We start from the raw sequence: 57,671 nt of genomic DNA, 5'->3' as shown, positions 1-57,671 counted from the left end.
TGACCCCCGGCAGGGTCACGATCAATGTGGAGAACTTCTCCAAAATGGACATTGACATGGTGGTCATAGATCCTTCGTCTTCGGATAAGGTGGCCGTGCAGGACAGCCAGCTCGTGCTGGAATATCTTTACAAGCTTAACAACGGCGGTTCCGCCGATAAGGTAAAACTGTATGTTACAGTCCCTATCGTGTGGGACAGCATTAACTACGATTGTGCGCTGGCCAGCGCGTATTACATCACATACCTTCTGTACGGTACGCTTACCCACGACGAAGTTGTGGAGAAGATTGACAACATCTTTACCACATTCTACGGGGACAGGGGGAAAAATGTGTTCGAAGACATGTCCGATTTCTTCGTAAAGAAATCCTCCGCATACAATGTGGAGCTGCCTCTGCTTGAGGAGGTCACGATCACCCAGGCAGGGGGGACCTACTATATCACGGCGGCGTGAATGGAACATTTCAAAAAATAAGGGGATAAGATGATCCGCGAAAAACGCGATACCGCTGAGGCAGGTGAACCCGATACCTCCGAAGGATACCTCAGGTACTCGCGGAAGAAGTGGCTTTTCCTTGCGGCCCTGACGGTGGCTCTTGTCCTCCTGTCTCTATTTATCCTCAGAATGGGACCCATGGACCTTTCATATAGGGAAATAATGCAATACATCTTCAGCCCAGACGACTCCTGGGACAGTAAAGTGGTCAGGAACGTGCGCCTAAAAGTGATCATTGCCGCGATACTGGCCGGTTCGGCGCTGAGTATCGCGGGATGCGTCATGCAGAGCATACTCAGGAATCCGCTTGCGTCACCGTTCACTCTCGGGTTGTCGAATGCCGCCGCTTTCGGCGCATCGTTAGGAATATTGTTCTTTCACGGAGGGCTGATCGTCAGGACCGCGGACGTCTATGCGACCATATCCAATCCTCTCGTGGTAACGGTCCTCGCTTTCGCATTCGCCATGCTCGCCACGGGGATCGTGATCCTTTTGGTAAAGGTGACGGAATGCACGCCTGAAACGATAATATTGGCGGGATTGGCCATAAGCTCGATCTTCTCCGCGGGGCTGGCGTTCCTCCAATATATGGCGGACGAAATGGCGCTGTCCGAGATCGTATTCTGGCAGTTCGGCAGTCTGAGCAAGGTGGAGGAATGGAGCCATCTGTACATAGTGGCTGTGGTCCTGTTCCTTGCGGCCGCATATTTCATTTACAAGCGCTGGGACTACAACGCTATGGAATCCGGAGAGGACGTGGCCTCGGGGCTCGGAGTGAACATAAAGAGCACGAGATACATCGGCCTTACCATATCCGCACTGCTTACGGCCGTCGTCGTCTCGTTCATGGGAATAATAGGGTTCATCGGCCTGATAGGTCCGCACATTGTAAAGAGGATCGTGGGCAACGACAACAGATACACCCTCATAGGTTCCATGATAGTGGGCTCGATGGTCCTGCTGGTCGCATCCATCATAGGCAACAATGCCTTCCACATAGTGATACCAGTGGGAATAATAACATCCGCGATCGGAGGGCCGTTATTCATTTTTATACTTCTAATGGGGCGCAGAAATAAATGATGAATGTTGAAGGAATAAGTTTCTCATACGGCACGGCGAGGATCCTCGATAAGATCTCTTTCGAAGCGGAAAAGGATCAAATAGTGTCCATCCTCGGACCTAACGGCGCCGGAAAGACCACTCTGCTGAAATGCATGTGCAACATACACAGGCCGGAAGAAGGAAGCGTCCTCATAGACGGCCTGAACGTGCTTGAACTCAGAGGGAAAGAACTGGCTAAGAACATTGCCTTCGTTCCGCAGAGCGCTCCGGTTTCGAAGCTGAGCGTGTTCGATTCGGTATTGCTGGGAAGGAAGCCGTACATTGACTGGTCAGCGACGCGGTCCGATATCGATAAGGTGAGTTCCGTCATAGATGCCCTGGGAATGACACATCTTTCGCTGAGGTATATGGACAGGATAAGCGGCGGAGAATTCCAGAAGGCACAGATCGCCAGAGCAATAGTTCAGGAACCGAAGACACTGATCCTCGACGAGCCCACCAACAGTCTGGATATATCAAACCAGCATACGACGATGCATATGATAGAGCATGCGGTCAGATCAAGAGGCATGTGTACGATAATGACCATGCACGACATCAACCTAGCCGTCCACTACTCAGATCGTTTTCTTTTCCTGAAGGATGGGAAAGCGGCCGCTTACGGCGGCGTGGAAGTGATAACCGAGGACCTCATAAAAAAGGTATACGGCATGCACGCCGAGATCGTGTATCACAAAGGGATCCCGTTCATTGTTCCCAGCGAGTCGTCGAAATATGAACACCTAGCCGATCATGAACATCCTCATGATATACACGACCATATCCGCGGCTGATTCATCTGTCGTATGGGGTATAGCAGTCAGAACAGTACCGTTCTCCTTTACTGAGTCTGATCTTGTCCTCTCTGCAGAACTCCCCGCATCTGTCGCATCGTATACTTTCAAAGGACCTAGCTTTCTCCGGTGCTTCGTAGTGAGGGGTCTTGATCTCGACGATCTCTTCTTTTGGGGCGGTGAGTATGGCCTTGATCGCGGCCTCCCGGTCGTTCGTCCTTTCCATGGGCTTGAAGAGTACTCTCGCGCTCTTACCGGTTCTCCTGTCAAAGAAAGAGAACGCCATCTTTCCGGACGGCCTCATTACCAGGTTCCCCTTTCCGACAGTGCAGGATATCATGCACTGGATGCAGTCCACTCCGCAGGCGTCATTTTCGGCCACGCACACGATCTCCTCATCGGCCGCTCTCCCGACCGGTATCCCTAGCGCCTCCATCCCCAATTCCGCCGCCCTGTAACCCATCGCGAGTCCGGGGCATGCGTGTCCGTGGAATCTCACGCACTCGTTCCAAAGTCCGTTATCCAAAATAACACCTTTATTATGATTTATGATACCAATCTATGCTTTTATCATTTTCGCAGGTGCGGCCTTGGCCATCCGTCCGTATGAGAATCCGGGTTCCTATCCGCGCGAGAGAAGGGGGCACTGTGCCCGCCCTGAAAAGAAGATCTGTGTTATGCGGAGGTCTTCTTGATCATCTTTTGTAGAAATACGGGCCGAACCACCCTCCTTCATGGGTCTTCGAATACGTCCAGCTAAAATCGGTGCTTGTCACGGTCACGTCTTCCAATTCCTCTATCTCTCCGGCTTTGATCCCCGGGGCGTTCTTGATCAGAAGGGCCGTGTTCTCACGGGCGAAATTGTTCACCAGGACCATGTCCTCTTTGGCTTGTTTATCGAAAGCTATTCTCGCGTGGCCGCCTTTTGTGCACTCGGTTATCGCTTCATCTCTGTACGCATACCACAAGAATCCTCTGGATCCGTATCTCCTTACATCCTCGTTGTGTTCTCCCGGCGTCAGGCGGTCATCATCAATACCTAAACAGACCGCCCTGAGCCTGTCGCTGTCCTTGGCCCAGGGAACGAAAGTTCTGAACCATTTGTTCTTGTATTCCCTCACTTCCTTGGGGGAGAGTTCCGCGACCTCTGCCCCGGTGTCCCGCAACCGAATCATGAACTCCTCAATGCTGACCCTCATTTCAATCCCCCCTTCCCCACCCGCAAAGGCATGTGCACGATGTTTTGTGCCCGTCTTTTCTTTCGCCGCTGACAGGACGATACCGCCGCCGGTGTACGGCTGGGTGTCTTCGGCCTGAGCCACGGGAGGAATTTAGAAAGGTATTAATTTGGGAAGGGGTTTGTAGGCGCAGGCCGAGGTAGTCTAGTCCGGTAAGGCGCGAGCCTGGAAAGCTCGTGGGAACTTTCCCTCGGGAGTTCAAATCTCCCTCTCGGCGCTTCATTATCATGATCTCACTTCCTTATTGTTTATAGATTTCGGCTCTCGAATATGAACAGATATGCCGTTTTTGGCACTCGGCGATCTTCCTTATGTTTTGTTCCGGCGGCAAACCTTGGCTGCAAAGACCGACGGCGAGAACAACGGCGTTAGATCTTTCATGGAGGCGCCTCTTCTCATATCCGGATCATTTCAGCTGAATATCCCTTGCACATATCTCTTGGTAAGCTCGTTCTTGGGATTCTCGAATACATCTTGCGTTTTCCCGAACTCTTCCATCTTGCCCAGATACATGAACCCTGTGTAATCGCTGATCCTATTTGCCTGCTGCATATTGTGCGTCACGGTGACCACCGTGTACTCCTTCTTAAGTTCCAGAGCAAGCTCTTCGATCTTAGTTGTGGCTATGGGGTCCAGAGCGGAGGTCGGCTCGTCCATGAGCAGGACCTCCGGATTGATCGACAATGCCCTTGCGATGCAGAGTCTCTGCTGCTGCCCTCCTGACAAAGACAGAGCGGAAACGTTCAGCCTGTCCTTCACTTCATTCCATAAGGCGGCCTTTCTGAGAGAATCTTCGACGATCTTGTCCAGTTCCCTGTGATCCTTGACTCCGTGAAGTTTTGGGCCGTAAGTAATGTTATCCTTTATGGTCATAGGGAACGGGTTGGGCTTCTGGAATATCATCCCCACCTTCTTTCTCAGATCGAGGACGTCGGTTTCCGGTTTGCAGATGTTCTTATCTTCAAAGAACACTATCCCAGTCATCTTCGTTCCTTCGATCAGGTCGTTCATCCTGTTGAACACTCTGATCAATGTGGACTTCCCGCATCCGGACGGTCCTATCAGCGCAGTTATCGCATTCCTCTTGATGGGTATGTTTATGTCCATCAGCGTCTGCTTGTCCCCATACCAGAAGTTGAGATCGTTTGTCTCGATTATATTGATTGATTCCATATCGTCACCATCCGCTCATTTTTTTGTTTTGTCTGTGTCTTATTACCGAAACGATTGTGAACAGGGAAAGAACTATCGCCATCAGCACGATCGCGGATCCGTATGCGTTCTGGGTGCCTCCCGGAACTTCGGCCGCCATGTGATATATGTGATAGGGGAGCGCCATTATAGGGTCCAACAGTGAGGAGGACACTGTTGACTTGAGCACTACCACTGCCGTGAACATGATCGGCGCAGCCTCTCCAATCGCCCTGATTATGCTTAACAGGAAGCCTGTGAGCACACCGCCCATCGCCGCTGGGATCACGACCCTGGCCGTCGTATGCCACTTGCTCGCTCCCATCGCTGCGGAAGCCTCCCTCAGTTCGTTTGGAACGGCCCTCACTGCCTCCTCTGTGGTTCTGATTATTGTAGGCAGCGCCATCAGCGCCAGCGTGATGCACCCCCCGATAAGGGAGAACCCCCATCCGAGGGCTATCGCAAAAAGCGACATGCCGAACAATCCGAATATGATCGAGGGAGTCCCGCTCAGCGCGTCCACCGCCTGTCTGGCCATCCTTATGAATCTTGTGTCTTTCGCATATTCCGCAAGATATACTCCGGAACATATTCCGAGCGGGAACACTATCAGCGAAGTGCCTGCCATAAGTTCAAGCGTCCCCGCGATGGCCGGCCGTATCCCTCCGCCCAGACCCATATTGGACGGTGAGTCGAGTATGAACCCGAGGTTGATCGCCGGCGCCCCTTTCATAACGATTATTCCTATGAGCGCCACCAGCCCGATGATCGTGACGATCACTGCTACCCCCAGTAAAGAGAATATGAATTTCTGAACATACTTCGGACCCAGGATCTTCGATAATTTCTTTGATATGAAAAGTGCCCCTACGGCCAAGGCGCCCGCCACGATCCCTCCTTGTGTATCCAGGAAAAGATAGGATATCATGAAAACGGACGTGAACGCCATCATACAGAAAACCGCCTGGATCATTTTCTCCTTATATTTCCCAAGCGAGTTCGTCAGAGGCGAGACCAACCTGTCAAATCTTTTCTCCATGTTCGTCTTTTCCTTCTCCCCCATTTTCATCTTGGTTCTGCGGACTATTCTGCGTGCGGTGATGTTCACAAAAAGGACCATAACCAGCAGGATCAGACCCAGCAGGAATAACGCGGACATCTCGATGCCTCCGCTGTCGGCCTCAGGTACCCCCGATGCTATTTTTGATGTAAGTGTGCTTATCATGCTGCCCATATTCCAAAGGGGCTCCGGTAATGCAGCTGCATTGCCACTTACCATCAACACGACCATTGTCTCCCCCATTGCTCTGCCTACTCCCAATATCGCTGCGGCAGATATGCCGGATATCGCGGAGTGCATCACTACTTTTCTTGTGGTCTCCCATTTGGTGGCGCCCATGGCCATTGATGCTTCCCGGTATGATCTGGGGACGGCTGCCAATGCATCCTGAGATACCGATATGATCGTCGGGAGCGCCATTATGCCCAGCATGAATGAGGCTGCCAGCCATGATGACCCGTATGGGATCTTATCCGGGAACATTCCTGTCAATAGCGGCATCAGCACAGTAATGCCTATCAGGCCGTATACAACACTGGGTATGCCTGCGAATACCTCGCATACCGGCTTAAGTATGCCCCTCATTCTGGGCGACGCCACATCGTTGATGTATATCGCTATGCCGAGCCCCAGAGGGAAAGAGAACGCAATTGCTCCGGCGGTGACCATGATCGTCCCCGCTATCATGGGGAATGCCCCGTACATATCAAACCGGGGGGCCCATCTGCCTCCCGTGAGGAAGTCCCACATTCCTATTTCTCTTATTGCGTCTATGCTGCTGTATGATATGAATAAAATAATACAAAATAAAGCGGCGACGGTCGCGATGACCGTTGCCGACAGAAGAAGTTTAGCTTTGTCTTCGTATAATATGCGCTTGAGGGTCAACCTCGGGCTGAACCAAGAAATTACGCTTTCCTCTTCCTCGATACCTCTCGGTTTATCTTCATATATTGATGAATCCTCAGGCGTCATTTTTTCACCAAGATCAGGCTGTCGGTGCTACTGGAACGAATCCCCCGGTCTCAACGAGCTTCTGCCCTTTGGGCGACATTATCCAATCAAGGAACGCTTTCACTTCACCGGTGGGTGTTCCGCCGGTGATCAGTATCAGATTCCTTGAGATCTCGTATGTGCCGTCCGTGACCGTTGCGGGAGAGGGTGCTATACCGTCTATTGATACTGCCGTCATATTGGGGGCAGTGGTGCCTAATGTCGGCAAAGCGCCGAGGTTCACATACCCTATTGCGCCATTGACGTTATTGGCCTGTGTTAACATGGCTCCCGTCGTTGTCTGCATGGGGTAGCTTGTATATTTCTCCGACAGAACGGCTACGGTTATTCCCAGTTTCGCGGCCATTATCGTGTCTAAGCACTCTCTTGTTCCTGAACTGTCTTCCCTTATTATCGGCCTGATCGTGAGATTAGCACCGCCGACCTGGTTCCAGTTCGTGATCTCACCGCGGTAGATCTTCGCTACCTGCTCCAACGTCAGATCGGTGACATTTGCGCTTTTACTCACGATTATGACCACTCCGTCACCGGCGATTATCAGAGGTGTCATGTCGGATTCGCTTGAACTGGGGTCTCTTGACAGCATCCCGATTTCGGCGATGCCGTTCCTTATCGCAGGTGCGGCCGTGCCCGACCCTTGCGCGCTGACAGTTATGGACACATTATTTTTCTCTTTTTCATATGCTTCCTGGAAACTCACCATAAGGGGTTCTACTGTCGTCGATCCCATGACGGAGATCGTTGTGTGGCTGTCGGAGCCTTTGTCGTCATTATTATTGAGAAGGACAACTGCTCCTGCCACACAGATCACCGCAACAACTGCGACGGCGACTATCATCATCATCTTGTTTGCCAAGGTTTTTTCACCTCGATTATCGAAGAATCCTAGCGAGAATATATACATGCTCGTTGTAAAAAACATCCATATGTGTATGCATGTACTGAATTAGTTAATTACGAATTTAAACAAATATTAATAGGCAGTTGGCGATACAATATCATGGATACAAGAAGGATACAGGTCACCCAAGGCGAATCCTACATGATAACCCTTCCCAAGGATTGGGCTGAGTCCATGGGGCTTAAGAAAAATGACAGCGTAGGCGTCGAGGTCCAATCAAACGGGGACCTCCTTGTCTCTCCGGTAAAGAAGATGGAAGCTCCTAAAGACATAAAGAAGGTCAATGTTACCGGCATAAAAAGCGAGGATTTCCTTTACAGGCAGCTTATCGGAGCGTACATCTCCGGCCACAGCATGATCGAAGTGTTCTCGGACCAGCCGCTTTCGAACTCCGCCGTCGGCGTCGTGAACTCCTTCACTCAGACATCGATAGGGATGGAGGTGGTGGAGGAGGACAACTACCGCATTCTCATCAAGGACCTTATGGACCATACCGAGATCAGACCCGGCAAGAGCCTGGAGAGAATGAGCATACTTGTAAGGAAGATGATCGATGATGTTCTTGAATCGGCCGCCAGCGGCAACGGCGCCCGCATCGCGGACCTGGAAAAGAGGGACGTGGAGATCGACAGGGTCCACTGGCTGATATCCAGACAGAACAGCATCTACAAGAAGGATCCCTGGATCTGCAAAAAGATCGGATCGAACCTCTGCGAGCTTACGAACCACATCGCGGTCAGCAGGATACTTGAAAGGATCGGAGACCACACCGTACTTCTGTCCAAGAACCTGATGATGCTCATGGATGATAAGAAAGCGGAGGCGGTCGACAAGGGCATCAGAGAGACGGGGAAGGAGATCATGAAACTGTACAGCGAATCGATCACGGGCTGGCTGAAAACGGACATTAACATCGCCGAGCAATGCATAGAGGAGGGCGAGAAGATAGTCAGGAAGATCGAAAAGACATTCAAGAAGATGGAGGTGGACGTCTACACCGCATCCTCCGCCAGCCTCATTGCCGGAAGTTCGAAGCGCATCGCCGAATACTGCATAGATATATCAGAATTGACCATTAACGCGGCCATGGACTGAGGATCGTCCGGCCATGATGAGGTAAAATAATTTCAAATGTTAAATTTTTAATGATAAACATTAAATATTATTCGATAGATGTATCATACGGAGATCAAATGCTCGGAGATGATACATACACTGCGGCACATTTCGGAAAAGGCGCGGCTTGGTCGGTATCGCATTCCGTCCCTGCGAGGGGGGTGCGTACATGACCGGCGGCCACCCCATAGAAATAATGGAACTGAGAAAAGAATACAAAAAATTCGTTGCCCTTGACGATCTGACGCTGAATGTGGAAAAGAATAGCTTTACGGGCTTCCTCGGACCGAACGGTGCGGGGAAGAGCACGACCCTGAAGATACTGACCAACCTAATCAACGCAACGTCCGGCAGCGCGTTCATCAACGGCGCGGACGTCACGAAGGAATACAAAACCGCACTGATCGGTGTCGGCTCGGTTGTCGAGACCCCCGAATTCTATCTTTACATGACGCCGGCAGAAATGTTCTCCTACACAGGAGAGATCTTCGGAATGAGCAGAGAATCCATTTCCGCTCAGACGGAGGAGATACTTTCCGATGTGAAGATGACAGAATGGGCGGACAAGAGGCTCGGCACCTTCTCAAAGGGGATGAAACAGAGGATAGCTCTGGGGATATCTCTGATGAACGATCCGAGTGTCATAATCCTCGATGAGCCTACGTCGGGTCTCGATCCGAGAGGGGTGGCGGAAATAAGGGATGTATTGAAAAACATACGGAACAGGTCAAAGAACCTCACTATGCTTATGAGCTCTCACATCCTGCATGAGGTCGCGGATCTCTGCGACCGCATCGCCCTGATCAACCGAGGAAAGCTTCTGCTCAACGACAGGACGGAGGCCATTACCGGTTCCAATAAGGTGAGAAAGATAAGCCTGAGGATGGTCGGCGACCCGACTGAGGACGCCGTATCCCGGATATCCGGCCTCGCCAACGTCAAAGACGCCTTGATGGTCGGTAACAACATTGATATACGTTTCACCGGCGGCGACAGCGACCAGCTGAGGTTCTTCACTGAGGTCGGTTCTCTCGGCCTGGGTATATTCGATCTTCACGAAGAGGATGCGCTTGAGTCAGTGTATCTGAACATGATAGCGGAGTCGAGGTGAAAGAATGCTGGAAGACAGTTTCTCCGACAACCTCCGACAGACGGGAGTGGTGTTGAAGTATGAGCTCAAAAAATACTTCCGCGGCAAGAAGATGGCCATATTCGCCATTATCATGCTGCTGGTGCTGCTCCTCAACACCGTCCCGCCTTATCTGTTCGGCGACGGGCTGAACAAAGACCCCCTGATACTGGCATATTCCTATGCGTCCTCAATGCAGCTCCTCGTACTTCTGATGGCAACGCTGTTCGTCTCAGGCACAATAGTATCTGAGTTTGAAGAAAGGACCGCTTTGGTGCTGTTCACGAAACCGCTCAGAAAATGGTCGATATTCGTCGGAAAGGTGTCCGTCGCATGCATGGCCGGTTTCATGTTCATATTAGTATACTATGCGGTCACAGCGGCCATAAGCCTGATCGTAACAGGATCTGTGACATCATCCCTATTGACATCTCTGGGTCTTGCGCTGACGTATATGATCGGCACTGCGGGGGTGGCTGTCCTGATAAGCTCGATGGTAAAGAAATCCGGCACCGCCGCAGTACTGACATTCGTAACGCTGCTGATGATAATGATGCTCACATCGGGCATATTGTCCGAGAACTCGATCGACCCGTGGTTCATGCTTGATACGGCCGGATACGACATAGACGGCTGCCTTCCGGACAATGATCTCAACATCGGGAGGAGCGCAGGCGTGATGCTGGTATGGGGGCTGGTGACGGGTGCGGCGGGATACTTGATATTCAGGAGGAGGGAGTTATGATCTGCAAAGCCCTCTTCGGATCTTTTTTTCAAACGGTGTTTTGCACTAACTTAACTATGTGTATATGGAGGAAATGATAATATGAATGATACCTTGAACAGGCTGAACAAGATCAGCCGGTATGCGGGATTGGCGGTGAAGGCCCTCATGGTCTTTTTGATAGCGGTGATAGCGCTCGTACTGATTTTGATGATCGTTACGGCCCTGGATCCGGAAATGGTGCTGGATAATGTCGACGAGTTTACTAAAAGCGGCCAGGTTCTGTCGATGTGCGCGATAATTATTGTGGCGGTGGCTTTCGGACTGATCGCCCTTTACTATGCCGATCGTCTTTTCACGAACGTGTATAAAAACGGCACCCCTTTCATGGACGATAACGTCAAATGCCTGGAAAGATTGGCCATCCTTCTGCTGGTGGGAACGGTCATCCTGCCGATCATCAGCGCAGCGGGAATATATTTCCTGGAAGCGCAGTCGGATCTGCTGTTCCAATTCAATCCCGCAATGCTGTTCATGGCCCTGCTGTTCTATTTCCTGTCTCTTATCTTTAAGTACGGGGTTGCATTGCAGAAGGATTCGGACGAGACGCTGTGATCGCATGACCATAATACTAAGGCTTGACAGGGTGATGGCAGACCGGAAGGTCTCCCTGAACGAACTTGCGGAAAGAGTGGGCATATCCAACGTCAACCTTTCCAACATAAAAACGGGGAAGATCAGCGCGATACGTTTCTCGACCCTGAACGCCATATGCTCCACGCTGAAATGTCAGCCGGGGGACATATTGGAATTCATCGAGGACGGGGAAGGGGGCTGATCACCCCTTCCCAACATTATTATTTATGTAACAATAAAGTAAATAATATCATGAGAGCCAGTGACCTCATATTTCGTTTCGTGCGGCCGCCGATGACTCGAATGGTCCATCTCAACAAAGATCGGCATTAACGTACAAATCAAAATGGTACTTTGATTAAATAGTAGAATGGAATTATGTAAAATAAGATGAAAATACACCCGGAGTGGTATTGAAATGATGGTTAATGCACAGCTCTATGTTAAGGATCTCCCCGGGCGTTTGGTCGAATCCCTGCAGCCCATATCGCTGGTCAACGGAAACATCGTCGGCGTCGTGCACGACAGGGAAATGATCGTAAACCAGAGAATATGCATTGACGTCACGTTCGAGGTCAAGGGGAACTCTGAATTGGATCAGCTCAAGGACATCTGGAAATCGAAGGATGTCCAAATAGCAAAGATAGGCTCAGTGTACAAGACCTATACAATGGAATACATGCTGGTCGGGAAGTTCAAAGCGTCCTTCGTCGAGTCGCTGATAGACGAAGCGTCCGGCATGGTAGCTTTCGAATCGGTGGATGTGAACTACTCATCAAAGAACGCAAGCGTCACCCGCACCGCTATGATCTCCGCAGAGCTCATGAGCCAAGGAGACCTGAAAAAATTCGATGAATTCCTGGCCGATTCGTGCAAAAAAAGCAAAATCGTGTACATCAGGGGGCTCTGACATGAGAATACTGATGTCAGGATTCGGGACCGTGGGTCAGGGGTTCGCGGAGGTCATGATCCTGAGGAGGGGCTTCTTCAGAGAGAAATACGGTAAGGACATCGACATCGTATGCGTCATGGATTCCTCCACCTATGTCTCAGACCCTGCAGGACTTTCTCCCGGCGAACTTCTGGAAAGAAAGCGGTCTACGGGAAAGGTCGGAACGAAGGGTTATACGGATTCGGCGCAGATAATGGATTCCGTGGAATACGACGTTCTGGTGGAGGTCAGCCCCACCGACATAAACACCGGGGGCGTCGGCTTAAAGAACATAAGGCACGCACTTGAGTCGGGGAAGGATGTCATTACCGTTAACAAAGGGCCGCTGGCACTATGCTTCTGCGAGCTTGTGGCCATCGCGAAGAAGAACGGCTGCAAACTGCGCTTCGAAGGTTCCGTCGGCGGCGCTATGCCCATCATAAACCTGTGCAGGGAGAACCTTGTCGGAGAGAAAATATCTTCCATCCGCGGAATATTCAACGGGACCTGCAACTTCATACTCAGCAAGATGGATAACGGTCAGTCGTTCGAACAGGTGCTCAAGGAAGCTCAGCAGATGGGCTATGCCGAGACCGACCCGACGAACGATGTAGAAGGATACGACAGCGCGTGCAAGATCGTGATACTTGCGAACTCAATCTTCAGAAGAAGCGTCACCTTCTCCGACGTCAAGATAACCGGCATCTCATCCATAACAAGCGAGGCTATCTCCCTTGCGGCCTCCAATAACATGGTGATCAGGCTTATAGGGGAGGTATCCCGCGATAAATTGGAGGTCTCCCCCCGCCTTGTACCGAGAGGCCACCCCCTGAGCATAGTCGGTACTCTCAACGCGGCGCAGGTGGTCACCGATCTTGCTGGGCCGATAACCATCTCCGGCAGGGGCGCCGGTAAGATAGAGACCGCGTCTGCGATACTCAGCGATCTTGTTTCGATAATGGATGACAGGAAAGAACGCTGAGGCGCACTGAGGTAGCCTGCGGTCGACCGGATGAAGTAAAATGGGCCACATATGCCACATTTCGGCCGCACAGGGGTTCGACGGCTAACTATAAATACGGTCTATCCGATGAAGTTACACCGCCAAGGGGTCTAAAAATGATCTTCAAACTGACGACCGAGCCCATTATTATTGGATGAAGTCAGTGACAGCAAGGGCGGTTTGGTGGTTTTTATGAAAAAGCAACAAACCAGTGAAAGCGCTAAGAATACGGAAAAAATGCTGGAACCGTACGACCAGCTTGTGCTCTCCGGTGCGGGCTCCATCAAGAACATTGTTATTTACGACACGACGCTGAGGGACGGTGCGCAGAGCGAGGGGGTGTCTTTCTCCCCTGAGGATGCGCTGGAAGTCCTGAAGAGACTGGACGAGTTCGGTATCGATTTCGTCGAGGGAGGATGGCCCGGGTCCAGTCCTAAGGTAGATGAGTTCTTCAGACTGGCTAAAGAGTTGGAACTGAAACATACCCAGCTCACGGCTTTCGGAAGCACCGGCAAACACGGAACGGCCGCAAAGGACGACAGTAATCTAAAGAATCTTGCGGCATGCCCTGTGGAATGGTGCTGCATATTCGGCAAAAGCTGGGATTTCCAGGTCACGAACGCGCTCTGTATACCCCTCGAAGAAAATCTGGATCTTATAAGAAACAGCGTCAGGTTCCTGAAGGATTCGGGGAAGAGGGTGATGTTCGACGCAGAGCACTTCTTTGACGGGTACCTTTCAAACAGAGAATATGCGCTCAGCGCTCTGAAAGCGGCCGTGGAAGGGGGCGCGGAATGGCTGGTCCTATGTGATACCAACGGCGGCGTGATGATGGATGACGTGGCGAACGCCGTTGAGGACGCGCTGCTTACGTTCAACGTTCCGATCGGAGTGCACTGCCATAACGACTCGGACCTTGCGGTGGCAAACTCTCTCGTGGCCGTCGAAGGCGGAGCCACCATGGTGCAGGGCACCATAAACGGGATAGGAGAGAGGTGCGGTAACGCGAACCTCTGCTCGATAATGGCGGACCTTGCGCTGAAAATGGAATACGAACTCAATATAAAGGATATGAGCCAGCTTACCGCTTTATCTGCATTCGTATCGGAGACCGCCAACCTCGCTCCCACCCCCGGCATGCCGTACGTGGGAGAGAAGGCCTTTGCCCACAAAGGGGGGATACACGTATCCGCGATAGCAAAGGATCCGAGGACCTACGAGCACATAGAGCCGGGGCTGGTGGGAAACAAGCGGAGGATCCTGATATCCGATATGGCCGGAAGGGCCAGCATCTCCGAGAAGCTTAAGGACTTCGGGATAGATGTCGATTCGGAAGAGAGCAGGGTCATCGTCGACAGGATCAAAGCCCTGGAGGCGGAGGGATATCTGTTCGAAGGAGCTGACGCCAGCTTTGAACTTCTCGTCAGAAGGTTCAAGGGAGAGATAGAGAGTCCGTTCATGGTGACCGGATTCAGGGTCTTCATAGACAACGTCGGCGACAAGCTGAGTTCGGAGGCGAGCGTAAAGGTCATGGATTCGGACGGTAATGAGGAGCACACGGCGGCGAATGGTGACGGCCCGGTCAACGCCCTCGATAACGCTTTGAGGAAAGCGCTCTCCAAACTGTTCCCGGTGACCGACCGCATAAGGCTTACAGACTACAAAGTGCGCGTGCTGGACGAGAGATCGGCAACGGCAGCGTCGGTCAGGGTCCTGATAAGGTCGACGGACGGGAAGCGCAGCTGGACCACCGTCGGAGTATCCGAAAATGTCATCGAGGCCAGCCTGGATGCGCTGGTGGATTCGATCGAATATGCCATACACAAGAACACGGACAAGGAAGTCATACAATGAAAAGAATAGTAGTGACGCTCGTAGGAAGGGACAACGTCGGCATCATCGCCGCAGTATGCAACTATTTCGCGGAGAATAACATAAACATCCTGGATATCAAGCAGACCACGGTCCAGGAGTACATCAACATGATGATGATCGTTGATCTGGAAAAATGCACCATGCAATTCTCCGAGATAGTGAAAGGACTCGAAGGGGTAGGAGAGAAGGTCGGCTGTGTCATAAGAGCTCATAAGGAAGAGATCTTTGACAAGATGCACAGGATCTGAGGTATCTCATGGCAGAACTCAACGAAGTGTTCGAAACCAGTACGATGATCCATGATGAGAATCTTGACGTCAGGACCATTACGATGGGGATAGGCCTGCTGGATTGCTGCGATTCAGATCTGGAAGTTCTCTGCGATAACATATACAGCAAGATAACAACGTCCGCAAAGGACCTAGTCAGGGTCGGCGACGAAATAGGCTTGGATTTCGGTATCCCGGTGATCAATAAAAGGGTGGCAGTTACTCCGATCTCCCTGGTGGGAGCTTCCGCTTGCAGGACGAGTGATGATTTCGTGAGGATAGCGGAAACGATGGAAAGTGCTGCAAGTAAAGTCGGGGTCAACTTCATCGGGGGATACTCCGCGCTTGTCCAGAAAGGCATGTCCACCGCGGACCAGCTGCTGATAAAGTCCATACCCAGAGCTCTGTCCGAGACAGATTGCGTATGCAGCTCCGTCAGCCTTGCTTCTACAAAGACCGGCATCGACATGGATGCCGTAAAACTGATGGGTTCGGTCATAAAAGAGACTGCGGAGGCGACCAAACACAGAGATTCCATCGGCTGCGCAAAGCTTGTGGTGTTCTGCAACCCTGCGGACGACAATCCGTTCATGGCCGGGGCATTCCATGGAGTGACGGAAACGGACAGGGTCATCAATGTAGGGGTAAGCGGACCGGGCGTCGTGAAAAGAGCGATATCAAAAGTAAAAGGAGAGAATTTCGAGGTCCTTTGCGAAACCATCAAGAAGACCGCATTCAAGGTCACCAGAGTGGGACAGCTGGTAGCCAAAGAGGCGTCCGAACGTCTCGATGTGCCCTTCGGAATAGTGGACCTTTCGCTGGCTCCGACCCCTGCGGTAGGAGACAGTATAGCTGACATCATCCAGGAGATGGGGATGGAATACGTGGGAGCTCCCGGAACGACCGCCGCCCTGGCGATACTGAACGATCAGGTGAAGAAGGGCGGCGTGATGGCGTCGTCTTACGTAGGGGGGCTGAGCGGAGCGTTCATACCCGTATCCGAGGACAGATCCATGGCATACGCGGCAGAGATAGGCGCCCTTACCATAGAGAAGCTGGAAGCGATGACCTGTGTTTGTTCTGTAGGTCTGGACATGGTCCCTGTACCTGGGGACACGAGCGCCGAGACCATATCCGGGATAATCGCGGACGAGATGGCAATAGGCATGATCAACCAGAAGACCACCGCCGTGAGGCTGATACCGGTCTGCGGAAAGAAGGCGGGGGAGACGGCGGAGTTCGGCGGACTCCTCGGCAGTTCGCCCATCATGCCTGTGAGCAGATACGGATGCAAGGATTTCATCGACCGCGGAGGAAGGATCCCCGCGCCCATTCACAGCTTCAAGAACTGATCGGGCGCAATCTACCTATATTGGCAATGTCCTGCCGAGTATCAGGGATATAAATGACCCAAGACAAATACCTGATAGCACTGGCGGCCGTTGCCGGCGTCGCAATGTTCTTGGTCGGTGTGTATGCTATGGAATATTCGTCCGACGAGGACGAAGAGAATGATGAGAACATGAGCGGCGACACTGTCGAAATAACTTCGACCATGCAGAACGGGCTCGCCGTTATGTGGAACGATGAACCGACCTCGTCCGGCGTTCCATTCATGCAGAAGGCAATGTTCAACTTGAGATAACGACGCCTCAGACAGACATTGCCCTATGTACTGCATCGACCGCAGAGCAAGCGGGAGCCGGGATGAATTCAGACATGCGGGAAGTACGGTTGAGACCTTTATGATCGTTTACTAGCCGCCTTACTCGAGGCAGATGACCGCTATGCCGAGCTGCACTCGGCGATAAGCATTCGGAGAATGCTTATTGCACGACATTACTCAGAGCCTGCGGCGCCTGCATCTGGTGAGAAAAATGTCGGGGGTGAGGCCCCCTTTGTTGGAAAATGTTGTTAAAGGGTTTAAATCTCAGCGGCGCTCTATCGTCAGCTTGTCTGTCACGTCTCCTGCGGGTATGACATATTCTCCATTTTGATTTGGAGATAACGTCTTCCACTGCCCCTCTTCTCCGACACGGTAGGATACCGTTTCAGCGGGTCCTCCCTCCACTGAGAATGTGTACGCTCTCCTCCTGCGTGCTCTTTCCTTGCCAGCGATGGACGCTGAATAGTCGACCCTGATGACCTCGTATGTCCTTCTGTAGAAGAGGAAGATCCATATCAGGATGCCCAATATGACCAGCAGCAGAATGACCCCAATGAACCACCACATTAAGCTGTCGAACAGACCCTTGTCCTCCTTGAAGTAGAGTTCCAGCTGCATGTTCCCTGTGACACTGAACGAGATCACAGAGTCTGTGTACACACTGTTTCCGTCCTTCCACTCCTTGAACTCATATCCGTCATCCGCATATGCTCTGAGCGTGAGGTCGTCGTACATTGAAAGATTAACGGCTGCTGTATATCTTATGGGCGGTTCATTGTTCACGCTGTATTCGGCATGTCCCTTCCCTCCCATCACATCGATTGTCAGAGTTATGCCGGCCCTCGGATCTCTGACGCTCTTCACTTCTATGCTGTGATTCATGTTCACGGCACGGAAAGTGTAGAAACCGCGGTCTATGTATTCCTGAGAAAGAGTTATCCCATCTACTATCAGCGCAGATATCACAAATCCCTCAGCCGGTGAGAATTTGAAGGTCTGATTATCTCCTCTAAGAACAGCTACCTTTCCGCTAGGGAAGATCGTAGATCCTCCGTCGGCAGTAGCGGTGATGGAATAATACAGGAGCCCGATAGGCAGAGGGGTGAACACCGCGGTGAGATCAAAGTCCCCGTCCATATCGAAGGTATTGGTATCATACATAGCAGAGAAGGGCGCGGGAGTGCCGCTATTCGCAGATATATCCCAGTTAGAAAACTCCCAGGGGGGCGTGCTCAGTGTATCTGGTATGGCTTCAATGGTCACTTCCGTGCCGGGTGCGAATTCGTGGCTGAAAGGCGTGGTCGCCGTTTCGGTGAATCCTCCGATGGTCAGCTCGATCTTTCCATTCCCGTCAACGTCCAGGCCAAGGGTGAAGCCGGTGCCGTCCGCGAAGAATACCGCGGTGAGGTCATAGTTCCCGCCCATCCTAAAGGTGTTGTCCTCCGACAGAACAGAGAAAGGCGATGGAGTACCGCTTGTTGCGGACATCACCCAGTTAGAGAATTTCCACACAGGCGTGCCGGATGTGTCCGGCACAGCCTCTATAGTCACTTCCATGTTGGATGCGAACTCGTAATGGAATGGCGTGGTGACCGTTTCGGTGAATCCTCCGACGGTCAGCCCTATGGTTCCGTTGCCATCAACATCAAGGTCGAGCATAAAGCCTGTACCATCTTCGAAGAATGCCGCGGTGAGATCGTAATCCCCGTCTATCTCAAAGGTGTTGGTATCAGACAGAGAAGAGAACGGAGACGGAACACCGCTGGTCGCGGACATCGACCAGTTGGAGAACTTCCAGGCTGGCGTGCTCAGCGTGTTTGGTATGGCTTCGATGGTCACTTCCGTGTCTGGTGCGAACTCATGGCTGAAGGGTGTGGTCACCGTTTCGGTGAATCCTCCGACGGTCAGCCCTATGGTTCCGTTGCCAGTTACACCGAGTTCCAAAGTGAAGCCTGTGCCGTCCGCGAAGAATATCGCCGTCAGATCATAGTCGCCATCCATCTCGAAGGTGTTATCCTCCGACAGAACAGAGAAAGGCGATGGAGTACCGCTTGTTGCAGACACCTCCCAGTTGGAGAATTTCCATACAGGCGTGCCGGATGTGTCCGGCACGGCCTCTATGGTCACTTCCGTGTCTGGTGCGAACTCGTAATGGAATGGCGTGGTGACCGTTTCGGTGAATCCTCCGACGGTCAGCTCGATCTTTCCGTTCCCATCAACATCAAGTTCAAGCATGAAGCCTGTGCCGTCTTCGAAGAATACCGCGGTGAGATCGTAATCCCCATCCATCTCGAAGGTGTTGGTATCAGACAGAGCATAGAACGGCGAGGGAGTGTCGCTCATAGCAGACACCTCCCAGTTGGAGAATTTCCATGCCGGTGTGCTTACTGTGCCAGGTATGGCTTCGATGGTCACTTCCGTGTTGGATGCGAACTCGTGACTGAAAGGTACGGTCACCGTTTCGGCGAATCCTCCGACGGTCAGCCCGATCTTTCCATTCCCATCAACATCAAGGTCAAGCATGAAGCCTGTGCCGTCTTCGAAGAATATCGCTGTGAGATTGTAATCTCCGTCCATTTCGAAGATGTTGTCCTCCGACAGAGCATAGAATGGCGAGGGAGTGTCGCTGGTAGCGGACATCTCCCAGTTGGAGAACTTCCAGGCCGGCGTGCTTACTGTGTCGGGTATGGCTTCGATTATCACTTCCGTGTTGGATGCGAACTCGTGACTGAAATGTACGGTCACCGTTTCGGCGAATCCTCCGACGGTCAGCCCGATCTTTCCATTCCCATCAACACCAAGGTCAAGCATGAAGCCTGTGCCGTCTTTGAAGAATATCGCTGTGAGATCGTAATCCCCGTCCATTTCGAAAGTATTCGCTTCCGTCGTGGAGAAGAACGGCGAGGGAGTGTCGCTGGTAGCGGACATCTCCCAGTTTGAGAACTTCCAGGCCGGCGTGCCGGATGTGTCCGGTACCGCCTCTATGGTCACTGTGTCCCCGTCGCTGAGCCAGATATCCAGGTGATCAGTGGTGAAGGTGTGGCTGCTTATCGTTACTGAGATCATGCCGTCGCCGTTCACGTTAAGGGCCAGGTTGCGGTCATTGGAGCCATCGGTGAAGTTGGCCGTGAGACTGTAACTGTCTTCCATCTCTACGGTCTGCTGTGCCCCGGAACTTGTGTCGAAGTCATCCGGCATTGCCGAACCCGACCAGTACGAGAACCGATTACCCGCACCTGTTGCAACAGGTGTAAGTTTTATCTCCGTTCCGCCGTTGAACCATGTTCCCCCGCTGACCACATCGATCGGACCCACGGGGCCCATGGCCGTTTCTATCACCAGCGATATCTTGCCAGCCCCTGCTGTATCAAGTATAAGCTCTTGATCATCCGTTCCGTCGGTGAAGTATGCGTAAACGGTATAGCTGAGATTGTTCAGCGTGAATTCCCACGGATTGTCTATCGAAGCGATGAAGCTGCTCCAGTAAGAGAAGTGGTTCACAGGAGTGATCTGCGCGGCAATGCCCATCAACGATATGGTCAGATCCTTGCTCAGCCAGACCGTCTCGCCTGATACCAGCGGAACCGGTGATGCGGACAGGCTGGGGACCGTGAGCTCTACATTACCCAGATTGTCATCGAAGATCACCACCAGCTGCACGTCGTTCGCCCCGTCGGTGAAGTACGCCGTCTGTCCGTAGTCGCCGTCCATCGTGATATCCAAAGGATTCAAAGTGCCTGGCACCGTACCGGTCCAGAATGAGAAGTGGCGGGTGAAAGGCGAAGTTGACGGGACCGCTCCCAAAGATACCTGAGTTCCATCGCTCAAAGGTATGGAAACAGGTGTTGCTATTGTTCCGAATATAGATATGGTGTATATGTCTGTAAGAGTCTCAATTGTTGTGGATATCGATCCGTAAGCGGCGCCGTTCACGGCAAGCGAGAGATCATGATCTCCGTCGGTGAACACTGCTGTCGCATTGCGGTCTCTGCTCATAGCAAACGCAAGGACGTTCGACACACTGTCACCCGCATTACTGCTCCAGAACGAGAATACGCCCGTTATCGGAGCTGCGGTGAGGGTGACCTGAACGCCGTTGGATGCGTACGTTACTGTGTTTGAGTATAGTATGCCTATCACGCTGCCGTCGAACCTGACCTCGACGCTTCCGTCTCCGTCTATCCCTACTATGAGCATACGGGGGTTGTTCGAAGTGAAATTCGCAGTCATATCGTAGCTATCTTCTACCGTAACGGTCTGTCCGGCATTCATAGTGCTGATCGCAGGCATGCTGGTACCGCTCCAGTAAGAGAAGCGGTTCGGTGTTGCGGCGTCGTTAGACGCCGCCAGTTCGACCTGATCTCCGTATGAGAAATACCCTTTGTAAGACACGGACCTTACTTCGAATGATCCTCCTCCGCCGACCGGCGTCACTTCGATGTATGTTCCAGCGATGTATGTTCCGGCAGGACCTACTGCCTTCAGGGTCAGTTCGTAGTATGTTCCGTTTGTGAACACCGCCGTCAGATCATAGTGGCCCTCCATCTTGATCGTCTGCAACGTACCTCTGGATATGTCAAAGGAGGCGGGTATGTTACCTGCCACAGGTATGAGCCAGTACGAGAACTTATCAGGAACTGTCTCTGTTGCCAGCAGACCGACCTCCGTGTCCTCATTGAGGTACAGCGTCCTGCTTCCGCCCGATGCTATAGTGGATGTTCCGCTGCCGAGCACCACAGTGACCTCACCGTTGCCCGCTGCGGAAATATCCAGAGTGTACCACGGCACAGAGGTGAATACCGCTGTGAGAACGTAGTTGACATTTGTGGTGAACACCTGTTCCGTATCCTCCAGTATATCGAATCCGCCCGGGGTGCTGCCGGTGACGTTCCAATAGGAGAAGTAAGTGATGAGCGGGTTCACTGGTGCCGCTGTAAGCGATACAGTATCAGTGCTGTTGAAGTATCCCACATACGCTGGATCGGCCTCGACGATCGTGTGCGTATATGCCCCTATCTTCAGATCTATCGTCCCGGCTCCTGAGATATCCAGTGTGAGCGATCTGTGATCGATTCCGGTGAAGTTCGCAGTGAGATTGTAGTCGTCATTCATGGGGAAAGCGTTCTCGACTAACCCTATCCTGAACGTAGGGGGCACGGCTGTTCCCGACCAGTAGGAAAACTGGTTGTTAGGACCTGGTACCGCCTTTAGAGTGACACCGACGCCGGAATCGATGTTCACAACGCCCGGCATCATCGCACTGGTATATGTGAAACCATACATCACGGATGATATCTCGACCGAGACGCCTATTGATCCTTCGCCGCCCGCTATACTCAAAGCCAGGGTGTAAGGTGTGCCGGTGGTGAACAGTGCGGTTATGGTGTGAGAGTGATTCATTGTGAAGAATACGTCATCGCTGGCTCCATCACTCACGCCCTCGTAGTCACCGCTCCAGAATGAGAATGCGCTACTGCCTCCCGGATTGGCCTGCAGGTGAACTGTGGTCCCGGACGGTATTTGAACAGTGTATCCCGGATATGCTATGTACGTAGTGCCGCCATTGATCGAGTAATCGACCGTGCCGTTGCCGACGATGTTTATCGTCAGATCAAGAACGTCGGCACTCGTGAACATAGCGATTATGTAATGATCATCATCGATGTAGAAGGTCGACGGGTTTGTGCTGGTTCCGTCATCGGGGCCGTTCACCCAGAGATAGAAGGTGTCGTCCAGTGTGTCCGGGCGGGCCTCCAGCTCTACCAGGACTCCGTCGGTGACAGGTATGCCTCCCAGACCATAGAAGTCGGAGATCACTATCGGATAGCCGTCTATCAAAGCATGCACCTTTCCTGGCCCGTCCGCTTCCACATCCAGATCCCATGGCGTAACGCCTCCTGTTGTGGCTGCGAACACTGCGGTTATGTCATGCGCGATGCTCATCGTCACGTTCAGCGTATCCGATATGCCTTCTCTGGTGCCGCTCCAGAATGAGAACATATTGTCCGAACCGTATGCGTCGGCGGTCAGGACCACGACCGTGTCTGTGGTTATGTACATCTCCTGCAGCGACGTCACAGTCGTGACGGTACTGCCTCCGATGCCTATATCCACCTCTCCCGCACCCGCCGGATATATGTCGATCTTCAGGAGACGGTAGGAGGTCTCGGTAAAGTTCGCGACTATGTTATAAGAACTGCCCATGCCCACAGACTGCAGAGTGGGTTCTATGGGGTCGAAGCCCGCAGGCAGCGACCCCGCACCTGCGCTCCAGTAGGAGAATTTGGTGTATGCCCCCTCCACAGCCGTCAGGCCGACCGTCGCCGTGTTATCAAAGTATCCGGTGTACGATGTGACCGTCGAGCTTACGCCGTCGATCGTCACGGTTATGGTGCCCGTTTCGATCACGGACAGCGTAAGGGTGCTGTACCCCGGGCCGGCGAAAACGGCCGTCAGATCGTAGTTGCCGTTCATACGGACTGTCTGGGTCGTTCCCTTAAGGATGTCAAATGCCGCAGGGAGAGCCCCGACAACGCTCCAGTATGAGAACATGTCGCTGACGGTCTCCGCCGCCAGGGCCACGTCCGCTCCGGTGCTGAAGTAGAGTGTTTTTGCGGAAGAGATGCTCTGCGAGCCTCCGCCCGCCGCCACGATCACATTTATAGAACCTGTTCCAGCCCCTCCCACATCAAGGTCGAGGGACTTCTCGTCTCCTGCCGCGGTGAAGTTTGCCGTAAGGGAATAGGTGCCTCCCATTATGATCTCCTGCGGTGTGTCGAATATCCGGAAGCCAAGAGGCGATGCGGCGGTGTTGACCGTCCAATATGAGAAATTACCGCCCGCCGCCGTCGCGGATATCTCCACTTCCGTACCGGATGTGAAGGGTACCGTTACGCTGGTCCCCGAATATATCTGGTCACCGTCAACGGATACGCCCACTGTTCCGGGTCCTCCTGCCGTATCAAGTGTCAGGTAGACGGGCACTCCCACGACGAAATTCGCCGTGACCGCCTCGTCGCTGCCTCCCATAGCAAATGTCAGTTCCGGTTCGATACCTGGGTATGAGCCGCTCCAGTAGGAGAAGATGCCTCCTGCGGGAGGGGCGGGGGCCGCTTCCAATTCCACAGAGGTACCGGATGCCAGCAGGATAGTCAACGGGGCGCCGGCCGGAGTTACTGTGAACCCTGAAGCCGGTATCACCACGCCCAATGATGTGCTCAATGATTTGACGACCACATTTCCTGTTCCTTCTATATCTATCACAAGATCACTGCCGCCCGGCGCAAAGTATGCGTCGACAGAAACGGAGTTGATGCTGAGAGTAAAGGTCAGCGGGTTGGCCACTCCTCCGTAGGTGCCTGCCCAGAAAGAGAAGTCACTGCCGGGCACCAATGTCACTACTGCGCCCACTGGCAGGTTCCTGGTCCATGTCCCCGTCGTGACCGTTGTAGTAGGGTATGGGTCCCCATCGATGTATACCCCCACTGTTCCATCGCTGAACGGAACTCCGATGTTGACCTGCAGGGCGCCAGACGTTGTGAATACTGCATCGAGAGCGTGGTCCTGATCCATTTTCACATCAAAGGGGTTATCAAAACTGACCCCAGCGGTACGTCTCCAGAATTCAAATGGAGAGGCGTCGTCCGTTTCCACTGCTTCGAGTATCACATCCGTACCATCGCTGAGGTATATCGCCCGCACACCGCCTCTGGTTATATCATGTATGACATACGAGTCGAATTCCAGAGTTATTGTGCCGGTGCCTGTCACCGACAGCGTCAGAGTCCGGTCACTTATGCCTTTCGTAAACAATGCTGTGGCCGACTGGTTCCCTGTCAGGCTGAAGTAGACTGTGGGATCCGGACCAGACAGGGCGGGAGTAGAGCCGCTGTACCAGGCAGAGAAGTGTGACGGCAGACTCGTCGATGCGGTGAGCGAACCGGTAGCATTCAGAGGCAGTGTTATGGTCTTGACCGCCGGAGTATCATCCGTGGATTCCACCAGAACAAATGTCGTGGATGTTGCGGCGATAGTTATCGAAACGGTTCCGGGTCCTCCGTCCGTTCCGATCGTCAGGGCCCTGCCGTTGTTTGTGAAGTTGGCCGTTACGGAGTACGGAGCATCCATCTCAAATATCAGAGGGCTGTCCACACCCGGTTTGCTCCCCGACCAGTACGTGAACGCATAGCCGCCGGATGCGGCATGCGTAAGGGACACATACGTGTTCATCGGAATATTGACGTTTATGCTGCTCGTCGTGACGCTCCCCGTGATGGTCAATGAAGACGGAGAAGTGTAAGCATACGATGCGCTTCCTCCGGCGGCGGCGGTCAGCGTAAGCACGCGGACATCGGTCGCAAGGACGAACATGGAGTCTACCTCCGTATCGGCGCTGACCCTGAACGACCATGGATTGTTGCCGCAGTTGCCCAATGTGTCAGTGACCCAGTGTAGGAATGCGTAGTCCGGCATCGGTGCGGCGCTCAGCTCGGCCGTGTGGTCCTTGCTGACGTTAAAGGGTTCGCCGAACGGTATGTCGGATATCGTAAGACTGTTGACTTTAAGCCCGATAGTTCCCTTCACCGGCGCTTCTATCGTCAGGGTAACAACATTGGCCTCATCGTCATAGGCCGCTGTATAGCTGCGGTCTATGTTCGTCCCGTCTATGTTCGCCGTGAAGGCCTGGGTAACATAATTCTCAGTACCCCACCAATATAGGAACGCCTTACCAACGGGAAGCGGATCTTTCAGTTCAACATACGCTTCGCCGTTCGGTATGTTCATATTGCCTGACGACGGATATGTAAAGGTCATCGAACCATACGTCACATCCGCAGTTGCGCCCGCGCCGGGGTTGAGCGTAAGTTCCCAGGTGTCTACAGTGGACGCGAACATCACCGTCTGATAAAGATCGGAATTATCGCCGCTCGAAAGGATGATGCTGGGTTCGGTCGAGTATATGTCCCCTGTCCACGAAACGAACGCTCCGTCCAACGCTGTCACTCTGTGTTCGAGAGTTATGCTTTCTCCGTCCGGAACGAATATCGTTCCAGACTCCGTCAGTGTATTGGTCACGCCTTCTATGGTATAGTCGACCACACCGTACTCATCGCCGATGATGGTCACGGTCACATCATAACCCCTTATGCCCCAAACAGAATAGAAGTCGATCGTTGAAGACCCAGCAGGTATTGTGTAAATGTCGCCCGGATCGTATGCGGAACCGGCTGAGCTGCCAAGCCTCCACTCTACGAACTTGTAAAGTGCGGATGTCCATAGGACGTCAATAGGTTCCGGCAGGGTCATCGCGATCAGTTCCGTACCGTCCCGTTCCCACGGGTCATCGGAGACATTGTATCCGATGATGATGGGGTTATATCCTTCTCCAACAACACGCGTCAGAGATCTGGGGCCGGTTACGGTTGTGTCCTCTATGTACGTATAATCATCATGATAAACAACGTCTATCCTGTCGGCGTCCGAAGCCGTTATCACTAACCTCCCGGATATGTGCTGGCCTGTTTTGAACTCTATGTTACCATACGAAGTTTTGACGAGAACGGTTCCGGCAGCCAGGACAAGCGGGGCCTCGGACGCGAAATAATCATATTCTCCGCCCAGGCTAGTCACTGATTTCCCCGCCGTGTCGTCGTTGTGGTCTATATTGTGTCTTTCCACATACGATAAGGACCACGGGGCGACGGCTTCGTTCAAATGGGCTGTTTTCGCTCTGATCGATTGCGTGAACTCCACATTGTCGGCTATGTGCACGATGTCGTCCTCATATCTCAGCTTGTTACCCAGCCTGTACACGACGCGGTACATTGTCGTACCGACGTTTGTTTCCGCAACAACGGCGTCGCCTGAGACGGAGTGCTTGTAAGCAGTGAATGTTTTCACCAATCCGCTCGGGTCGTATTCGAGAGATATTTCATGAGGCGTGGTTTCATCCACAATGGGAAGGTACAGGTTAAGGTAGTCGTAGTACATCCCTGCCACATCCAGATTCATATGTCTTCCCTGAACATGGAAGTCCGCATATCTTTCCGTGTCGTTATATTCTGAATACAGGAATCCGGCTTTGCGGACGAACAACGACTGGGGATTGTCCGTTGGTTCCAGATCGATGACATACATCATAAGGGTCTTACCTTGGGAGTCTTCCACCACATACCCTCCGCTTGTCAGGTCCATGTTGCCGGATGCCCTTATAGATCCGCCGTTAATGATTGGAGATTTCCCGAAATCCCCGTTCGAGCCTATCGGAACATTCATCTCCGCGGTTCCGCGCGTTCTGGAGATGTTTATAACTCCTCCATCGATTTGAACGTAAGAGCCTGAATGGGGGGCCAGATTGCTCCCTAACGCCGCACCGGCGTAGGCGGCAGCTGTGCCTGCCGTAATTGAGACCCGCACGTTTACATTTCCGCCCGTTATATTCACGACTGATGGTTGTGTTTCCTCGGCACCGCCTCCTATGGCTGCACCTTGCCCTCTTGTGATAGTTCCGGTACATTTCCTGTCCACAAGCACGTATCCGCCGGATATCCTTACATCCGCTCCGCCTCCCGGCACGCCGGGCTCGGTGCCTGCACCGCCGCCGATACCGGCACCCCTAAGGGTGCCATAAATGGATGTGCCTGTTTTGGTCTGATGTATTTCAATGTACCCTCCGCTTATCGATACATAGTTTTGGCCGCCTGTCTCATTGACTCCGATCGCATGACCTGGCGATGCATAATAATATTGACCGGATGCCGCCCCTATTCCCGTTCCGGACACCGCTCCCGATGTCTGCTTTATTATAATCGTACCGCCGGATATATCTATGGTCCCGCTGTCTCCTGATTTTGAATTACGGTTGGAAGCCCCGCCAATAGCGGCGCCGCGCAACCCGTATGTGCCGTCCGAGCAGTCCTGAGATATATCGATCGACCCGCCGGTTATTGTTATGATGCCTCCGTGCCCGGCCCTTATCGATGTGTCGGATGCTCCCCCTCCCCCTATTGCTGGTGAATAAACGGCAAGAGTAGAATTCTGATAAGATTCGATCTTGCCACCGTGCATTTCGAAGACGCCTCCGTCCCCGCCGCTCGCATAGCCCCCGTCGGTCCGTCCTCCGCCGCCGATGGAGGCCCCGCGCAATGTAGCGCCGCCAGAGTTGTGGTACAGTTCCAGCGATCCTGATTCTATTCGTATGTGCCCGCCTTTCTCTCCGGACTGCCCCGCGCTTACGCCGCCGTTGCCTCCGATCAAAGCACCCGTCGATATGGCCGCGTTTGTTCGGCTTATCTTTAGGCTTCCTTCACCCTGTCCCGTTATTATGACGTCAGAATAGCCAGATCCGTCCTCGACGGCCCTTATGGCCGCTGAAGAAATAGAGTTGTGTATTATGGTGCTATCGCCGACCAACTGAAAAATCACTTTGGCCCCTGGGTTTATATTCACTTTGTTATTTCCTGCGGCCGTTCTACTATCGTTTATAGAAATAGCATCTAAAACGACATACAGGCGATAATCATTCGGGTAAGGAGTGTTATTTGTTAAAGTGAATACAATGCTCCCCCATCTGAACCCGCCGCTGCTGGAAAATTGAATTATGTTGCTCTCCAGGATCAGCCACGTACTCCATGTGGTGTTAGCATCATTTGTGGCTACGCGGTATTTGTATGCGCCTGAACCGCCATTTTCGTCCGGGTCCCACGTTATCTCTCTGTTTCTGTCTTGATCCGTGGCTGCGTTGGTCAGCAGAAACTTCGATGCAGACGGTATCTCCTGCCATTGAGCATAGAAAACGACATCGGTGCTCCCTATGAAGAATCTGTCCTCGTAAGGCGTTGTGAAGCCGTATTCGACAGTTCTGTGATCATCAAACTCAGTGGGAGACGAACTCCAACCTACAAACACATAACCTGCTCTGCTGGGCAGAGGATCGAAAAGCACCTCTGAAGAATCCATTCCTATCTCAAATGTTGTGGTATCCGGAACGGGTCCGAATCCATTATTGGCGTTATATGAGACCGTCCTCAAAGGCGATCCGCCGGTGTATTCTGTATTGAACTATACTGCAGTGAAAGGCACTGCGACCATTATTAACACTGCTATTATTGCCGTTGGTGCGGAAACACGTCCGCCTATACTAAGATGTAATCTAATACTGCACCCCCCCTGTATCATCATTCCCGACTCATTCTGCCGATTACGGAGTTTCTCCGGAACGATATTAATTGCAACAGATTACGTAACACCGTATATAATTTTTGTATATTTTATCCCTTTTTTATGCGTATTTAATATAATTTGTATACGCTATACTCCATTGAAGGCCGTTGTCTATGGCCTTTTACGTCAAATGGATCCGTAACGCAAAAACTTTCATCGATGTTGACTAATATTAACACAGTATGAAACAAAAATACGCCATAGAACCAATCTAGTGGCCATGATCATGAAAACATACAGGAACCCCTTATGTGGCCACTATCGGAATACAAATACAGCCACAAGGAGCGTGGACCGCAACGCCCGCAGTCCGGAGCATCGGTACCCCTCGTATGAACGACGCCACTGTTTCCATCGGATACCTCCGCGTTCTCCAGTGTGCGGCGACCTTCAATGGGGCCTTTCACCTTTTGCAGAATCGGTTTTGCTGAGCCGAAACCGTACCTATCACATACGGACGTACAAAACACCCCGCCGGCTGCAATGACATATACCACGCGGGAACGTGGTTCAGAGGACTAAGAGAACGAAATCTACCTATATATGCAAGCCCATTTTCCGTCTAAGGTGATAAAATCAAAACCAAGTACATAGCAGCAATAGTGATCGTAGTCGCGGTTTCACTGATCCTGCTTACGCTCTATCTTGCAGGTTTCCTCTGAACTGATTATGAAGACGGACAGCGTCCAAGAGGTACGGCGCAAATGCGGCCCTTTACACTAGAGATAACGGTATCTCGGATCGATCCTTGCCACATATAATGGATAAGCCAATGCGCAAAGGGAAGCAATAAGAGAACCACCGCTTATAGAGAATACGTTCTAAGCGATGGGATCATACGCCTGCCAGCCTTGCCCGAAGAGCGGCTGGGACGACCATACCCATGTCGGGCGTGAGGATATGCCTTGATGGGGCAGAGACATTTTCAAAAGCGTGATCTGTAACGATGTGGGACGCGATAGTATAGCGATTCTGTGCTGAAGATAAAATCATACCTCTCCGGCCCCCAGGCCGGAGATCAATCGGGGCGCCGCATAATTTTTAAAAACGAGAAGAGAAGAGTTTTATTGGAAGAGGTTTAAGAGGCCAGCTAGTTACGCAAGGTGGGAGCAGAGGGATTTGAACCCCCGTCAGCGGGTTTCCACCACGGAGGGAGCTACCCTCCGCGAAATTATGAGTCATCGCTCCAGTTACTCATCAACTGTCAGCAAGCTCTCCTAATCATTCTCGATAACTGGAGCCCGCCAGTCTGCCAGGTTAGCCTATACTCCCTTGATGTCACTGTCAGGATCACTTCTTGCGTAACTTTGCTGCTCTCTTTCTTCTTCTCATCTTCTTCTTGCGCCATTTCCAACGCTGGTTGCCGCGTTTCTTCCAGGCGCGTGAGCTTCTTTTCATGCTATTTCCTCTTCGCGGATGTCCATCGCCGCAACGATGCATCCTTTGGCGGGCCCGTCGGGACTTTCGGTCCCCTCGTCAGGAACTTTCGAACCCGAGGCGTCTGGCTTAGAAGGCCAGCGCTATATCCTGGCTAAGCCACGGGCCCCGCCAACCTCCATCTACTACTATCATTTAAAGCTTTACATGCGGTCACGATGTCAGTTGCCGCCTGTCACGAAGTCGTACAGCGACCCGTAACCGGTGAACATGAGTATAGATTCGATTATGCAAACGAGCGCCAGCACCAGCAGAAGGGGCCACCAGTTGAACAGCTTTCCGAACAGTTTGACGATCGCTTCCGCGAAATGCAGTATCATATACACAATGGCGCCCGCTACGAAAGCGACTATTACCCTAGGCCAGCCTTCGGCCAGGAACTCCAGCCCTGTGCCCATCAGGCTTCCTAGCAGAACATAAACGAGCACCATCACCAGCAGTGCTCCGATGACCGCGAAATGGACCTCACGGAACGGCCTTATAACTAGAGTGAACCCTGCAACCGCTATCAGAACGGCGGCGAAAAGATTCCATTCGGCATACGACGAGATGACCATGGCGATCATTATTACACCGAATATTAACCCCAGCCCCATGAACACCTTGTACTTCTTTGAGTGTTTGTCTTTGACATAGCTGAAGACAATCAGCAACGCGATCAGCCCCCCTACCATGAGCATTATCTCGGGAGCGTGGGCCGAAATGAAATCAGTTATCGATTCCGCATCCATGTTTTGTGATATCTGTCGAACATTATAATGATGACCATGATGCCGCCGATGCATCCCCTCTCTCAGCGGGTCATACGTACTGGAGATCGTCCAGTCTTATGTATCTGCCGCCCAGCATCTTTGAGAGATTCAGCGCGTGGTTTATCTTTCCCGGGATCAGACTGGAATCTATGACTATCCATTCCGTATGCGGTATCTTCATTACGGCGGCCACCTTTTTGATCTCGATGGTCGCATCCTTCCCCCTTTGGACCGGATATGTCGCTTCGCCGTCGGTTATAAGGATCACATAGCATCTCTCTTCCGAGTTCTTCCGGACGTAGTTCATCATGTATTCCCTGATGAGCATGAGCGCGGGGCCTAGGGGGGTCCCGTCGCCGGTCGCCGTATTCTCCAGGATATCGCATATCCCTTCGGCGGAGCGCGTGAATGGGACGGATATCCTTACCTCCCCTGTCCTGAACGTGAGGAGCGCGACCTTATCCCTTTGGACATAGCTGTCCATGAGCATGGCTTTGACGCCGTTCTTTATGTCCTGCATCATCCCGCTTTTCACCAGGGAGCCGCTTACGTCAACCGCAAAGAGAAAAGAACAGGAATCCTTTTTGATCCGGATCTTATCTCTTATATCCTGCGGCTCTATGTTTATGCTCAGCCCCTTACTTCTGCGAGACCTCTGATACGGCGCGGCGGCGCGCACGGTCGCGTCGAAGGCGGGATCTGTCGACCTCCCGTCAGGTATCTTGAACCTGCGGTACCGGCCGGTCAGTTTGTTCGTCGTCATGTTCTTCCTTCTTCCGACCTTTCCGGCTATCCTGTGCAGGCGCACCGCTTCGACGTTATCCATGTCCTCCAGTCTTTCTTTGACCGAGTTCGTTATCTCCGCCACGGTGCCCAGGTTCTCTTTGACCGCGGAGGTTCCGTCGTTGACGTACTCTTCCTCCTCGTCCCCCTCGTCCTCTGTTCCTTCCGGAGGTTCCGGCATGGCGGCCGCCCGCACATCCTCCTGAGGGTTGTCCTCCTCATCGGGAGCGTCGCTCTTCTGCGTGTTGATGATTCCCCTTTCCTTTACCGCGGCCTTCCTTCTGTGAAGGAGACACATGATGGCCGCATCTTTTATGTCGGCATCGGTGACCGCGGTCCGCCCGCCGAGGGCGGCGAGCACCTTAGATACCTTTGCCACAGAGATATCAGCGCGGTGCCCTTTGACATCCAGATCCAAGCATACTCCGGATATTTTTTCCAGATCGGACCGCGTTATCTCCGTTTCTTTAAGAATGGCCTTTGCGCCGGATATCCGGAGCAGAACTTCGGAATCGTCCTTCGAGTACCTTTCGGCGAACCCTTCCGGGTCCGCGTCGAACTCCAGGTTCGATATTATTATGAGGCTTCTGTCATCCTCATTGTCGGCGGAAAATGACTGGACGCAGATGTCGAATCTGTCGGCTATGCTGTCCGGCAGCGTCTGCTCGGCGGGATCCATCGTTGCGATGACCGTGGTTTTGAGACTGTATTCGGCGGATATGCCTTCTCTTTCGACCACCACCTTCTGTGATTCCACACAGTCCATTATGGAACTGATCGTCCTTGCGTCGAACAGATTGATGTTGTCGATATACAGTATGTTGCCGTCGGCCCTCTGCAGTATCCCGTCCTTTATCGCCGTCTTCCCGAACTTTATGGCATCCTCTATGTCAAGTCCTCCGAACAGCTGCTCGTCGGTCACGTTCTGGGGCACGTTCACTATTTCCTTATCCGGAAGTATGTCCACAAATGACCTTACGATCACGCTTTTAGCCGTACCCGTCGGGCCTTTTATCAGCATACCCAGGAGATCATCGTCCGCCGCGACGCACTCAAGCGCTTTCTTGACGTCCCCCATGCCTTTTACTGCGGAAAAGGGAAGACAGCGCCTCAAAACTCCTGAAGACATATCCTTAGTTCTCCGATGTCAAACTTGGAATCCTCGAATGGTTTTCTTTTTATACGGTGCGTCAGGACCATGGGCGCGACGGTCGCTATGTCCTCTTTGTCCGCCTTCTCCCTTCCGTCCAAGGCGGCGTTGGCCCTTGCCGCCCTTACCATTGTTATGTCCGCTCTGTGGCCTTCCATCTCGAAATACAAGGCGACATGGGATGCGAGAGCGATGATCTCTTTGTCCGCCGCCGCGCCGAACAGGATCTTCCTTGCGTTCAGCACGCTGTCCTTTATCCGCCGGGTCTCTTCCGCATAAGCTTCTGTGAACCCTTTTGGGTCCGCGTCGAAAGCGAGTCTCCTCGCGACTATCTCCGTCCTTACCGGCAGATCCTTCTCGCCGCGTATCTCCACGCACAGGCCGAATCTGTCGAGAAGCTGCGGCCTGATCTCCCCCTCTTCGGGGTTCATGGACCCGACTAAAATGAACTTCGACGGGTGTTCGAAGGATATCCCTTCTCTTTCGACATAGTTAACGCCCATGGCCGCCGCGTCAAGCAGAAGATCGACCATGTGATCCTCCAAAAGATTCACCTCGTCCACATAGAGCAGGTTTCCGTTGGCCTGCGCCAGCACGCCGGGTTCGAATTTCTTTTTCCCCGTTTGCAAAACATGTTCTATGTCCAGCGTCCCGGCTATCCTGTCCTCCGTGGCGCTGAGAGGCAGTTCGACCACGCGCATCGGCGATCTCTCGGATTCCAGATTTGCTCCGGACGCGGCCGCCTCGGCGCAGTTCTGACACAGTCCTCTGCTCCGTTTCGGATCGCAGTGGTATATGCAGCCTTTAACGTGTTCGACCTCCGGAAGGACCTGGGCGAGGGACCTTACCGTCGTAGATTTCGCAGTTCCTTTCTCCCCTTTGATGAGGATCCCCCCTACGCCTGGATCGACAACGTTCAGAAGCAGAGCGGTCTTCATTTGCTCCTGACCGACGATCGCCGCGAACGGAAACAGCAACTGTTTTTCTTTTGACATGGGATATCGTATGCTTCCTATGATTAATTAATTCCCATGGTACAACTATGTAGTTTCGGTACTTTCAGGCACCTCTCAGAACCGCTTAAGTATCAGCACGGCAGGTAAGAAGGATGGTAAAAAAACATGACCAAAGCGAATCGTGCGGGCGGCGTTCCGGAGTACGACGGGGATGGTCCCGACTACTATGAGTTCATAGGGATAAAGTGGTGCGAGCAGTGCAGACAGGAGACCTGCACATGCCCCAGATACGTCAGATCGCAGAGGGGAACGGTGCTTTGGATGCACGAGGACATCGGGGCCATGATGATATCCGTCGAAGACGGCGCCCAGCCCTGGGAGATGATCGGGCGGTGTTACCATGAGATAGAACCGGAAAGCGGCGTCGATTACGTGTACCAGCTGATGGATTACATGACCGGCCCGCTGCACGGCTGCGTCTTTCAGGTGAAAAGGGTCGGCGACCGATACACCCTGCCTGACGAGAACGGACGCATGAGAGGCATGGGATGGAAACCGAGGATAACCGTGTGATATACGTAGCTAACTGTAGTATTCGTCTTTTATTAACTGACGGCCTCAATCTACCATACATGCCGACAGAAAACACAGAAGGGGATTATGAAAACACATTTGAATTCAAACAGTACTCGATATTATTCATCATCAGGGACCTGTTATCATTTTCCAAAGAGATGATAGCCGAGAATCATGAAGAGGACCCGGTATTCCTGAGCGAGATGCTTGAGATGGTAGAAAATAGGATTGGACGGCTGACCGGCCTGATACCGGCAGGGCCGTGAGAGGATCTATCGCTCCGTTTCCGTTCGATATGGTCATTTGTGCGGGCCGGGTCGGTGGCTAGCGCATCTTCCTCCGGAGCGCATGTATCCCGCCCCGGTTTCCCATGCTGGTCTCCGTTTCCCGCCGTGAACCTATCATTCGCAGGCGTCCCGCCTTTCGTTTCGCCATTTTTTCTTATATTCTTCAAGACCCGCGTCTTCTCTCTTCCTTGCCGCGCACCACATTCCTGCGGACTGGGTCTAACACCATGTCAAAGTCTTTGGGAAAGAGATCTTCCAGTGCTTCCGCCCCGTGTTCGATCTTGAAATCCATCTCATCTTCATACAATGGCAGCACCTGATAGAAGTTGATCTCATCGCCGTTCGGCAGACTGCAGACCGCTGCTTCCTGCCCGAAAAGATACGGCATGGTGATCAATGCGCCGCACAGTTCGGTGTTATCCGCATACGGTTCCTCGTTCGACACAGTATGACCGTAACCCAGCCACGTGCGGTTATCGCCGGGAAGGCGGGCGATCGACTTAAGGCATCGGATAGGCCAGTACCAATTCTCATCCTCATTCTGGATGTCCCAGTCGGGCGGGAGGGCTATCAGGACCTCGGCCCTGTCGAGACCCTTGCCGCGCAGTTCTCTGGGCACCTTCATGCGGTGTGCGCCCATACCCATGGTGACCAGTGTGTAATAATTGCGCCGAGGCGCGGGGTCCACTATGCATATGTCCACATGTATATCCGGCGAGAATATCTCATGGAACACATTTTTAAAATCGCCGAACTTGGCGGCGATGTGAGATTCCACCGCCTCCATCTCATGTTCGGTATAAAGTTCTGGCAGCTGCTTTCTTTTGAACACCATTACGGATTCATTTAGCGGCATTATATACCTTCGTCTTCCATGAAAGCGGCGGCCGTTGTCCGCATCAGGAAGGATCCAGCCTCTGGAACTCTGTCCCGCGCATCTTCGTCGCCACCGGTATCTTCGTTGTACGCAGGTTCTCCCCGACCTCATCCGCATTGAACGTTTTGCACAATGTGTACGCGGCCTCGTTGTATTTGTCCTCGGTGGCTATCGTCCCGCCTACCAGCATATAGGGGCTGATGTTATGCTCGAACGCTCCGAAGTATGTTCCCATGACGCAGAGCTGAGTGACCATTCCGGCAAGAAGCACGCTGTCGCAGCCGCACTCTCTGACGGCGTCCGCCAGCTTTGTCTCTATAAATGAATTCATGTGGATCTTATGGATCAGGATGTCTCCGGGATCGGACACTATGCCATGCAGGTATTCGTCGCCATCGTCTTTGCTGTACGGTGAACATTCGCACGGGCCGTCATAATGAACGAATATCACCGGTCTGCCGTTATCACGGAACATGGCTGCGACAGTGTTTATCGTTTCGATCTCATTTTTATTCCCTCTTTCCGGTATGGATCCTCCGGTGAACTTCCTCTGAACGTCCACCACGACTAAAGCTATCTTCCTGTCCTTCTTCTCCGGCATGAAATCAGGCATATGATGGAGCATACGTCCATAGGTTAATATTTATGACGGTGGGGGAATGCGCATCTTCCCCGGAGACAGGGTAAAAGAAAAGGTGCATTCGCAAGCAGAAGATCGGAATGAAACAAACGCTGGGTCATGGCCCCGAACGATCTGTTGGCATCATGGTCAGTGCTGATCGTGCCGAAAAGATGTGATTAAAAGAGAGAAGGGGGCTGTGCCCCGTTTTATTAAGATAGTTTTATCACGGATGATTTTCCAGGTAGATCTTGTCCGATACATATTCCCCCGGTATGGTGTATATGCCCCTGTCGTCAGGGAATACATACTTCCACGATCCTCCCTCTCCGATACGGTAGGCTATTCCTCCGGCGTATCCTCCCTTTACCGTAAAGGTGTACGGCGACCCGCTTTTTGCTCTGCTGTCACCGGTTATAGAGAGATTTTGTTTGAAGACCTTGTGAAAGCCTTCCTTTGGCATGATGGCCAAGGCCGCGGCGATGACCACTATGACAAAGATAATGGCGTTGATGACGGTCCACTTGTCAACAAAGGTCATTGGCAGGCTCATGTCCTCTGTGATTATGAAGAACAATATGCCCGCAACAGCGGCTATTGCCGCGACCAACATCCAAGCGAAACTGCGTCCCGCAGATTTCGCGGTCTCGTCACGTCTGCCTTCCCTTTCCTTTTCTTTCCGCATCCCATCGACAACGGCAACGATAGCGATGACAATGCCTATCAAAGCCAATATCAAATTCAATAAGGCCCACTCTCCCTTTCCGGATACGTGGGGCGAACCGATAGTTTCTTCATACAGGGCTTTGACGACCAGATCGGAGGTAATATAATCGAACGGCTTGTCCCAGCCGGCGAAAACATAGCCTTCGCGCGACGGGTCGGGGGGCGCAACTGCGGCGGCGCCGTACGGCACCTTGTCCGTCTTGAGCACCGTGTTGTCCCAATCGACGAAAGTGACGATATATGCCATCTGCCATACAGCATAGAGGGTCGTGTTGGTGTATATACGGAAACTGCCGCCGGGTATGTGTGTGGCGGCGGTGGCGGCGGGGTCGACCGACCAGCCGAGGAATACATGGTCCGTTTTGACCATGTTGCTCTGCCCGAGGATGGTGACGGAGTCGCCGCTCAGGTACCTCCCGCCATCGACCGGGGCCGTGCCATAGGTGTTGCCGTTGCCGTTATAGATCACAAAGTACGTCGCGGGCGTCGGCGGTATCGGCGGCGGCGTGGGGGGCAGCGGCGTCCACTGGGCATAAACTACTGTATCTGTGGTGATCACCGGGCTAGAATCTGTATAAACAGTTCCGGTGCCGTCCCTTGAAGCATTCCAGCCCGCGAACTCATAGCCGGCCCAGGCCGGATCCGCGGGCATCTGCGCACCGATGACGGTGTTCCTCGCCACCGTTATGATTTTGAAGATGGTGTCGTCTGAGGCAGAATGATTCTGCATGAAGGTAACAAGCGTGAGCTGGGTGCCGCCTGGATAACTTATATCAAAATTGTTGTAGCCCTGATCGAACGGGTCGGTCCAAATGACCCCCTCGCCGTTGTTGCCTATCTGGGCATAGTAGGTTGCGTCATCCGACGGATCCCTGGAATAGGCGGTACCGGCGCTGTTGCCCGAGAACACCACTCCGGCCGCTACGGTGACCTTGTTGAGATAGGCGCGGGACACCCATATGCCGCCTCCGCTCGAGGGTGTGCTGTTGTTCGTTATGGAGCCGCCGTTGATCACAATGTTGGCAGTGGGGTCGAAGGAGTAATTGAGATATATGCCGCCTCCGCCGCCGGAGACGGTGGAATTGCCCTCAACGGAGCCCCCCTCCATGGTGAATCTCCTGGCCTCGTTGAAGACGCCCCCTCCCCATGTCGCAGAGTTGCCGATGATGGCCGCATTGTCATACATGGTGAAGAACCCGTAGTTGTACACGCCGCCTCCGCTGCTATACTGGTACAGCAGCCCCTTGTTTTTCGATATGATAGCGTCACCGGACATGTCAAAGATGTTGTTGAGGTAGTTGAACACGCCTCCGCCGAAACGGGCCTGGTTCCCTACGATCTCACCGCCGCTCATCGTAACGGTGCCCCACCAGTTGCATATACCGCCGCCGAAGCCCGAGTTATATGGGGGTAAGGTTGGGCCCATTATGGCTTCGTTGCCGGAGATCGTCCCTCCGGACATGTTGATGACTGCCTGCCCGTCATTGTTCACGCCGCCGCCTATGTAGCTGGCCTCGTTGTCCGAGATCGACCCTCCGAAAAGGTTGAACACTGTGCCGGTAGCGTAATTGTACACGCCGCCGCCCTCGGCGGCCTTGTTGCCGGTGATCACGGAGGGGACACCGCCGCTGTCCTCCTGCATGTTGAAGGTTCCCCGGTTATACACGCCGCCGCCGGAGTAGCCGTTACCGGTACTGTTGCCGGATATCTCTCCGCCGTTCATCGTAAACAGGCCGAGGCTGTTGTACACGCCGCCTCCGCCGCCGTATAATCCCTTGTTCTCGGAGATCGTTCCGCCGTTCATAGTGAACTCGGCGGCCGCGCCACTGATGGAGATGCCGCCGCCGTACATGTTCGACGTGTTCCCTGAGACCGTGGCCCCGGCGTTCATTATGAATATGCCGGTGTTGTAGATGCCTCCGCCGTACGAGTTTGCTTTGTTGTCGGAGACTGTCGCGCCCGGGTTCAATATGAGCGTGCCCGCATTATTTACGCCGCCGCCGTATTGAGAGCCGGTAACATTCCCGCCGGTGATGATTATGTCCCTGAGGTAGAGCGTGCCGCCTGCCGTGACGCTGGCCACGCGGCCGAGCCCGGCCGCATCGATGGTGAACGGCGCGCCTGGAACATCCGCGCTTGTGAACTTGATGATCTTATTTGCCGGCACGGTGATCGTATTCGCCGCTGCCGTGAATGTAATGTCGGCGGTCAATTCTATGGATACGGGGTCGCCGTCGGCCGCTGCGGTGATGGCCGCCTTGAGCGCGGCGAGGTCGCCAGCCTGGACGGGCGTACCCCACTGTCTGTCGAACCCTGCATATAATTTCAGATCACCGTATACCTTTTTCGTAAAATCAAAGGGTTCCGCTTCCCCTGTCGCGTACCAGCCGCTGAAGTCATATCCGGGAGGAATATCGGTGGGGCTGCCTGGGTCTTCGCATGTCCCGCCTCTGAGGACGTGCTGCTCATCGAACGACGGTACGAATTCCCTTAGGTCGTGCAGATTATCGGGGTCGTTGCCTGGACCCCAGGTGATGAAGGAGATTGAATATTCACTGCCCTCGGCTGTGTGGGAGTTATACTGGAATACAATGACCGCCGCCGCCAGGACGACCGTCAGACACAGCATTATACCCACTATCTTGTACCAAACTATTTTCTTCATTGCGAGACCACCATTTTTCTTTCAGAGTGTTTAGAAGGCCAATGAGTTGACGTTTGTTAAATCTATATCGTTGCTTTGAGTATATGTATATTTCATAGCTACTGCTAGGGATTCTATCTATGGGTCCTTATGAAGTTTGAACGCAGCGCTTCGTCGCAACCGTTGCGCAGACAGCCTATATCTCGCGCTCAGCCCTTAAACAGTACAAAAGTAGAAGTGGACAGGGCGAGATTTGAACTCGCGGCCTCTACCATGCCAAGGTAGCGATCTTCCAACTGATCTACCTGCCCGTGTGTCCTCCGAACGAAGAGCCATTATTAAAGATTTGGCTTAATCTCCGGCAGATCCCCGGCAGGCGCGAACAAAGATATATTACGACAGCCTTTGAAAAACCGGGATGACCCATGCCAAGACCGACGACGAAGGCCGAACTGATCGGCGCCGCTACGGAGCAATTTGATAAACTATGGAAAATTATTGACTCCATGCCCGATGATGTGCAGAACAAAGCGTTCGATTTCGGCGATGCCGCCGATAAGAAGGAGGCGCATTGGACCCGCGACAAGAACTTGAGGGACGTACTCATCCATCTTTATGAATGGCACCGGATGGTCCAAAGGTGGTATGAGGAGGGGACCATGAAAGGCGGTATGCCCGCGGTACCCGGAGAAGGCTACACTTGGGTGACCCTTCCCGATCTCAACATGGAGATCTGGAAAAGATACCAGGATGTCCCTCTTGAATCAGCGAAGGAAATGCTCAGAAAAAGTCACGGGGAAATAATGAAGACCATTGAGTCCCATACGGATGAGGAGCTGTTCTCCAAAGGGATCTACAAATGGACAAAGACCACAACACTGGGGGCGTATTTCATCAGTTCCACGTCCAGCCATTACGACTGGGCAGTGAAGAAGATCAAGCTGCATGCCAAGACGTGCGGGAAATAAGCCGGCGGCGGGCACCACTTTAATAAATATTACCCGGATTACTCTATATGTACGCTATAGAGGTGTCCAGCCTGAAAAAGTACTACGGCGACGTCAAAGCTGTAGATGACATATCCTTCACCGTGGGCTCCGGGCAGCTCTTTGCCTTCCTCGGCCCGAACGGCGCGGGGAAGAGTACCACCATCGATGTCCTTTGCACATTCCTGAAGCCTGACGGCGGAGTTGTGAAGATATTCGGGAATTCGCTCGGAGAAGATGACGATAAGATCAGGTCTGACATCGGAGTAGTGTTCCAGAAAGGCACGCTGGATCCTTTGCTTACGGTGAGGGAGAACCTGGTGTTCAGGGGAAGACTCTATGACACGGACTCCATCGAGGAGAGGTTGCAGAAGGCCATGGACGCCGTAGGGATATCCGATATTGCCGACAGAAGGTACGGCAAGCTCTCCGGGGGGCAGAAAAGGAGGGCTGACATCGCTAGGGCGCTGATAAGCACACCTAAGCTTCTGTTCCTGGACGAGCCCACAACTGGGCTGGACCCTCAGACGAGGCATAATGTATGGGAGATCATACTTGACCTGAAGAACAAAGAGGGGGTGACCGTCTTCCTCACAACCCACTACATGGAGGAGGCCGCCGGGGCGGACTATGTGGTTGTAATTGACAAGGGCAAGATCTCTGCGGAGGGAACCCCTACTGAACTCAAGGAAAAATTCAGCTCGGACGCAGTGAAGATCGTTCCTAAGGCGGAGTCCCCCCTTTCCGAACTGCTCACGTCGGACGGCGTGAACTTTTCCGAAGAAGGGGGCGTGATAACGATACCGATCGACCACACGATGGACTCCCTCCCTCTGATAGACCGCTACCGAGGGCACATTGCCAACATCCAGGTTCTCAGCGGCACTCTGGATGACGCCTTTGTGAAGATAATAGAAGAAGGGGGACTGGAATGACCTCTAATCTGATCCTGTTCACATCCCGTAACGTGAAGGTTTTCTTCCGGGACAGGACGGCGGTGGTGTTCTCAATGTTTGCCGCATTGATCGTCATCGCACTTTATTTTCTATTCTTAGGCGATACGATAACTGCCTCATACGAACATATTCCCGGCGCGAGGACCATCGTAGACAGCTGGGCGATGGCCGGCCTTATGGCGGTCGTGCCGGTGACCGCATCGCTTGGCGCCCTGGGCATAATGATACAGGATAAGATCTCGGGCGCCGTACGGGACCTCACGGTGTCGCCCATGAGAAGGTATGAGATCGTGGGCGGATACGTGCTGAGCACTTTCATAGTGTGCACCGCCTTGAGCCTCCTGGCACTGACTTTCGCAGAAGCTTATATCGTATACAACGGCGGGTCGCTCCTGAGCTCCGTACAATTCGCCAAGGTCCTGGGGCTGGTGCTGCTGTCCGTCATCTCCTCAAGCGCGATTATGTTCGTGGTGGCGCTTTTCATCAGCTCGAACAATGCGTACTCTGCGGTAAGTACCATCGTCGGGACAATGATAGGTTTCCTCACAGGGGTCTTCGTTCCGATCGGAGTGCTGCCGTCGGCGGTGGGTACGGTGGTTAAGATGGTCCCAGCTTCGCACTCTGCCTCTCTTTTCAGACAGGTCATGATGGAGGGGCCGATGATGTCCATGGAAGGCATGCCTCCGGAAGAGATGCTGGAGTTCGAATTGGATATGGGGGTAAAGTTCGGATTCGGGGACGGACTTGTTACTACGGAAATGAGCATCCTGATCCTTGTTGCGGTCACTGCGGCATTCTTCATATTTGCGGTCCTTATGCTGTCCATCAAACGCAAATCCTGATGCGAGAGGCGGCTAATGTTCAGGTCTCTGCGGGACGGATAACATCGGGCATGTGATCAAGGGCCTGTGCGGTCGTATAATCGCGATTATATAATCACGATTATGTGCAATTGTGCACAGCCTGCGCCTGGCGGCCATTGGCACGGTCGGGCCTTGGCCGGGAATGCGTTCCGATATCCTCATTCTTTCAGCAGATTATCGAAATATCCCTGTATCAGGATCACGGGGGTCCCTTTGTCTCCGCTTCCGCTCACCAGGTCCGCAAGGCTTCCCAGCAGGTCCTTGTATTGCCTCGGTGTCGTTCCCAGCGAGAGCGTTTCCTGATCTTTACTCTCCATCGCTCTTTTAAGGGCCGCCTCTTTGTCCTTCTCTCCCGCAACGACCATTTTAAGCTTCACTTCACTGGGAGAACCCTCGAGTCCTTCCGTATTGCCGGGGCATACCACCGGATCCGCCAATTCCCATATTCCGCATACCGGATCCCTGAACGCGCCGTCGGCATAGATCATGACATGCGGCCTCGTTTTTGTTCTTTTGTAGAATTCATCCTGAACCTTATGAACGAACGCGCCGCAATCCCTGGGGAATAGCTTTACCTTATCCTGACCAAACATGTTAGAGCCCAATAACCCGTATTTCTCATTGTGACCGCGCATGCTGTCCGGTTCGTTCAGCAGGTCAGCAAGCGTTAAGACCTTGTTCGCGCCGCTCTTAAGCAGGTAGTCCTTTGTCATCTCCCTGCCGTGTATATCGGCCGCTATGACATCCTTGGTATGCCTCAATATGGCGGCTGGGTCTTTGCTGAGTATCACCTCGATGTTGTCGTTAAGGCTTGTGTAGAGGTCTATGTAGTCGATCTTGGTGAACTCGTGAACATATTCGCCGTACTTGTTCCGGAACTCCTTGCCGGTGAACTGCTCTCCGCCGGGAGAATAGCTGTAGGGATTCCACTTTTTAAGGTCCATGATGGGATTTCCGACCTCATCCTGGGGATAATTCAGGAGCACCGTTATCTTCTTCGCACCTCTCGAGATGCCTCTGAGGATCTGTGCGAACCTGTTCCTTGACATTATCGGGAACACGACCCCTATGTGCTTGTCTTTGCCGAACTTTGACTCCACATCCTCAGCTATCGAATCAAGGGGGGCAAAGTTCCCTTGCGATATTGCCACTATGCTTTCTGTTATCGCAACGACATCGCTGTCTTCTATCTTGGCAACGTCGAGAACGCTTGACACAACAATATCCGCAAGGTCATCCCCTTGCGAGATGAAGGGCAGTCTTACTCCTGTGACGATCGTACCTGTTCTTCTTTTCATAAGATAATGGCGGCAATGGAACTTTAACCTATAAAATCTTCGCAATATCGTATCGGCCGCCGCGGTCATTGGCGCTTATGCCAAACCTTCCGTATTAACATGCGAGGCGGTGATCAGAATTCGGATCTCAGAGTGGACTGGAATCTCTGCACCTCGCCGGGTATGCGGGTCGGGTATCTTCCGTTCACGCACGCCAGACAGAGGTCCCCCTCCGGTTTGCCGATCGCTTCTATGAGCCCTTCTATGCTTATGTACCCCAGGCTGTCCGCCCCCAGTATGTCGCAGACCTCTTCCGCGGTGCGGCCGTTGGCTACGAACTGCTCCCTTGATCTCATATCCACCCCGTAATAGCACGGAGCGACGACGGGCGGGCTTCCCACGCGGACATGTACCTCTTTAGCCCCTGCTTTCCTGAGCATTGAGACCAGTTTCTTAAGGGTGGTGCCTCTGACTATGCTGTCGTCGACTATCACCATGCGTTTGCCTTCGACGGTGCTTTTGATGGGGTTCATTTTCATCGAGACTGCCAGCTCCCTTTCCTTCTGGTCCGGGAGTATGAATGTCCTTTCGGCAAAACGGTTCTTCATGAACCCTTCCTCATACGGTATGCCGGATGATATGGAGAACCCTATGGCATGCGCGCGCCCGGAATCTGGTATCGGCATGATCATATCGACGTCGGCGGGGCATTCCTTCGCGAGGATCTCCCCGATCTTTTTCCTTACGTCATAGACCTCCCTCCCGTCTATCACGGAATCGGGTCTTGCGAAGTACACCCACTCGAACATACAATGCGCCCGGTGTTTGTGGGAAACACCCTGATACGGTATGAAATGGTCGTGCATCACCTCGATTATCTCTCCGGGGGTAACGTCTCTTATGAACGTTCCGTTCAGCGCGTCTATGGCGGCGCTCTCGGAAACAACGATGTGTCCTTCATCGATCTCGCCTATGCAGAGCGGCATGAGCCCGTACGGGTCCCTGATCCCGAACAGCCTGTCGTTTATCAATATTACAAGTGCGAAGGAACCTTCCAGCTCTCCCATCATGCTTTTCATCGCCTTTACCGGGTCATTGTGCTGGGTCATGTACTTGCCGAGGACCTTCGTCACCAGTTCGCTGTCGGATTCCGTAAGGAATGAGGTCCCTGTCGCCAGATACTTCTCTTTGAGATCATCGTAGTTGGTGATGTCCCCGTTGTGCGCAACGGCAACCGTCCCGAAACTCATGGTGACGGTCAGCGGCTGAGCGTTCAGAACGCTCTTCGAACCCGCAGTTGGATATCTCACATGGCCGACGCCGACATTGCCGCTGAGGTGCGCTATCTTTTCGTTGGACAGCACGAACTGGACGAGACCGTTGTCCTTGACCGTCTGCAGTTCGCCGTTATTGAAAACCGTTATTCCGGCGCTCTCCTGGCCGCGGTGCTGGATTATCATGAGGGACTTCTGCAAAGCCGATACGACACTATGGGCGGCGGCTACACCTGCCACTCCGCAACTGTGCTTAGGCCCCGACATATACATCCTTAGTCGCGGGCTTTGGCCCAGTTGTAGGATCTTATTTTTGCGGTCTTTCCGTAGCCGCATGAGGCGCAGACCCCTCTTCTCGCATGATACGAGTGTTTCCCGCATCTGCGGCAGGGTATGTGGGTCTTGTATTTGTTGTGCCTTCCCTGTGCCGGTGTTCCTGTTCCCATGATCTGTATCTCCTTATGGTGAAATGTATATTACGTTGTCCCCGCGGACAATGACCAAACTGATCTTTCTTACCGATTCTCCGTTGTGGAACTCCTCTGCGTTCTTCAGCACTACGTTCATATGAGGGTCGTATCCGTCTAGTACGCCCCGATACTCTCGCTTTCCTTTCAGCTCGACGATCACGTTCTTGTTCGTCGACTGACTGAGAACAGACAATGGTTTGATCATTTATCCCACTAAGGCTTCATAAAGGAAACAGTATTTGAAAGTATCGTGTTTATTTGTTTTTGTTTTAAAGGGTGGCGGCAGGGTCCGAAGGTGCGCGGACAGCTTTTTGACAGACCGAATGACCCCCGCATCATGCCCGCTGCGGTCTGCGTTGTGCATCATATAAATAGATAGTAATCTATATGATATGATACATGAACGACAGATACCGAGGACATTCCCGGCTCTTCAAAGCGCTCTCAGACCCGAACAGGCTGATGATCATGGATATGCTCTCCTGCGGAGAACTTTGCGCCTGCGAGATCCTGTGCAAGTTCGGGATAACGCAGCCGACGCTTTCGCATCATATGAACATCCTCTGCGGATGCGGCCTGGTGAACGGGCGCAGAGAGGGTAAATGGACATATTATTCACAGAATGAGGATGCCATTAGAGATTTCCGAGCATTTTTAGAAGAGATCACTACGGCGAAACCCGATTGCATCTGCCGTAAAAAAGAACTTGCGGGAGACACCGGGATTAGCGGTTGTTGCTCCGGTAAGAGGTCCAGAATATAATGAATCAGTAAAGGTGGAAAATATGGATGAAATAATCAACCAGGTGAAGGAATATTACGGCAAGAAACTGCAGAACAGAGACGATCTCAAGACCAGCACATGCTGCTGCACGGGGAGTCCTCCGGCGGAGATCAAAGATGTTCTGCCTATGATCGCGGACGAGATACTGAATAAATTTTATGGCTGCGGTTCTCCTCTGCCTCCGCTGCTGGAAGGGATGACCGTACTCGATCTGGGCTGCGGGACCGGAAGGGATGTGTACATTGCATCCAAACTGGTGGGAGAGTCCGGACGCGTGATAGGGGTGGACATGACGGAGGAGCAGATCGGGACCGCTGTCAGGTATCAGGAGGAGCAGCGTCAGCGTTTCGGTTTCAAGACCTCGAACGTAAGGTTCGCGCGAGGATACATCGAAGACCTGGGATCGCTCGGCGTGGAGGATGAAAGCGTCGATGTTGTCATTTCCAATTGCGTCATAAACCTCTCTCCCTCCAAAGAGCAAGTATTCAAAGAGATATACCGCATCCTCAGGCCGGGCGGCGAGCTGTTCTTTTCAGATATCTTCGCTGACCGGCGCATTCCAGAGTCATTGGCGGCTGACCCGTTATTGCGCGGAGAGTGTCTGGGCGGCGTGATGTACACAGAAGATTTCCGCAGGCTCGTGACGAAGGTCGGCTGGGCCGATTTCCGTTATACGAACGTCCGCGGCATTGAGTTCTCCGAGGGGGAGATCAAGGATAAAATGGGCTTTGCGAACTTCTCATCACGGACTGTGAGGGCCTTCAAGCTTGATGATCTGGAAGATATATGCGAGGACTATGGGCAAACGGCCACGTATGACGGCAGCATACCCAGTCATCCTCATTTCTTCGATCTTGACGACCACCACCGGTTCTTCACGAACAAACCGATGCTCGTATGCGGGAACACGGCGTCCATGCTCTCGCGCACACGTTACGGCAAAGCGTTCAGGGTGACCGGCGACCGTTCCGTGCATTTCGGGAGATTCGACGGCTGCGCGCCGAAAAGCGATAACGCCGGAACAATATCCGGATCGTGCTGCTGACACTTGCCGGGGGGCCGATCACCGGGATCGATCAGACGAAGGCTCCGATGGTGGGGGCGTCGAGCCGGTCCATGTCGAAGAAGATTATCGCTTCCCTTATCCCCCTTCCGCCCATGCCTGTCTCCATGAAATGATCCAGCATGGACGCTCTCCACAGAAGATCCAGTATCGTGGTCGAAAGGCACCCGTAATATGCGTTCGCCATATCATCCTCATAGCCGGTGGCGTCCATGAGGCTGAACACATTACCCAGGAAGCTGTCCCTTTGGTTGAGGATCGAGATGTATTCTTTCAGGACCTCTTCTCCTCCTGGCTCTAAGGGTTTTATCTTGATCTCCGATGCCTTTACGGAGCCTTTCTTCATCAGGTCCCCTTCTTCATCGAGGACCATCCAATCTATCTTTCCGGATGCGCTGTCCGCAAGGAAGATGTTCCAGTTCCAGCCCTCATCGCAGTATACAGGTGCGTTGACTGGGTCGTCGGTGGCCATAGATTCCATGGCGGCCTCCATGGCGGCCTCGCTGAGCTCTTCCGGGTCCGCCTGTTCCTCTTTGACGTCTTCGAGGGTCATGACTGGTTCCATCATGGTCATCTCCATAACTTTGCTTATGAAAGGAAGGCGGGTGAACCCGTCCAAGTTCCTGCTTACGGACGCCCTTATTTCAGACGGGTCCCCCATCACGCCTGCCTCTTTGCAGTTGTGGTAGAATTCGTTATAGACATCTCCGGCCTCTTTCACCGCCCTCTTTATCCTGCCGTCCGCTTTGAGTATGATATCCTTTGCTTCCGCCTCAGCGTCCGGCCCCTTTCCGGTCCAGACGCCTCTGCATGAAAGATCCAGCTCTACCTTGACCCTGTCCCCCACGTGTATGTGGTAAGGGAACTGCCTGCAGTATGTGGGCCGGTTGACGTAGACGTCGCATTTCCGTCCGTTGAGGAAAACGCAGGAGCCTCTGCCCTTCTTCAGCGCGAGCGCGAGATACGGCTCCGGGCCTTTGCTTTTTACCAGAGCCTTTGAGTGGTCCTTCTCAAAGAAGTGCCTCTCTTCGGCGAGGACCTCTGGCTGGCAGAGACAGCACAGCCCGCAGCCTTCCGGGCACTCGGCCTTCTTCCCGAACAATTCCGAATAATCAACCTTGATTTCCGCCATAAATATCCTTCCCGATCCTGTCTCCGCAGAATTCTCCATCCTTTATCTGGATCTCCCCTCCCACCATAACCGTTTCGGGGAAGACCGCCTCCCAGCCGCCATATGGCGAGTGACCGGCCTTGCTATGAAGTTTTCTTACGTCTATGCAGGTGAAATTCCTCATGTCAAAGACCGAAAGGTCTGCGTCATATCCTTCTTCGATCCTTCCTTTTCTCATCCCGAAGGACGCGGCCGGTACTTCCGAGCCCATGGACACCCCCTGAGCCAGGGAGATGATGTTCTTTCTTACCATATTCATCACTATTGGGATCGTGGTCTCGACGCCCGGTATCCCGCTCGGCGCCGAATCGAAATCCGAAGATTTGTCCGATACCGTGTGGGGGGCGTGGTCGCTGCCGAACATAGATATCTTCCCGTCTAAGAAAGCCTTATAGAGCTTGTCCCTTACGGCGGCACTCCTTATCGGAGGATTCACTTTGTACTCCGATGATGAGAATTTATCATGTTCGAAGAAAAGATGATGCAGGGCCACCTCGGTGGTGAAACCCAGCTCGTTCGCCATCGCCACGCTTTCCGCATTGGTGTTATGGCATATGTTGATCCTCATTCCCTTGAAGCGAGACAGCCTTCTGAGAGCACTGATCTCCGCCTCTAACGGGCGGTTACGGAGATGGTCCGTGCAGTTCTTCTCCTGTTCCCTGAGGATCATGCCGTCATCCTCCGCATGCACGCTCACCCTTTTCCCTGTTCTGAGTATATCGTTAAGCGCGGGAACGATCTCCGCATCGTCATTCAAAAGTATCTTTCCGGTGGTCGAACCCATGAAAAGCTTGAACCCCGGGACCAGCGGCGCCATCATGCCCGCATTGCAGCCCGGCGTAACGGCGGCGAAAAGCCCGTAGTCTGCATACGCCCTTCCTTTGACGCGGTCCTTCTTTTCCAGCAGCGAGTTCACATCCGTCACGGGCGGGATCGTGTTGGGCATATCCAGCACGCATGTGACCCCTCCGTGGACCGCCGCGCTTGTGCCGGATAGGAAATCCTCCTTCTCGGTCATCCCGGGATCCCTGAAATGGACATGGGGATCTACAAACCCGGGAAATATCACCCCGCCGGGCACATCGATCCTTCTTTCTCCTCCGCTGACCGAGCTTCTTACTGCGGATATCCTTCCGTTGGCGATCCCTATCTCCGAGTATTTTATCTCCCCTCCCACGAACGCCCTTCCGCATACGACAAGATCGAAACTCAGGACATCACTTCCTTACGACCTCTCCGTTGGGCGACGTTTCCGCGAATATCTCTCCGCAGAAAGATTCTATTACCGCACCGGGCTCCTTCCAGGCATTGGGACTGAGTCCGGCCTTCATCGACAGATGCTTCAGGAATTCCTCGGCGCCCCATCCGAATTCCGAAGGGACCTGCGGAAGCAGGAGACCTCTTCTTCCCCTGTGAGAGAGTATCAGACCGTCCCTGCCGACGACTATCTTTGACAGAAGCTCTTCCGGCGCTCCGTATTGAACTTTTTGAGGAACGGTCAGGATCGTCACCTCGAACGTACATTCTTTCGTTTCGTCGAAGGTTAGGTCCTCGAACCTCGGATCGTGGCATGCGGCCTGCGCCGATAATCTGAGCGCGTCCTTCAGCGGAAATACCGGTTCGGGGTACCCTATGCACCCTCTCAGGTCTCCTGACGGGTATTCAGATATTGTCACGAACACCCCTTTCTTCTCGGAGAACCCTTCGGGGAGAGATACCTCGGCGGCCCCTTTCCTGGTCTCGGCCTCCGCATAGCGCCTTGCCGCTCTGACCGCGGCCGTGCCGTCTGTGAGCTCCATCTCAATCGCTGGTCTTTCCTTTCTTCGCCGAAGAGGTCTTCTTCGGCGCGGATTCTATATCTATCTTCTCGGGCGCCGCAGGCTTTGACCCGCTTCCGCGGCCGGCGTTTGCTTTGGAGAAATTCTCGGATGCGTTCTTCCTTGCCTCTTCGGCCTTGTCCGCCATGTCCTTGAAGCAGTCCGGGAACGGCATTGCGCTCATAAGAGCGCCCACTGTCATCATGAATTCCATCCCCATGGCCATGAAGTGCTTTTGAACCTCTGGGTCTGTGAATGCGTTGAACATGCCCTGTGCGGCCTCCTTGGCCTTCTTTCTCTGCTCGTCGGCGAACTCCTCCGCTTTTTTCCGCTCCTCACGGAACGTTTCTTCGAAGAGGTCCTTCTCCCCTTTGCAGAACCTCCTCATGGTGATCATCTCATCTCTGAAGAGCCTCTCCAGCATCTCCTTGTTCTCCCTGATGAACTTCTCCAATTCGGGATCTATGTAACTCTTATCTTTTTCACTCATTTCTGACCCCTCCGCTTTCCGCGGTCTTTATGAATACCAAAGGGCGGTCATGTTTCTTAAACAGTTTGTTCTTTTGACAGTTCGATGTTTTATCTTGTTCTCCTGAACTTTACGATGAGATCCTCTTCGTCGAACTCAGCGCCGAGCATCTCCGCATCGCTAAGCGTCATCGGCAGGGCGACCGTTCTCTTGTGGTCCCCGACTTTGATTATCACGGAATTGTTGTTCCCTCTGAATAGCTCGATGTCGTCCTTCTCCGTGAAGGGCATTTTGATGTACAGCTTGTCGACACCGTCCTCGGTCTCAAAGTGCATGGGGCTTGTCCTCGCGTATACCTCTGCCGGATCGGAGTCCCCGAAGATCATGTCCGCCATCTCGTCAAGGTTCTCGCTCCCTCTGAGTTCCGTCCGAAGCTGGTATGCGTACAGTATCTTCAGGGGATCGAAGACCTCATGTATCAATTTCATGTAGCCTTCCTGCTCCCCAAGCTTCTTCTTCATGAAGGCGCCGTCCACATCCGGCGGCAGGACCTTGTTCACTATAAGACACTCCACCGTCTTGTTGTAAAGGCAGAGGTAGGTATAGGAGCGCATTGTCTCGTTTATAGGCATCCTCTCCGGGTTGAGGACCAGCCTTATCGAGGTGTTCTCCGAGTCCTCCAGCACCTTCTTTGCCCTTTCCATGTCATTCTTCAGGTCCTCTATGCTGTTGATCACCTCCTTGGATGGCAGCGGCAGGTCCATCACCTTTCCTACCGTCATCCTTGCAACGGAGACCATCCTCTTCATCAGCCCGAAGAGTTTGTCGATATACCAGTTCGAGACATCCGGGAAACTGAGCAGCCTCAGGGTCTCGCCTGTCGGCGGCGTGTCTATGATCACAACGTCGTATTCCCCTTTGTCCTTGAACTGAAGCACATAAAAGAGGGCCGCCGCCATCTCCATCCCCGGCATTATCGCCATCTCCTCCGCTGTGATGTCTTCGACGCCCTGGGACATCATGAACGCGGATATGTAGTCCTTTAAGGTGGACCATTTCGTCCTCATCTCATGGATTATGTTCAATTCCAGGGCGTCGAGATTCTCCTCGACATTGACGATCTCGGAAGAAAGCTTCACATCAAGGGAGTCGCCGAGGGAATGGGCGGCGTCCACGCTCATTATTATCGTGCGGTGTCCCATCTTTGCGCATTTGCGTGCGGTCGCCGCTGCGACAGATGTTTTTCCGACACCTCCTTTTCCGTTATAGATGATTGTCCTCATGTTCTTACCCAGCATGCACTAATGTTCGCAGTATACTTTCTGTGACGCATCCTCTTTGATCGATCGTCAGGATCCTCAGCGGCACGTTCTTCCCCGACCTTTTGACGGCGCTGCGGACCGCTCCGTCAAGGGAACAGCACGGCACGGTCATCCTTACCACGGTCAGGCTCTTCGGATCATTGTTAGACAGTATCTCGATGAGCTTTTCTTCATAACCCGCATCGAACTTCGGGCAGCATATCGCTACCGCTCTCCCTCTGATGAGGTCCTCATGCATTTTTGAGTATGCGAAAGCGGAACAATCGGCCGCCAGCAGGATGTCTGCTCCTTTGAAAATAGGGGAAACGGCCGAGACCAGTTTCAGCTTCACCGGCCACTGCCTCAGCTCACCGCTGCCGGGGCCCGGCTGGACAGGGTTCGCCGGCGGCCGTGAGGATGGCTGTGTTCCAGGCATGATGATCTGAGGGGTCTCGCATCCGCATAATTCAATGAAAGATATCGCTCCCTGGGGGCATACCGGCAGGCAGTCGCCCAGGCCGTCACAGAAATCCTCCCTTATCATCCTGGCCTTGCCGTCAATGATCGCCAGCGCCCCTTCGTGGCAGGCCGCGACGCACAGTCCGCAGCCGTCGCATCTGAATTCATCAATAACTATGCCCTTTACCATAGAAGAGCGTAACGATTGCAGCCTAATATACTCTTATGCGGTGCGCCCCGGCTGACCCAGAAGCAAAAAAGGAGCGAAAGGAGCATATCTGGGTCAGCCGGGGTTTGTGTTCAGCTGTTCTTTGGATTTTGCCTGATCTTACGCCGGAGTTCTGCGTACTCTGCGCTTTGTTCCATATGATGATCGGCGAATTCGATCACCAATGCGCATAAGGCTTCCACGAGGACGTAATGATCGATCTTACTGATCTCGATCATGTCCGATATCGTGTCTTTGATAATTTCCGCTTCCGGAGATACTGTTATTGACATCATGCTGTAGAGATCTTCCTTGTGGCAAATATAAGGCAGAGAGTACAGTTAGCATACTTGTGCCTGATATCCACAAGGGATCGGAAAAAGAACTTGTCAGAAGTAATAGGAGTGCCGAGGACGGGTTTCGAACCCGCGACCTTCGGATTTCCCTGGAAGAGGCCTGTTGACCAGAACCCTATGAGTCCGACGCTCCACCAGGCTGAGCCACCTCGGCATAAGTTGGTTTGGTTGGGAATAGGTTTCTGCTTAATAAGTTTTGGAGGACTCTGGATGATCGACGATCATTCCTGGTCTGGGCTTTCTTCGGGGTTCTCGGCGTCCGCCTCTTCAGCGGGTGTTTCCTCAGCGTCAGCCTCTTCAGCGTCAGCCTCTTCCTCATCCGCCTCTTCAGCATCAGTGTCTTCGGCATCTTCAGCGTCTGCCTCTTCAGCATCAGCATCTTCTGCCGCCGCTTCCTCATCCGCCTCTTCAGCGGGTGTTTCCTCAACGGCCGCTTCCTCTGGCTCAGCTTCCTGTTCGGTTTCTGCAGCGTCTGCGGGTGCGGGTGCGGGCGCAGGTTTCTCTTCTATAATGGATTCCGGCTCTCCGTCTCCGATCTTCAGGACCTCTGTCTTACGGATCTCCAATCTCTTGATGGGGATCACGATGCGGCATGCCTTTGAGATATCCTTTGCGAGGTCTCCCGATATGACCGCTTTGACTATGTCGGAAAGGGTCATCTTCTCGGCCATCTGGACGAGGGTGATCCCGATTATCTGTCTCATTCCCTCTTCCTGTGAGGACTGTATGCGCCTCTCGGCAATGGACATTGTCTTTATCCTCACATGGTAGTGGTCGAAAGTAACGACATCCACAACGTGATCCGTCTTAGTCTTCTTTCTGCGGGTGAGCCTTCTGACATAGTCGCTTGTGAGATCATGACCGATGAATGCGGTCTTTGCCTCATGCCCATCAGCTCCGGTTATCTTGAACTTCAGTTTTATGTGCATCTTGGAAAAGTCTCCGGTGAGGTCCTGCACAGTGACCTCCGCCGTCCTTCCGATGAGAAGTTCCGGGTCTGCCGCCGGGGTCTCCCCGATCACCATCTCATTGAACATTTTAGGAGCGTGTACGTTGTACCATTCCTTTGCCTTCCATTTGTCCTTGACCTTGCGGCCTGCGGTCCCTTTAGCTCTTTTTGCTGCTGCCATCAGAATCCTCCATGATCCGAATAAGACGGGGATTCAGTGGTCATATTAATAGCTTTGTCAGAACCAAACATAAAATCAGGGTGTAGCCAGCATGTTTTCAAATAACATAATAAGGAAATTATTGTACAAAATGGTTGTACCACATGTATATATAACTTTCTTATGTGTCCGAGCCTGCGTTTTTTCATTTCCTTCTTGCCTCCTGCCGCAATAACAAACAGGCATATCAGAGTTCTTTGTCACTGCAAACCGCATAAAGGCACATCTAGATAAGGCCAACTTTTTGTTGAGGAATAAATGGAAAGAAAAGGGAAGTTTCAGGAGGCGGACCCCCTGATGATGAGAAATCGTTTATTCACCTTTTTTCTGCTGTTCTGCAGCGCAGTATCGCCGCCGGCATCGTTAGATGAATGCTACATTACGCAAGGTATAGATGTTGCTTATATTCACGCCCTCGATCGTGCCAGTGTTGTCAATGATGAAACTATTGGCAGAGACTGCGTTGCTGTATATGCCGTAATTCTTCCCTTGTATAAGGCCCGCGCCGCCGGCGGCAGTGTTGTTGGTTATAGTCACGGCTCCGCTGGCGACCCTTATGCCGGCACCGATCTCGTTCCCGGTGACGGCACCGCCGTATGTGGCTATGATCTTGCCGCTGTTGGTTATGACGCCGCTATCGATGTATATGCCGGCGCGGTAGCCTTTGATCTCGCCTGCGGCATAATTGGTCACATGACAGAGAACTGAGGCATAGATTCCGTAGCCTGTGCTGGGCGAAGTGACCACAGACCCTTCGGTTTCAATCATGCCGGAGTTGTAGATCCTGACGCCGCTGCCGAATATGACATCGATACCGTTGCACTTTCCGGAAATCGTGCTGCCGGATCCGTTGTTTATCTCGATATTGCCGGCGCCGAAATAGCTGATGCCTGATGTTCCGCCTGAGATCGTGCCGCCGTTTCTGTTTGTGATAATAGTCCCCCAGGAGTTACTCGGGGTGTTGACGCCGATGGCGGTATTGCCGGCAATTTTACCCTCGTTTGTGATGCTGTTCACGCTGGTTGATGCCTCCATGATTATGCCGGCGGTCGGACCGTTTATCAGGCCGGTGCTGTAGTTGTTGAGTGTATTGATGCCGCCGACGGTACGAATGGCACTCTGACCGCTGCTGGTGATGCTGCCGTAGTTGTCAATCCTGCCGCCGTTTTCGAGCCGGATGCAGTCACTTCCGGTCCCGCCTTGGATGATGCCTGTGGCGCCATTGGTGATCCTCGCATTGCCGGAAACGGAATAGATGCTGGTGCCGACGGTGCTGATAATGTGTGCAGTGTTTACGAGATTACTGCCGGTTCCGAACCGTATGACATTTCCGTTACTGTTGATCCTCTCTAATTTGCCTATGGTACCTGTTTTAGTCTCTGAATAGATCGCCAGGGTTCTGCCGGCGCCGATGTCTACGCCGTCGGTCTGCAGTACGCAGCCGTCGGCGATGATGATGCTGACATTCCCTGAGATGGTGAGTGTGCCGTTGAGCAATATGCTCTTGGCAACATAGTACCATCCGTCCGTGGCCGCCGCGTCGGCCCCGCTCAGTTCATAGCGTCCAGTTGATAGGAGCATATTGTTGAAATAACTTTGATCCAACACTTTTGCGTCATGGATGCCTGGGCTTCCGTCCACATTGATATAATCGTAACCTGGTGTGCCCTGCTTCATGGTGAAGTTGACATTGATATAGTTGACGTTGGCCGTTGTTGTGTACGACACCGACGGTATCTTTCCAGACGCCAATGTGTAACCCGCCTTCGAGACGCCGGTTATCACTATTGCTGAATCCGTATTCGCCAGTATGATGTATGCGCCGTCTGCGCCTGTGGTGTATGATGTTGCCAAGGCCCCTGTGCATGTGATCGTCACTCCGCTTATACCTGTGGAGGTTCCGTCTACGGTCACCTTACCGGATACTGAGAAGGCACCCTGCTTCATGGTGAAGTCGACATTGGAGGCCGACGCTGTGTATGATGCAGGCGCAGTTCCAGATGCCCTGACATAGCCAGCTTTTGTGACACCGTTTATTGTGAGTGTTGATCCTGTGTATGCGGTTATAGAGTATGTGCCATCCACCGCTGTGGTTACGATGTTGGCAAGTCCTCCAGTGCAGTATATGTCTACCCCACTCAGGCCGGTTGAAGTTCCGTCAACGGTCACCCTGCCGGATACCGTGAAGATGCTGTTGTCCTGCTTCATGGTGAAGTTGACGTCTGATGTCGATACAAAGTAGTAACCTGCCGGTACTTTTCCAGATACCAGCGTATATCCATCCTTGATAATGCCGGTTATCAGGACCCCGGACCCTTTCTGCGCCGTTACGGTGTATGTACCGTCCGCCGCCGTAGTAAATGAGGTTTCCAGGGCGTTTGCGCATGTTATGGTCACCCCGCCGAGGCCGGTGTTGGTTCCATCAATAGTCACCTTGCCTGAAACTAAAACTGTTTCGGAGTCAAACTTCATGGTAAAGTTGACGTTGGAGGCAGATGCGGTGTACGACGCCGGTATCGTTCCCGATGCCAGGCTGTAGTAGCTCTTTACGACGTTGGTTATCGTGATCGTGGTTCCGACGTTCGCCGTTATGGAGTATGTTCCGTCTGCGGCGGTGCTGTGCGATGGTGATCCGTTTAGGTAGATAAACACTCCGCTTAGGGCTGTACCGGTTCCGTCAACGGACACCTTGCCGGACACTGTGAAGGTATCCTGTTTCATGGTGAAGTTGACGTTGGAGGCCGCTGCGGTGTACGACGCCGGTATCGTTCCCGATGCCAGGCTGTAGTAGCTCTTTACGACGTTGGTTATCGTGATCGTGGTTCCGACGTTCGCCGTTATGGAGTATGTTCCGTCTGCGGCGGTGCTGTGC

At 53.0% G+C, this 57,671-nt stretch carries 47 protein-coding genes and 5 tRNA genes (1 of these 52 running past the window's edge); 22 read left to right on the top strand and 30 right to left on the bottom strand.

Annotation, left to right across the window (positions count from 1 at the left end):
- The 3 genes in view from FWG96_06430 to FWG96_06420 are tightly spaced (at most 30 nt apart) and all read left to right on the top strand, a layout consistent with a single transcriptional unit that may run on beyond the window.
- Positions 1-455, top strand: partial view of an ABC transporter substrate-binding protein gene (locus FWG96_06430; GenBank protein MCL2032883.1) — the final stretch only. The gene continues 763 nt to the left of window position 1, outside the view; 455 of the gene's 1,218 nt are visible here — the last part of the coding sequence; its start codon lies off the left edge, out of view; the stop codon is at positions 453-455.
- Positions 456-485: 30 nt separating this feature from the next.
- Positions 486-1,580, top strand: a complete 1,095-nt coding sequence (locus tag FWG96_06425) for an iron ABC transporter permease (protein ID MCL2032882.1) — start codon at positions 486-488, stop codon at positions 1,578-1,580.
- A complete protein-coding gene (locus FWG96_06420) occupies positions 1,577-2,395 on the top strand; it encodes an ABC transporter ATP-binding protein (GenBank protein ID MCL2032881.1) in 819 nt (272 codons plus the stop codon). Before FWG96_06425 ends, FWG96_06420 begins: the two co-directional genes overlap by 4 nt.
- A 1-nt stretch (position 2,396) precedes the next feature.
- Here the strand turns inward: FWG96_06420 and FWG96_06415 are convergent, their stop codons facing one another.
- Entirely contained in the window at positions 2,397-2,921 is a 525-nt protein-coding gene (locus FWG96_06415; protein ID MCL2032880.1) for an FmdE family protein, read from the bottom strand.
- Positions 2,922-3,090: 169 nt separating this feature from the next.
- Complete coding sequence (locus FWG96_06410; protein MCL2032879.1) at positions 3,091-3,717, bottom strand: DUF4275 family protein; 627 nt, start codon at positions 3,715-3,717, stop codon at positions 3,091-3,093.
- Between the two features lie 49 nt (positions 3,718-3,766).
- Here FWG96_06410 and FWG96_06405 point away from each other — a divergent pair.
- A tRNA-Ser gene (locus FWG96_06405) sits at positions 3,767-3,850 on the top strand.
- A gap of 194 nt (positions 3,851-4,044) precedes the next feature.
- On the opposite strand, the gene pstB is transcribed toward FWG96_06405, so the two are convergent.
- From pstB to FWG96_06390, 3 genes are read right to left on the bottom strand one after another with little or no spacing between them, the layout of a single operon-like run.
- Positions 4,045-4,806, bottom strand: coding sequence for a phosphate ABC transporter ATP-binding protein PstB (gene pstB / locus FWG96_06400; protein MCL2032878.1), 762 nt, complete (start codon positions 4,804-4,806; stop codon positions 4,045-4,047).
- 4 nt (positions 4,807-4,810) lie between these two features.
- On the bottom strand, positions 4,811-6,859 hold the full coding sequence (gene pstA, locus FWG96_06395) for a phosphate ABC transporter permease PstA (protein MCL2032877.1): 2,049 nt from the start codon (positions 6,857-6,859) through the stop codon (positions 4,811-4,813).
- A gap of 13 nt (positions 6,860-6,872) precedes the next feature.
- A complete protein-coding gene (locus tag FWG96_06390) occupies positions 6,873-7,754 on the bottom strand; it encodes a phosphate ABC transporter substrate-binding protein (GenBank protein MCL2032876.1) in 882 nt (293 codons plus the stop codon).
- A gap of 144 nt (positions 7,755-7,898) precedes the next feature.
- On the opposite strand from FWG96_06390, the gene FWG96_06385 reads away from it, so the two are divergent.
- From FWG96_06385 to FWG96_06335, 11 genes are all read left to right on the top strand, one after another.
- Positions 7,899-8,894 carry a phosphate uptake regulator PhoU gene (locus FWG96_06385; GenBank protein ID MCL2032875.1) on the top strand — a complete coding sequence of 332 codons (996 nt, stop codon included), beginning with the start codon at positions 7,899-7,901 and terminating at the stop codon, positions 8,892-8,894.
- 190 nt (positions 8,895-9,084) lie between these two features.
- Entirely contained in the window at positions 9,085-10,026 is a 942-nt protein-coding gene (locus FWG96_06380) for an ABC transporter ATP-binding protein (protein MCL2032874.1), read from the top strand.
- Between the two features lie 4 nt (positions 10,027-10,030).
- Positions 10,031-10,789, top strand: coding sequence for an ABC transporter permease (locus FWG96_06375; GenBank protein MCL2032873.1), 759 nt, complete (start codon positions 10,031-10,033; stop codon positions 10,787-10,789).
- An 81-nt stretch (positions 10,790-10,870) separates the two neighbouring features.
- Positions 10,871-11,383, top strand: a complete 513-nt coding sequence (locus FWG96_06370; protein ID MCL2032872.1) for a DUF2975 domain-containing protein — start codon at positions 10,871-10,873, stop codon at positions 11,381-11,383.
- 4 nt (positions 11,384-11,387) lie between these two features.
- A complete protein-coding gene (locus FWG96_06365) occupies positions 11,388-11,606 on the top strand; it encodes a helix-turn-helix transcriptional regulator (GenBank protein ID MCL2032871.1) in 219 nt (72 codons plus the stop codon).
- 216 nt (positions 11,607-11,822) lie between these two features.
- Positions 11,823-12,314 (top strand): homoserine dehydrogenase, encoded by a 492-nt coding sequence (locus tag FWG96_06360; GenBank protein ID MCL2032870.1) that lies wholly within the window; start codon positions 11,823-11,825, stop codon positions 12,312-12,314.
- A gap of 1 nt (position 12,315) precedes the next feature.
- Positions 12,316-13,317: a homoserine dehydrogenase gene (locus FWG96_06355; GenBank protein MCL2032869.1), complete on the top strand. Its 1,002-nt coding sequence runs from the start codon at positions 12,316-12,318 to the stop codon at positions 13,315-13,317.
- 213 nt (positions 13,318-13,530) lie between these two features.
- Positions 13,531-15,192, top strand: coding sequence for a citramalate synthase (gene cimA / locus FWG96_06350; protein ID MCL2032868.1), 1,662 nt, complete (start codon positions 13,531-13,533; stop codon positions 15,190-15,192).
- On the top strand, positions 15,189-15,461 hold the full coding sequence (locus FWG96_06345) for an ACT domain-containing protein (protein MCL2032867.1): 273 nt from the start codon (positions 15,189-15,191) through the stop codon (positions 15,459-15,461). The genes cimA and FWG96_06345 overlap by 4 nt, the downstream gene beginning before the upstream one ends.
- Positions 15,462-15,469: 8 nt before the next feature.
- The gene (locus FWG96_06340; protein ID MCL2032866.1) at positions 15,470-16,834 is read left to right on the top strand and encodes a PFL family protein; all 1,365 of its coding nucleotides are present in this window, start codon (positions 15,470-15,472) and stop codon (positions 16,832-16,834) included.
- Between the two features lie 53 nt (positions 16,835-16,887).
- On the top strand, positions 16,888-17,127 hold the full coding sequence (locus FWG96_06335; GenBank protein ID MCL2032865.1) for a hypothetical protein: 240 nt from the start codon (positions 16,888-16,890) through the stop codon (positions 17,125-17,127).
- A 285-nt stretch (positions 17,128-17,412) separates the two neighbouring features.
- On the opposite strand, the gene FWG96_06330 is transcribed toward FWG96_06335, so the two are convergent.
- The 7 genes from FWG96_06330 to FWG96_06300 all read right to left on the bottom strand — a co-directional run bounded on the left by FWG96_06330 (position 17,413) and on the right by FWG96_06300 (position 34,487).
- On the bottom strand, positions 17,413-29,178 hold the full coding sequence (locus FWG96_06330) for an InlB B-repeat-containing protein (GenBank protein MCL2032864.1): 11,766 nt from the start codon (positions 29,176-29,178) through the stop codon (positions 17,413-17,415).
- 1,296 nt (positions 29,179-30,474) lie between these two features.
- Positions 30,475-30,642 (bottom strand) — tRNA-Trp (locus tag FWG96_06325).
- An 18-nt stretch (positions 30,643-30,660) separates the two neighbouring features.
- The gene (locus FWG96_06320) at positions 30,661-30,768 is read right to left on the bottom strand and encodes a 50S ribosomal protein L41e (protein MCL2032863.1); all 108 of its coding nucleotides are present in this window, start codon (positions 30,766-30,768) and stop codon (positions 30,661-30,663) included.
- Positions 30,769-30,814: 46 nt separating this feature from the next.
- Positions 30,815-30,916: transfer RNA gene (locus FWG96_06315), tRNA-Arg, on the bottom strand.
- A 52-nt stretch (positions 30,917-30,968) separates the two neighbouring features.
- Positions 30,969-31,538: a hypothetical protein gene (locus FWG96_06310; GenBank protein MCL2032862.1), complete on the bottom strand. Its 570-nt coding sequence runs from the start codon at positions 31,536-31,538 to the stop codon at positions 30,969-30,971.
- A gap of 70 nt (positions 31,539-31,608) precedes the next feature.
- Positions 31,609-33,420 carry a VWA domain-containing protein gene (locus tag FWG96_06305; protein MCL2032861.1) on the bottom strand — a complete coding sequence of 604 codons (1,812 nt, stop codon included), beginning with the start codon at positions 33,418-33,420 and terminating at the stop codon, positions 31,609-31,611.
- A 32-nt stretch (positions 33,421-33,452) separates the two neighbouring features.
- Positions 33,453-34,487 (bottom strand): ATP-binding protein, encoded by a 1,035-nt coding sequence (locus FWG96_06300; GenBank protein ID MCL2032860.1) that lies wholly within the window; start codon positions 34,485-34,487, stop codon positions 33,453-33,455.
- Between the two features lie 126 nt (positions 34,488-34,613).
- On the opposite strand from FWG96_06300, the gene FWG96_06295 reads away from it, so the two are divergent.
- Positions 34,614-35,021: a hypothetical protein gene (locus tag FWG96_06295; protein MCL2032859.1), complete on the top strand. Its 408-nt coding sequence runs from the start codon at positions 34,614-34,616 to the stop codon at positions 35,019-35,021.
- 59 nt (positions 35,022-35,080) lie between these two features.
- On the top strand, positions 35,081-35,290 hold the full coding sequence (locus FWG96_06290) for a hypothetical protein (GenBank protein ID MCL2032858.1): 210 nt from the start codon (positions 35,081-35,083) through the stop codon (positions 35,288-35,290).
- 184 nt (positions 35,291-35,474) lie between these two features.
- Here the strand turns inward: FWG96_06290 and FWG96_06285 are convergent, their stop codons facing one another.
- From FWG96_06285 to FWG96_06270, 4 genes are all read right to left on the bottom strand, one after another.
- The gene (locus FWG96_06285) at positions 35,475-36,146 is read right to left on the bottom strand and encodes a suppressor of fused domain protein (protein ID MCL2032857.1); all 672 of its coding nucleotides are present in this window, start codon (positions 36,144-36,146) and stop codon (positions 35,475-35,477) included.
- Between the two features lie 64 nt (positions 36,147-36,210).
- On the bottom strand, positions 36,211-36,801 hold the full coding sequence (locus FWG96_06280; protein ID MCL2032856.1) for an isochorismatase family protein: 591 nt from the start codon (positions 36,799-36,801) through the stop codon (positions 36,211-36,213).
- Positions 36,802-37,033: 232 nt separating this feature from the next.
- Positions 37,034-40,198, bottom strand: coding sequence for an InlB B-repeat-containing protein (locus FWG96_06275; protein MCL2032855.1), 3,165 nt, complete (start codon positions 40,196-40,198; stop codon positions 37,034-37,036).
- A gap of 217 nt (positions 40,199-40,415) precedes the next feature.
- Positions 40,416-40,488: transfer RNA gene (locus tag FWG96_06270), tRNA-Ala, on the bottom strand.
- Positions 40,489-40,602: 114 nt separating this feature from the next.
- On the opposite strand from FWG96_06270, the gene FWG96_06265 reads away from it, so the two are divergent.
- From FWG96_06265 to FWG96_06255, 3 genes are read left to right on the top strand one after another with little or no spacing between them, the layout of a single operon-like run.
- Positions 40,603-41,145, top strand: coding sequence for a ClbS/DfsB family four-helix bundle protein (locus FWG96_06265; protein MCL2032854.1), 543 nt, complete (start codon positions 40,603-40,605; stop codon positions 41,143-41,145).
- 47 nt (positions 41,146-41,192) lie between these two features.
- Entirely contained in the window at positions 41,193-42,098 is a 906-nt protein-coding gene (locus FWG96_06260; protein ID MCL2032853.1) for an ABC transporter ATP-binding protein, read from the top strand.
- Entirely contained in the window at positions 42,095-42,961 is an 867-nt protein-coding gene (locus tag FWG96_06255) for an ABC transporter permease (protein MCL2032852.1), read from the top strand. The genes FWG96_06260 and FWG96_06255 overlap by 4 nt, the downstream gene beginning before the upstream one ends.
- Before the next feature lie 179 nt (positions 42,962-43,140).
- On the opposite strand, the gene FWG96_06250 is transcribed toward FWG96_06255, so the two are convergent.
- The 4 genes from FWG96_06250 to FWG96_06235 form a co-directional block, all read right to left on the bottom strand.
- Positions 43,141-44,280, bottom strand: coding sequence for a coenzyme F420-0:L-glutamate ligase (locus tag FWG96_06250; protein MCL2032851.1), 1,140 nt, complete (start codon positions 44,278-44,280; stop codon positions 43,141-43,143).
- Between the two features lie 113 nt (positions 44,281-44,393).
- A complete protein-coding gene (purF, locus tag FWG96_06245) occupies positions 44,394-45,773 on the bottom strand; it encodes an amidophosphoribosyltransferase (GenBank protein ID MCL2032850.1) in 1,380 nt (459 codons plus the stop codon).
- Positions 45,774-45,808: 35 nt separating this feature from the next.
- A complete protein-coding gene (locus FWG96_06240; protein ID MCL2032849.1) occupies positions 45,809-45,979 on the bottom strand; it encodes a 50S ribosomal protein L37e in 171 nt (56 codons plus the stop codon).
- 13 nt (positions 45,980-45,992) lie between these two features.
- Positions 45,993-46,208 carry a small nuclear ribonucleoprotein gene (locus FWG96_06235; protein ID MCL2032848.1) on the bottom strand — a complete coding sequence of 72 codons (216 nt, stop codon included), beginning with the start codon at positions 46,206-46,208 and terminating at the stop codon, positions 45,993-45,995.
- Between the two features lie 269 nt (positions 46,209-46,477).
- Between FWG96_06235 and FWG96_06230 the strand changes: the two genes are divergently transcribed.
- Complete coding sequence (locus FWG96_06230; protein MCL2032847.1) at positions 46,478-46,765, top strand: metalloregulator ArsR/SmtB family transcription factor; 288 nt, start codon at positions 46,478-46,480, stop codon at positions 46,763-46,765.
- A 22-nt stretch (positions 46,766-46,787) separates the two neighbouring features.
- Positions 46,788-47,831 (top strand): methyltransferase domain-containing protein, encoded by a 1,044-nt coding sequence (locus FWG96_06225; protein MCL2032846.1) that lies wholly within the window; start codon positions 46,788-46,790, stop codon positions 47,829-47,831.
- A gap of 31 nt (positions 47,832-47,862) precedes the next feature.
- Here FWG96_06225 and FWG96_06220 read toward each other — a convergent pair whose 3' ends face one another.
- The 10 genes from FWG96_06220 to FWG96_06175 all read right to left on the bottom strand — a co-directional run.
- Entirely contained in the window at positions 47,863-48,981 is a 1,119-nt protein-coding gene (locus FWG96_06220) for a YkgJ family cysteine cluster protein (GenBank protein MCL2032845.1), read from the bottom strand.
- Positions 48,962-50,197 (bottom strand): dihydroorotase, encoded by a 1,236-nt coding sequence (gene pyrC / locus FWG96_06215; protein ID MCL2032844.1) that lies wholly within the window; start codon positions 50,195-50,197, stop codon positions 48,962-48,964. Before pyrC ends, FWG96_06220 begins: the two co-directional genes overlap by 20 nt.
- A gap of 40 nt (positions 50,198-50,237) precedes the next feature.
- Entirely contained in the window at positions 50,238-50,819 is a 582-nt protein-coding gene (locus tag FWG96_06210; GenBank protein ID MCL2032843.1) for a TIGR00296 family protein, read from the bottom strand.
- 1 nt (position 50,820) lies between these two features.
- Positions 50,821-51,327, bottom strand: coding sequence for a hypothetical protein (locus FWG96_06205; GenBank protein ID MCL2032842.1), 507 nt, complete (start codon positions 51,325-51,327; stop codon positions 50,821-50,823).
- Between the two features lie 89 nt (positions 51,328-51,416).
- Positions 51,417-52,589, bottom strand: a complete 1,173-nt coding sequence (locus FWG96_06200) for an ArsA family ATPase (GenBank protein MCL2032841.1) — start codon at positions 52,587-52,589, stop codon at positions 51,417-51,419.
- Positions 52,590-52,593: 4 nt separating this feature from the next.
- Complete coding sequence (locus FWG96_06195) at positions 52,594-53,256, bottom strand: 4Fe-4S binding protein (GenBank protein MCL2032840.1); 663 nt, start codon at positions 53,254-53,256, stop codon at positions 52,594-52,596.
- A 110-nt stretch (positions 53,257-53,366) separates the two neighbouring features.
- The gene (locus FWG96_06190) at positions 53,367-53,570 is read right to left on the bottom strand and encodes a hypothetical protein (GenBank protein MCL2032839.1); all 204 of its coding nucleotides are present in this window, start codon (positions 53,568-53,570) and stop codon (positions 53,367-53,369) included.
- A gap of 109 nt (positions 53,571-53,679) precedes the next feature.
- A tRNA-Met gene (locus FWG96_06185) sits at positions 53,680-53,784 on the bottom strand.
- Positions 53,785-53,851: 67 nt separating this feature from the next.
- The gene (locus tag FWG96_06180) at positions 53,852-54,760 is read right to left on the bottom strand and encodes a 30S ribosomal protein S3ae (GenBank protein MCL2032838.1); all 909 of its coding nucleotides are present in this window, start codon (positions 54,758-54,760) and stop codon (positions 53,852-53,854) included.
- 402 nt (positions 54,761-55,162) lie between these two features.
- Positions 55,163-57,671: hypothetical protein (locus tag FWG96_06175; protein ID MCL2032837.1), on the bottom strand; the 2,509-nt coding region annotated here is incomplete at its 5' end.

The organism is Candidatus Methanoplasma cognatum (genome assembly GCA_009777615.1).
Classification (GTDB): domain Archaea; phylum Thermoplasmatota; class Thermoplasmata; order Methanomassiliicoccales; family Methanomethylophilaceae; genus Methanoplasma; species Methanoplasma cognatum.
Note: the sequence above shows the minus strand (reverse complement) of the source record. Positions and strands in the feature narration are given on the sequence as shown.

Excerpts from the sequence above, each read along its gene's own strand:
- FWG96_06425 (MCL2032882.1), top strand. The coding sequence starts at position 486 with ATGATCCGCGAAAAACGCGATACCGCTGAGGCAGGTGAACCCGATACC.
- FWG96_06420 (MCL2032881.1), top strand. The coding sequence starts at position 1,577 with ATGATGAATGTTGAAGGAATAAGTTTCTCATACGGCACGGCGAGGATC.
- pstB (MCL2032878.1), bottom strand. The coding sequence starts at position 4,806 with ATGGAATCAATCAATATAATCGAGACAAACGATCTCAACTTCTGGTAT.
- pstA (MCL2032877.1), bottom strand. The coding sequence starts at position 6,859 with ATGACGCCTGAGGATTCATCAATATATGAAGATAAACCGAGAGGTATC.
- FWG96_06385 (MCL2032875.1), top strand. The coding sequence starts at position 7,899 with ATGGATACAAGAAGGATACAGGTCACCCAAGGCGAATCCTACATGATA.
- FWG96_06380 (MCL2032874.1), top strand. The coding sequence starts at position 9,085 with ATGACCGGCGGCCACCCCATAGAAATAATGGAACTGAGAAAAGAATAC.
- FWG96_06375 (MCL2032873.1), top strand. The coding sequence starts at position 10,031 with ATGCTGGAAGACAGTTTCTCCGACAACCTCCGACAGACGGGAGTGGTG.
- FWG96_06370 (MCL2032872.1), top strand. The coding sequence starts at position 10,871 with ATGAATGATACCTTGAACAGGCTGAACAAGATCAGCCGGTATGCGGGA.
- FWG96_06365 (MCL2032871.1), top strand. The coding sequence starts at position 11,388 with ATGACCATAATACTAAGGCTTGACAGGGTGATGGCAGACCGGAAGGTC.
- FWG96_06360 (MCL2032870.1), top strand. The coding sequence starts at position 11,823 with ATGATGGTTAATGCACAGCTCTATGTTAAGGATCTCCCCGGGCGTTTG.
- FWG96_06355 (MCL2032869.1), top strand. The coding sequence starts at position 12,316 with ATGAGAATACTGATGTCAGGATTCGGGACCGTGGGTCAGGGGTTCGCG.
- cimA (MCL2032868.1), top strand. The coding sequence starts at position 13,531 with ATGAAAAAGCAACAAACCAGTGAAAGCGCTAAGAATACGGAAAAAATG.
- FWG96_06345 (MCL2032867.1), top strand. The coding sequence starts at position 15,189 with ATGAAAAGAATAGTAGTGACGCTCGTAGGAAGGGACAACGTCGGCATC.
- FWG96_06340 (MCL2032866.1), top strand. The coding sequence starts at position 15,470 with ATGGCAGAACTCAACGAAGTGTTCGAAACCAGTACGATGATCCATGAT.
- FWG96_06335 (MCL2032865.1), top strand. The coding sequence starts at position 16,888 with ATGACCCAAGACAAATACCTGATAGCACTGGCGGCCGTTGCCGGCGTC.
- FWG96_06320 (MCL2032863.1), bottom strand. The coding sequence starts at position 30,768 with ATGAAAAGAAGCTCACGCGCCTGGAAGAAACGCGGCAACCAGCGTTGG.
- FWG96_06310 (MCL2032862.1), bottom strand. The coding sequence starts at position 31,538 with ATGGATGCGGAATCGATAACTGATTTCATTTCGGCCCACGCTCCCGAG.
- FWG96_06305 (MCL2032861.1), bottom strand. The coding sequence starts at position 33,420 with ATGGGGGACGTCAAGAAAGCGCTTGAGTGCGTCGCGGCGGACGATGAT.
- FWG96_06300 (MCL2032860.1), bottom strand. The coding sequence starts at position 34,487 with ATGTCAAAAGAAAAACAGTTGCTGTTTCCGTTCGCGGCGATCGTCGGT.
- FWG96_06295 (MCL2032859.1), top strand. The coding sequence starts at position 34,614 with ATGACCAAAGCGAATCGTGCGGGCGGCGTTCCGGAGTACGACGGGGAT.
- FWG96_06290 (MCL2032858.1), top strand. The coding sequence starts at position 35,081 with ATGCCGACAGAAAACACAGAAGGGGATTATGAAAACACATTTGAATTC.
- FWG96_06285 (MCL2032857.1), bottom strand. The coding sequence starts at position 36,146 with ATGGTGTTCAAAAGAAAGCAGCTGCCAGAACTTTATACCGAACATGAG.
- FWG96_06280 (MCL2032856.1), bottom strand. The coding sequence starts at position 36,801 with ATGCCTGATTTCATGCCGGAGAAGAAGGACAGGAAGATAGCTTTAGTC.
- FWG96_06275 (MCL2032855.1), bottom strand. The coding sequence starts at position 40,198 with ATGAAGAAAATAGTTTGGTACAAGATAGTGGGTATAATGCTGTGTCTG.
- FWG96_06265 (MCL2032854.1), top strand. The coding sequence starts at position 40,603 with ATGCCAAGACCGACGACGAAGGCCGAACTGATCGGCGCCGCTACGGAG.
- FWG96_06260 (MCL2032853.1), top strand. The coding sequence starts at position 41,193 with ATGTACGCTATAGAGGTGTCCAGCCTGAAAAAGTACTACGGCGACGTC.
- FWG96_06255 (MCL2032852.1), top strand. The coding sequence starts at position 42,095 with ATGACCTCTAATCTGATCCTGTTCACATCCCGTAACGTGAAGGTTTTC.
- FWG96_06250 (MCL2032851.1), bottom strand. The coding sequence starts at position 44,280 with ATGAAAAGAAGAACAGGTACGATCGTCACAGGAGTAAGACTGCCCTTC.
- FWG96_06240 (MCL2032849.1), bottom strand. The coding sequence starts at position 45,979 with ATGGGAACAGGAACACCGGCACAGGGAAGGCACAACAAATACAAGACC.
- FWG96_06235 (MCL2032848.1), bottom strand. The coding sequence starts at position 46,208 with ATGATCAAACCATTGTCTGTTCTCAGTCAGTCGACGAACAAGAACGTG.
- FWG96_06230 (MCL2032847.1), top strand. The coding sequence starts at position 46,478 with ATGCTCTCCTGCGGAGAACTTTGCGCCTGCGAGATCCTGTGCAAGTTC.
- FWG96_06225 (MCL2032846.1), top strand. The coding sequence starts at position 46,788 with ATGGATGAAATAATCAACCAGGTGAAGGAATATTACGGCAAGAAACTG.
- FWG96_06220 (MCL2032845.1), bottom strand. The coding sequence starts at position 48,981 with ATGGCGGAAATCAAGGTTGATTATTCGGAATTGTTCGGGAAGAAGGCC.
- FWG96_06210 (MCL2032843.1), bottom strand. The coding sequence starts at position 50,819 with ATGGAGCTCACAGACGGCACGGCCGCGGTCAGAGCGGCAAGGCGCTAT.
- FWG96_06205 (MCL2032842.1), bottom strand. The coding sequence starts at position 51,327 with ATGAGTGAAAAAGATAAGAGTTACATAGATCCCGAATTGGAGAAGTTC.
- FWG96_06200 (MCL2032841.1), bottom strand. The coding sequence starts at position 52,589 with ATGAGGACAATCATCTATAACGGAAAAGGAGGTGTCGGAAAAACATCT.
- FWG96_06195 (MCL2032840.1), bottom strand. The coding sequence starts at position 53,256 with ATGGTAAAGGGCATAGTTATTGATGAATTCAGATGCGACGGCTGCGGA.
- FWG96_06190 (MCL2032839.1), bottom strand. The coding sequence starts at position 53,570 with ATGATGTCAATAACAGTATCTCCGGAAGCGGAAATTATCAAAGACACG.
- FWG96_06180 (MCL2032838.1), bottom strand. The coding sequence starts at position 54,760 with ATGGCAGCAGCAAAAAGAGCTAAAGGGACCGCAGGCCGCAAGGTCAAG.